Raw genomic sequence first — 47,506 nt, 5'->3', positions numbered from 1 at the left:
CCATCGCGTCGATGTCCATCTTCTCCAGCTCCCGGACATCAGCATAGCCCAAGGGCTATCCCCAGTCCCGCTGCCGCGTCGCGACGGTACCCTGCAAAAACACGGCCATCGCTCGCCGATGCACCTGCAGCGCCTCCTCCTGCGACATCCGCTTGGCCATCTCCGCCAGACCAAGCAGCGTCGCCTCCAGCACGATCGCCAGCTCTCCGGCATCATCCGGGCGCAGCTCCCCCTCGTCCATCCCCTGCTGCAGCAGATCTCGATTAAACCGCAGATGTTCATCCATATATTCCGCTACCGCTTGTCGCACTTCATTGCTCTCAATCTCCGTCGCCAGGAATTCATCATTCGCTTTGCTCAGTGGATGGTTGAGATCCTCGACGACGAGCCGCTCGACGAGGCCGTACAGCTTGTCCTCCACGGTCGCATACGCACCTTGCTTGCGCTCCCACTGCTCGATCCACTCGGCATTCCACTCGTCGAGCAGATAACGGAACAGCCCTTCCTTGCTCTGGAAGTGATAATAGATGTTGCCCTTGCTGCTGCCCGTAGCCGCGACGATATCCTCGATGGATGTCGCCTTGAAGCCCTTCTGGGCGAACAGCGCCCGAGCGGCCTCAGCCAGTCGGGCCTTTGTCTGCTCGCTCTGCTGTCGCTTCTTGTTCATGCTGACCTCCCTCCCCCGTCATCGTCCGGCGCGCAGCGGCGCCGGGCCGACGAGATGACCGTATTTCTTGTAATAGACGGCGATCATACCCAGCACGATGACCTCCGATAGCGGCACCGCCAGCCACACGCCGACCAGTCCGAGCACCGGCGGCAGCGCCAGCAGGAAGATCAGCATGAAGATGATCTCGCGAGCAGCCGTAATCCATACGGCCATCCGTACGTGATCGACCGACTGGAAATAGGTCATCATGACGAAGTTCATCCCCATGAACACATAACCGAATACGAAGATGCGGAAGCCGTCGATCGCCGTATCCCGGACCGCTGGCGCAAAATCGCCGAAGATGCCGACGATCCAAGGCGTGAACAGCTGTACGAACAGCAGCAGAAATGCGCCTGCCCCGGCAGCGGTCCACATCGCGATCCGCAGCGTCTGCCGCTTGCGCTCCTCGTGCTCTCCGCCGTGGTAATAGCTGACCAGCGGCTGGATCGCCGCCCCAAGTCCGAGGAAGGTCATGAGGACGACGCTATGCGTATAGCTAATGATAGAAAATGCAGCCACTCCCGCCGTCCCTGCCAGATGCTCGAGCGTAATATTATGCGATACGGTGAAGACGGAGATGCCTACCTCGGCCAGAAAACTCGGAAAGCCGATGACGATCGCCGAGACGAACAGCACCCGATCCCACTTGAAGCGGCGCAGCCGCAAATTGTTCGCCTTGCGCAAAAAGTGCGTCAATAACACAAGCAAGCCAAGCGAAGCGGCGATGATCGTCCCCGTCGCGACAGCAGCTACGCCCAACTCCAGCACATAGAGAATGACATAGTTGATGGCGATATTGGACAACGCAAAGGTAATCTGCGCCGCCATCGCAAGATTGGGATTGCCGTCGTTGCGGACGAAAATGCTCAGCGCGTTTTCCACCGTAAAGACAAAGCCTAGCAGGAGCATGACGGTAATGTAAGCCATCGCGTGCGGAAAGGTATCGCTGTTGGCGCCCAGATTATAAATGAGCGGCTCCCGCAGCATAAAGGCCGTCGCGCCAATGACCAGCGTCAGCGAGAAAATCACCATCAGCGATTGGGCGAAGATGCGTCCCGCCCGCTCTGTATCGCCAGCTCCCATCGCCTGGGAATAGAGCGTCGCTCCGCCGATGCCGAGCCATAGCGACATGGCGATGAGCAACGTATAGACCGGGCTGGCGATGCCGATCCCGGCGAGCGCCTCGGGTCCCAGCTTGTTGCCGACCATGATACCGTCGACGACGATGTTGACTGCGACCAGCAGCATTCCCAGCAGCGAAGGCACGAGATATCGCAGGAATGCCCGGCCGACCGAGTCGGTAGCCAGCGTATGAATGCCTTGTTGTTCTTTCATGAATGTGTGCACCTGTCCTTTATATACTGAACGTTCATTCAGTATTATAAAACCGTTGGAATGACAATGCAACTGGATGCTGTTTCCCGCGGCAAGCAAAAGTGACGCCGCAGGGGGCGGAAAGGCGGTCTAAGATGCCCCTGAGCGGGTGTGCAGACACGCCCTAGCTGAGCAGCTTCAATCCGATGGCCGAAGCGAGCACCAGCCCGATAAAAAAGATCCGCATCGCCTGCCTCGGCTCCCCGTAAAAGATCATGCCGAGCACAGCTCCGCCTGATGCGCCGATACCGGTCCATACGGCATAGGCTGTGCCCATCGGCAAATGCTCCATAGCATACGCCAGCAGCAAAAAGCTGAGACCAAAGGCCAAAATGAGCTGAAGCAATGCTGTCCCCGAACGCTGCTGATTAAATTTGTTGATCATAAGGACGCCGGCCATCTCACATAAACCCGCCAATACTAAAGCTATCCAGCTCACGCGCGATTCACCTCCACCGTCTCCTCCGGCTTCTCCTGACTGACCAGCTTCAATCCGATGACGCCGATCAGCAGCAATCCGATCATCGCCAGCTGCCCAAGCTTCGCCTCTCCTCTGAACAGGACGATATCCGCCACCACAGTGCCAGCCGTCCCTAGCCCGACAAATACGGCATAGACCGTCCCTACCGGCAGCGTCCTCGATGCCGCGATCATCAGCGTAAAGCTGACGACGATGGCGATAGCCGTCGCACCCCACTCCAGCCAGCCTGCCGCATGCTTCAGGCCGATGACCCAGCCCACTTCGAATCCCGCTGCAATGATGACCATCAACCAGCTTTTACTCATGCTTTATTCACGCTCCTTGGTTTATTTTCCCCGGGGTCTCTCCCGGCATACGCCAACGCTGCTGCTGCCCGTGTGTTGTCCGTCCCCATAGCAAAAGCCCGGGACATAAACTGCTGACGCAGTCTATCTCCCGGGCTTTTATCCCTCCGTGTCACAGCCGTGAAGCTGCCGTTCTCTCTCGGTCCAGTCCACGCGAGGCGTGCGGAACCCTAGAAAACTGTTCTCGTATGACGTTCCTTCTATTATACACAGATATGTGCCATGGTCAAGTCAGGTTCAAAATCGCAAAAACATCCCGCCGCTGTCGATCACACTTCTTAATATTGTTCTATCATCGCCTAATATCCTTTTATATCTTCTCATACAGATACCTCTTATACTGTTCATATAGCTGTATTCAAACGTAAGGGAGAGATACGATTATTATGCGATCCAAACTCGTCTATGAGCCGCCAGCCAATGGCTATCCCGAGTGGAATAACAACCCCGAGATCTTCCAGCTGAACCGTCTGCCCGCCCATGCCTCGATGATCGGATACCCGACCGCTGAGCAAGCGCTGGCGGGAGACAAGAACAGCTCCCCATGGCGGCTGTCCCTGAACGGTCAATGGCAATTTGCTTGGGCGCCGACGCCAGAGGCGCGTATCGCCAACTTCTATGAGACAAGCTATGATACGAGCGGCTGGACCGAGATTCCGGTGCCCTCGCATTGGCAGCTGCAAGGCTATGACTACCCGCAATATACCAACATCCGCTATCCTTGGATCGACTCCGAGCCCGAGCTGAAGCCACCCTTCGCACCGACGAAGTACAACCCGGTCGGCTCCTATGTGCGGACAATTAACGTACCGGAGGCTTGGGAGGGCCAACCCGTCTTCATCAGCTTCCAGGGCGTCGAGTCGGCGTTTTATGTGTGGCTGAACGGCGAGCTCGTCGGCTACAGCGAGGATACGTTCACGCCGGCCGAGTTCGACCTGACGCCGTACCTCATCCCCGGCGACAACAAGCTGGCCGTCGAGGTGTACCGCTGGTGCGATGCGAGCTGGCTGGAGGATCAGGATTTCTGGCGACTTAGCGGCATCTTCCGAGAGGTCTATCTATACACCTCGCCTCGCGTGTTCATCGCTGACTATTTCGCGGTGCCGCAGCTGGACGACAATTACGAGCACGCCGAGCTGCGCGTCGATGTCCAGCTCGAGGATTATGAGCTGTCGAACGTCACCGGTTATCAGCTCCGGATGCAGCTCTATGACGCGCAGGGGCGCAAGGTATGGGCGCAAGCGCATGCACAGGATGTCTCCTTCGCCGATGCGGCCAGCGCCTCGCTCCGTCTGAGCGCCGCCGTCGAGCGACCGCTGCTCTGGAGCGCCGAGACGCCGCATCTGTACACGCTTGTGCTGGAGCTGACCGACGCCACAGGCAACACGCAGCAGGCTGTCAGCAGCAGGATCGGCTTCCGCTCCTTTGAGCTGAAGGACGGTCTCATGAAGATCAACGGCAAGCGCATCCTGTTCAAGGGCGTCAATCGCCATGAGTTCTCCTGCGATAGCGGCCGCGCGCTCGGCGTGGACGACATGATCCGGGATATCCTGCTCATGAAGACGCATAACATCAACGCCGTGCGGACCTCGCACTACCCGAACCAGCCGATCTGGTACGAGCTGTGCGACCAATACGGCCTGTATGTCATCGACGAGACGAACCTGGAGACGCACGGCACCTGGCATTACCGTCAAGGAGAGCTGAACGAGGGCAACGTCCCCGGCAGCCGGCCGGAGTGGACGGCCAACGTCATCGACCGCTGCAACTCGATGTTCCAGCGCGACAAAAACCATCCGTCGATCGTCCTCTGGTCGCTCGGCAACGAGTCGTTCGGCGGCGACAACTTCATCGCCATGCACGACTTCCTGAAGCAGGCCGACCCGTCGCGTCTCGTGCATTACGAAGGGGTCTTCCACTATCGCAAGTCCGCGGCAGCGTCCGATATCGAGTCGACGATGTACATCCACCCGCGCGACGTCGAGAAATATGCCAAGGAGGATGCCAGCAAGCCGTACATCATCTGCGAATACAGCCATGCGATGGGCAACTCCAACGGCGGGCTCCATCTGTACACGGCGCTCTTCGACAAATACGAAGTGCTGCAGGGCGGCTTCATCTGGGACTGGGTCGACCAGGCGATCCGCACGACGACAGCGGACGGCGTCTCCTACCTCGCCTACGGCGGCGACTTCGGCGAATCGCCGCATGACGGCAACTTCAGCGGCAACGGTCTGATCTTCGCCGATCGCTCGATTACGCCCAAGCTGCTGGAGGTCAAGAAGTGCTACCAGAACATCGACATCCAGGCTGTTGACAGCGCTAAGGGACGGTTCCTGGTCCGCAACAAGCATCTGTTCCTCAACCTCGACAGCTATGAGCTCGTCTGGGAGATGCTCGAGAATGGCGCTCCTGTCCGAGAAGGCCGACTGAGTGTAGCGCTCGCGCCTGGAGAGACGGCCGAAATCGAGCTGCCGTATGAGGCGGTGCCGCCGACCGCCGCGAGCGAGACGGTGCTGACCGTATCGTTCCGCCTGAAGGACGAGACGTCCTGGGGCGAGCCAGGCCATGAGGTTGCCTGGGAGCAATTCGTACTGGCTCCCGGTCTGCCGCAGTCGCTCGCTCCGCGTGCCGTGGCAGGCGACACAGAGACGCAGCTGCAGGTCGAGGAGCAAGGCGGGCGATTGCTGGTGACGACTGGCGGGCTCGCCGTTGCCTTCGATCAGTTGACCGGCGAGTTGGTCTCCTACGCCACCGATGGCCGCGAGCAGCTGCTGGCTCCGGCGGCGCCGACCTTCTGGCGCGCAATCACGGACAACGACATCGGCAGCAAGCTGGACAAGCGCGCCGCGATCTGGCGCGAGGCGTCGCTGAGCCGCGAGCTCGTCCGGCTCCAGTGGGAGCATGCGGGGCAAGCCATCCAAGTATGCGCCGACTATGTGTTGCCGACATCGCCGCTCAGCTCGCTGAGTCTCGGATACACGATCCGCGCCGATGAGAGCGTCGAGATCGAGCTGACGCTCCGGCCCGGCGGCGCGGATCGCGGACTGCCGGAGATCCCGGCGATCGGCATGCAGCTCGTGCTGGACGGCTCGCTCGACACGATCGGATGGTATGGCCGCGGCCCGCACGAGAGCTACTGGGATCGCCAGAGCGGCGCGCGTCTGGGCCGCTATAGCGGTCGCGTCCGCGAGCAGTATGTGCCATATCTGCGGCCGCAGGAATGCGGCAACAAGTACGACGTCCGCGAAGCGTCGCTCTCCGCAGGCGAAGCTGGCAGCGGCATCCACATCAACGGCCCGACGCCGCTGGAGGTCAACGCTTTGCCGTGGACATTCGAGGAGCTCGAAGCAAGCGATCATGGCTACAAGCTGCCCGCCTCCGACAAGACGGTGCTGCGCATCAACTACAAGCAGATGGGCGTAGGCGGCGACGATAGCTGGAACGCGCCGACCCATAGCGAATACCTGCTCCATGCCAACCGCACCTATTCGTATCGCTTCACCCTGTCCCCGCTCCGCTAGCGCGGAGCCTTGGCGATGCCCGGATAGTCGGGCGGTCGCCGTCATGCCGCCTGCCCCGCGCTCAGGTGGTCGGGCGGCCGGGTGGCCGCATGCCAGGCGTCCACGGGTAGTCAGGCGGCTGCGCCGGGTATCGACGACGGCCTGGTAGTCAGGCGGGCACACGCCAGCGTCCACGCCGGGCAGGTAGTCAGGCCGACGCATGCCAGGCGTCCACGCCGAGCAACACAAAAAACCAACCTGTGATGAACTGCGACAGGTTGGTTTTTTGGCATGTGGGCGTGCGGCGGCAGAACACGTCCCCGTGATGCGCTGACGCGGCACTCAGGGCGGCTCATGGGGGGTTACCGAGAGACGTGTGGAGCGAGTAACTCTACAAACTAGAGTTACAGCCGTGCGTCCGCCGGTACGTAGACCAATTAACTCTACAAACTAGAGCTACAGTGGCGCGACGAGTGGTTCGCAGACCGATTAGCTCTACAAACTAGAGTTACAGCGGCGCGACGGGCGGTTCGCAGACCGATTAGCTCAACAAACTAGAGTTACAGCGGCGTGACGGGCGGTTCGCAGACCGATTAACTCTACAAACTAGAGTTACAGCCGCGCGACGGGCGACGTGGGGCGGATGTTGGCCGCTACGCAGCACGGACCGCTCATTACGACGCAAAAGCGACCAATCGGGTCACTTGTGCGCGCGACTCATCGTCACTCAGCCGCTCCAGTGCACCTTTCTTCCCTTGCACACACGATTCACCGTTACTCGGCCGCTCCAGTGCACCTTTCTTCCCTTGCACACGCATGACTCACCGTTGCTCGGCCGCCTTCATGTCAGGTCGACGCTCCGTCGCCGCGCGCGACCGGGAAGCCGAACATCGCCGCGAACGCCTCTTGTAGACCCTCGGAGCCCAGCCGCTCGCGAATCTCGGCGGGCGTGCCCTCCAGCTCGATGACGCCGCCGCGCAGGAAGGCGATCCGATCTGCCAGCCCCTCGGCGAGCGCAAGCTGATGCGTGGAGAAGATCACCGTCTGTCCGGCCTTGGCGGCCTGACGAACTAGCGCGGCGAAGCTGTCCATCCAGTACGGATCCAATCCGTTGGTCGGCTCGTCCATGATCAGCAGCGGCGGCTCGGCGAGCAGCGCCTGCGCGAACAGGATACGCTGGCGCATCCCTTTGGAGAAGGCGCTGACCGACTTACGTCCGGTCTCGCCCAGCCCCACTGCCTCCAGCACCGCCGTCGCACGCGACCGGGGCAAGCCCCGCAGCGATCCCCAGAAGCGCATCGTCTCGGCTGCGGTCAGACCCGGACTAAATCGGTAGTCGTCTGGCATATAGCCAATCTGGCGGGCATAGGCCATCCGATCCTCCCGCCACCGTCGACCGCCGACGACGATCTCGCCTCCGTCCGGCTGCATGACGCCAGCCAGCATGCGGAGGATCGTGCTCTTGCCCGCGCCGTTGCCGCCGCAGAGCGCGACGATCTCGCCGCGCGCCGCCGTCAGGCTCAGCTCCTGGATGACGGCTTGACCCTGCATCGTCTTGCGTACGCCGCTCATCTGTACGAAGGGCTCAGCCACGCGATCTCCTCCTCTCCCATAGCCACGCCGAGCCGCCGCCCAGCACCGCGATCCAGAGCGCGCAGAGAGCCGCGAAGCCTATCGTCCCGGCAGCTCCGCGAATCCAGCGCACCCAATCGTAATACTCCGGTCCGAGCACCGAGCCTGCGCCGAGCTTGACGACGACGAACAAACGGGTCAGCTCGGCCGGATTGAGTGCGGTCAGTACCGTCACCGCAGGCTTGATCCACATGTAAGGCAGCATGCCCAATGTGCCGATCAGGAGGGGCGCCCAGCCGATGACCGCAAAAAACCAGATCGCCACGGCAATCGTCAGCGCCTGCCAGCGGTTGCGCGCCACAGTACCGACGGCCAACGCCACGGCCAGGAACATCAACGTCAGACTGCCAGCGAACACGAGCAGCAGCCCGTAGGTCGATAGCTCGAAGCCGCCGCCGCTCAACCAGCCGAGCAGACCTGCCGCGCCGAAGCCGGAGGCGCAGATAACCAACAGCACTACCGCCAGACCGGCGTATTTGCCCAGCATCCAGGACCAGGTGCGGATCGGATAAGCGGACAGCAGCTCCCAGTTGCCGTCCTCCCGCTCGCCCGTCAGCGAGAAAGAGCCGAGCATCAGCGTCATGAGCGGCAGCAGATAGATGATCAGGTTAAGCATCGTGCCGGTGACGCCGGTATAGCCCTGGACATAGCCCTGCGACTGGATCAGCAGCAGGCTGAGCATAAACGCCACGAACAAGCCGAGGAACGAATAAGCCCAGGGATTGCGCAGCCCCATCCGCAGCTCGCGAATCGCAATTTGCCACGCATGGCTCATGAGGCGCTGCCTGCTCCATGATCCGTCGTCGCGGCTTCGCTCGCCCCGTGCGCGCCTTCTGTCTCGGAAGCGTCGTGACCCTGAGCCTCGCCATCGTCGTGCGCGGAGTCTCCGCCGTGCTCGTCTGTTTTTCCTTCATGGCCTTGTCCGGCTTCCCCGTCATGACTGTGTCCAGCCTCGCCGTCGCCATGGCCGCTCTCGCCGTCTGCATGGCCGTCTGCATCATGCGAGTGACCGTCCATATCCATCATGTCGCGATTGACCGCCCAGCTGTGCTGCGCCAGATCATCAGCCTTCATCAGCGTGCCGCTGCCATGCTCGGCGATGAACGCCTCCGCTTCCTTCTCCGACTCGAACGAGACGATACCATACGCCATCGGCGTCTTGATCTGGGCCTCGTACACATAGTAGGCGTCCTCGTATTTCAGCCATTTGCTGTTGGTGTAGTCGCGGACGAATGCCGCACCGATCGTGTCGGTGCCGTTCTCCGTCTTCCACTGGTTCATGCAGCCCAGATCGTCGAACTTCAGCGACTGGCCGTCCTTGGTAATAATCTGGGTCGCATACTGATCATCCTTGATCGCCATGTTACAGATGACGCATCGATCCGTCGCTTCGTTGATGGCATGCGGCTCGTAGGTCTTGCTGCCACATGCGGCCCCTACCGCCATAGCGGCCAGCAGCACCAGCACCGTCCAGGCATAATTGCGGATTCTCTTCATCTCTCATCTTCTCCTTGCGAATAAAATTACCGACCATGCGCCGCCGAGCAGCAACGCTCCAGCCACTCCTGCAGGCCAGCGCGACGCGGCCTCTCCGTCCTCTTCGGCAGCGGACGGCGGCTTCATCAATGGCGACACATCGGTCGTCCACGATTTCATATCTGCCTGATACAGTCCTTCGAGGAACCGCATGCCCGGCGATTGATAGAACAACTGGAAGGGCGGTCGGCGCTGCGCGATCCCGGCGTAGAGCGGGTTGATCGCATAGCTGATGTCGCTGTAGCCGTCGCCGTCCGCATCGATCCCCCGATGCTCGTCCCAGTAGTTGCCGGCGATCTCATTGTCCGTGCTCTCTCTGGCCTGAGCGTCGGCGACGTTGCCGCGCAGCTCGTTGCCGGTTACCCGGTTGCCGCTCGCAGCGATGAAGTGCAGCCCGGTGAAGTTGTCCAGTACCCGATTGGCTTCGATGACGTTATCGGAGGATTGCTCGATATACATCCCCACGCGGTTGCCGCTGAGCAGATTGTCACGGATCAAGGTTCGCTGCGCATCGAAAAGAAGCAACCCTTGCGAATTGACATTTTCGCTCTGCTTGCTGAAGTGATTGCCGATCATCTCGACATCCTGCGTATTCATCACCATCGCGCCGGTAATATTGCCCTCGCCGACGTTAGCGTAGATGCGCGTCCCGATCGTATACATGCAATGCACGCCATAACGGGAATCGTAGATGCGGTTCTCGGTGACTTCATTGGTGTCGCTGTTCTCCAGATAGATGCCGTCATGGAGCTCGCGGAGCGTATTGCCGACGATCAAGTGGTCGTGAGCGCCATACAGATCGATACCGTTGCCCTTGGCAGCGGGGCGGACGCGCTGCGCCTCCGGTTGGCGGCTCCAACCGATCACATTGTCCCGCAGCTCACCGCCGTCGGCATCGCGCACCCAAATGCCGCCCGAGGCGGTCGTAATCTCCAATCCTTCGAGACGCACCTCGTCGCCGGTGACGAGCACCGTTGGCTCGCTCTTCACCGTCTCGTCGAGGATCGTCAGTCCCGACACGCTCGCGCGGTTGGCCTCGACGCGCAGCGCCGTTGCTTCGCCGGTGTAGCGGAGGATGGTCTCGGGAGCAACAAGCTGCAGCTCCTTGTCGATGACCAGCTCGCCCTCGTAGGTGCCGCTCGGCAGCACCAGTTGTGCGCCCGGCGCAGCCTCATCGATTAACTGCTGCAACGTCGAGTCAGGCTGTGCGGCCGATTCGTCGGCAGCCGCCTGCGACGCCGCGATCGTCTGCGTGTCGAGGGTGGACGCTGCGTTCGCCTGCTTCGCCATCGACTGCACAGCGACGATCGGCGCTGCGTCCCCTGGCATCACGGCAGACTTGGCAGCGACAGTCGGCGCTGCGCTCGCTTGCATCGTTGCCGAGCGCATGTCGGCGACCGCCGTTCCATTCCCCTGCATCGTCTCCGATTGCACAGCAACGGCAGAATCTGCCTTCGCCCGCATCACCGCCGTCTGTTCGGCTACAAACCGCGTTGCATCCCCCTGTGTCCCCGCCGACAGCGCGACTGCTGACGACGGCACGCCAATCGCAACCATCACCGACAGCGCCAGCAGGCCCGGCAGCGCTCGTCCTATTCGCCCGACAAGGGATACCTTTGCTCTATTCTTTGCACTGTTTGGGCCGGTTGTGCCAACGCCGCACGAGGAGGCATGCCTTGCTTGCCGCCTCACTCGACCGTCACCTCGGTTTTTTTGGCGATATGCAGATCGTCGACATAGAGATGGAGATACACCTCGAAGGTGCCCGCACTCGCAAATGTATGCGTGCCTACGAACGCGCCCGCGTCGAACTCGGCATCGACCAGCGTCGGTCGACCCGCCGCCCGGATCTCAACCGCAACATCGGCCTGATCGGTCAGCTCCGCGCCGCTGAACTGAACGCGCAGCTGCATAGGCTCGCCCGCGACAGGCGGACTCGGATCGGTGGTCAGCGTGCCCTCGACCAACGCCGGATCGATCTCGATCGGCGGCGCGCTGCTACCGCAGCCGCTCAGCCATAGACAGAGCGCGCCGAGCAGCAGCAGCTTCATCGCTTTCATGCCTTGCTGTCTTATCCTTGCTGTCATCCTCTTCCCCCTTCTACCATGACCACGGGCCGTCGATTAGCCCGAGTCGGATCGCCAGCGACTGCCACAGCAGCATCGTCTGCGGCGCCAGCTGCGTCTCGGTGCATGCGGATTCCGGCTTGTAGCCATAGCCCGTCGCCCGCTCCCAGGTTACTTCTCCGAGATTGTTGGTTGCCTCCGCCTGATCGAAGCAGAGCGGCGAGATATACGTCTCGAGCGTATGGTCGACGACGATTCGCGTGCTGCCGGGCGGCGACATCGTGATCGGTATCAGCATCGCCGCACCGATCGCTGCGAGCAGCACGATCGGCCACCACGTTTTGATGAACTTCATGCTTGTCCGTCTCCTTCGGGGATAAACTTGCCCCTTTGTGTGAACATTTGATGTCAATTGGCCTTGTAGCCCCAAATAGCTATAGCAGCCAGCCGAAGGCCAATGCTACACTTAACCTGTCTGTTCAAAGGACCTCCAGAAAAACAGACCGATCCGCAGGATCGGGAGGTCAGTATAAATCCAGGATGGTGATTACTCTCATGTCTAGCCAAAGTAAAGCGGCGCGCCCGTATCTGATCGCCAGCGCGATACTCGTCCTTGTATTCGCCGCTTATCTGATCTACCCTATGTTCAAGTCCGACCGCCTGCCGGTCGTCATGGCGTCGCCCGACTTCACGATGCCCGACTATCAGGGACAATCGGTCAGCCAGAGCGACTATGACGGCCAGGTGCGGCTCATGTCCTTTATCTTCACGCGCTGCCCGGACATCTGCCCGGCCACGACGATCCACATGGTCGACCTGCAGGAGGAGCTGAAGGCCCGCAGTCTATACGGCGACAAGGTCGCCTTCGTCTCCGCCACATTCGACCCGGACAACGACACGCCGGAGGTGCTCGCCGACTATGCGGACAGGCTGGGGATGGACCTTAGCGGCTGGACGCTGCTGCGCGGCGAGGAAGCCGATACGATCGCGCTTGCCAAGTCTTACGGCAACAACGTCCAGCGACTGGACGACGGCCTGTACGTGCACAACGTAACCTCGCTGCTCCTGATCGACGGCAAGCAACAGGTTCGCAAGATTTACCGCATGGGCGAGGATATCGATCAGGAGGAGATCCTCCGCGACATCGAATCCCTGGTCAAGGAAAGCTGACCGGCGAATCGCTTATTGTTGCACAGCGAGCCAATCGGCAAGCGCGCCGATCTCGGCTTCGTCCAGTTGGCGGTTAAAGGCCGGCATGCCGCCGCGTCCCTCCGTAATGATCGTGGCCAGTTCCTCGCGGCTGTACTTGGCGCCGACCTTCTCCAGGCTCGGCGCCGAACGGCCGCGCAGCTCCGCGCCATGACAGCTCATGCACTTCTGCTTGTAGACGGACATCGCCTCGCTATGCTCCGACGCTTCCTCTGCCGGACCATTCTGGCCGCCAGAGCCTTGCGTGCCGCCTCCTCCGCCTCCGCATGCACTGACTGCCAACATGCCTGTCAGCGCCGCAGCCGCGAGTGTCCATTTCCATTTTTTCATTCGTCCCCACTCCTTTTTTAAATTTCGTGATCAAAAGCGAACTTTTTGAACTACCTTTCGGATGGTTAATTTTGGACTCCCCCTATAGTTTACCCTTTCCCCAACCACCCTTGTTCATACGCATACCTCGTCAGCTGGACCCGATTGGACAGATGCAGCTTGTGGAGGATGTTTTTCAGGTGATTTTTGACCGTGTGCTCCGAGATCGACAGCGCGCTGGCGATATCGCGGTTGACCGCGCCCCGCGCGACATGACCGAGGATCTCCCGCTCGCGCGCCGTCAGCGGGCCTTCGTAATCCGCACCCGTGTCGACCGGCGAGAATTCCTTCAACAGGCGAAACGCCAGCTCCTTGGTCATCGGCGCTTCGTCGAGCGCGATCGCCCGCAAATACTCATGCCAGGCAGAGGGCGACAGATTTTTGAGCAGATAGCCCTGCGCCCCTTTTTTCAAAGCCTCGAACAGATGGGTGATGTCGTCGGATACCGTCACCATGACGATCTTCACATACGGATACTTCCCCTTGATCTGCTTGGTCGCCTCCATGCCGCCGATGCCGGGCATCGAGATATCCATCAGGATCAGATCGGGCATCCATTGCTCGGTCAGCGTCAGCGCTTGCTCGCCGCTCCTGCCCTCCGCGACGACGATGAACGCCGGGTCCCCTGACAGGATGAGTCGGATGCCTTCCCGGGCATGCTCGCTATCGTCCACGATGAGCACGCGGAAGCTGGGTTCATTCATATGCGGGTTCGTCCTCCTTCCTGTGCCTTACCCTTAGGGTAACGCAGCCATGCAGCGCTCGCATGACCCGAAAGAGTCAGAAGGCGTGAATATTATATGTCAAAAACGGCGCGGCGCGCTGTGATCTGACGCACTCCGGCCCTCGGCCCAGGCATGGCAAGGGTTTTCGGGACATCTGCCGAACATTTGGATGCTCCCGAAGGAAAGGTAGGGTCCCTTCTAACAAGAATGGAGTGGCGCAAAATGAAACGAGTGTTTACGAATGCGCGGGCAGTCGGCATAATGGGAACCAAGTTTGGTAACGCTTGCAACGAGCTGAACGCCAAAACCTCCCTTGCTGTCTAAGGACGGCCAGAGAAAGGATGAACACTATGGGCAAGATCTACACGCTCGGCGTCGTCGGCCTCGGCGAGGGCCGCAGCATCCTGTCGGCTGCGCTCCAGAGCCGTCAATGGAAGCTGGGCAAGGTATGCGATCTGAACGAGTCTGTATGTCGGGAGCGCGCCGAGGAGTTCGGCTTGGACCGCTGGACGACCTCCTATCGCGAGCTGCTGGACGATCCCGAGCTGGACGTCATCGCCATCTATACGCCGGATCAGCTGCACCGCGAGCACATCGAGCAGGCGCTGGCCGCCGGCAAGCATGTCATCTGCACGAAGCCGCTGCTCACATCGCTGGAGGGCGCAGCTGAGCTGCGGGAGCTGGCGGAGCGCAGCGGCAAGCACGTATTCGTCGGCCAGAGCTCGCGATTCTTCGAGCCGATGCTGCACCAGCGCCGCGACTTTGAGACTGGTCGCCACGGCGAGCTGCAGACGGTCGAAGCGTCTTACATCACCGACGGCCGCTGGTTCCTCGAGCGCGGCTGGAGCCGCCAGAGCGGCTTTAGCTGGATGTACAACTTCATGATCCATGCCGTCGATCTGGCCCGCTGGTATCTCGGCGAGATCACCGAGGCGAGCGGCTTCGGCACGGTCAGCTCGACCAGCCGCAGCTACGGACTCGAAGCGTGGGACAGCCTGCGCTTCGTAATGCGCGACAGCGCCGGCCGGATCGCCACCGTCTCCGGCAGCTATACGCTGCCGACGCTGAGCCGCGAGCTCGCGCCCTCGATCGAATGCACGTTGCGCGGTACAGAGGGCACGAGTCGCGCCGAATATCTCAATCTGCGCTACCATACCCACTTTGCCGGAGAGGGCAAGCAGACACACACGTTCGACGACAAGCACAGCTACTACTTCCGCTTCGAGGGCGAGAGTCATCATGCGGGCGAGTATCAGAACTATATTGAGTACTTCGCCGACTGTCTCGACACTGGCCGGACGCCTGCGCCCGACATCCATGAGGGCATCGAGACGATCGTCCTCATGGAGGCGCTGCGCCGCAGCGCCGAGCAGGACGGCGAGCGCATCCGACTCCGCGAGTTCCGGGCGTCGCTGGGATTGTAGTGCGCAGGCACTGCGTCGGATTAGAGCCCGCGCTCCAAGTTCCTATGCACGTTGGCATTCGCCTTTCTAGTGACGCGGTATCGCGTTGACATGAGCTGTCACCATACCACCCTCAGGAGGAGATTCATATGAGATTCGATTACGATATCGCGCCGGTGACCGGCGATTCCAAATGGTTCACCGAGGCCCGCTTCGGCATGTACATCCACTGGGGACTCTATGCCCTCGGCGCTCGTCACGAGTGGCTAAAGGGGCGCGAGTTCATGACGAATGAGCAATACCACAAATACTTTAAACGCTTCGACCCCGATCTGTACGATCCTGAGCTATGGGCGCAGCTGGCGGCCGATGCCGGGATGAAATACTTCGTCGTCACCGCCAAGCACCATGAGGGCTTCTGCCTCTGGGACACCAAGCAGACCGACTACAACGTAATGCACACGCCGGCGGGACGCGATCTGCTGCGACCGATGCTCGACGCCTTCCGGGCTCGCGACATCCGCGCCGGCCTCTACTACTCGCTGCTCGACTGGCATCATCCGCACTACACCGTCGATGTGAAGCATCCGCTGCGGTACAACCAGGCGTTCCTGGACGCGCAGAGAGAGAAGGACTGGCAGCGGTATATCGACTTCATGTTCGCGCAGACGCGCGAGCTGCTGACCGAGTACGGCAAGATCGACGTCATGTTCCTCGACTTCTCGATCCCGCCGCTCGAGGGCTTCCCCGGCAAGGGGGCGCAGGAGTGGCAAAGCGAGCGGTTCATCCGGATGGTGCGCGAGCTGCAGCCGCAGATCATGCTCAATGATCGGCTCGGCATTCCCGGCGACATCACGACGCCGGAGCAATACCAGCCGCGCGGGTGGATACGGGTCGGCGGACGCCGCGTCATCTGGGAAGCCTGTCATACGTTCAGCGGCTCTTGGGGCTACTACCGCGACGAGGAGTCGTGGAAGAGCGTCGACACGCTGGTCAAGATGCTGATCGATACGGTCGCCAAGGGCGGCAATCTACTGCTCAACGTCGGCCCGACCGGACGCGGCGAGATCGACGAGCGCGCCGTCGACCGGCTCCGGGGGATCGGCGAATGGATGAAGCGCCACAGCCGCTCGATCTATGGCTGCACTGCTGCGCCGGACGGCCTAGCCGCGCCAGGCGACTGCCGCTTCACCTACAACCCAGACACCCATCGGCTGTATCTGCATATCTTCAGTTGGCCGTTCAAGAACCTCCACCTGCCCGGCTTCTCCGGCAAGGTCGAGTATGCGCAGCTGCTGAACGACGCCTCCGAGATCCGCATGGTCGAGGGGGAGCAGGAGATGACGATGGAGGCGGGCGCCTTCAACGAAGGCCGCCCTGCCGACACCTTGACGCTGCAGTTGCCGGTCAAGCAGCCTAACGTGACGGTGCCGGTGATCGAGCTGTTCCTGAGATAGTACTCATGGCTGCAAGCGGCGGCGCGATGCGACATGCGCCGCCTTTCTCTGCGCACGCTCCTCAACTAAGCCCCCTCGACCGCCATCGCCCACCTCCCATTCTTGCACATGTCTCTTCTCTTTTACCCACTCTCGCCGCTATCCCTCCCGCAGACGTTCGCGATACGCTCGCGGGCTCAGGCCATACTGTTGCTTGAACAGCTTAGAGAAGTGGAACTCGTCGTAGAACTGCAGCGAGGCCGCGATCTGCTTGACTGACAGGCTGGTCGTCTCCAGCGAGGCTCTCGCCGAGTCCAGCTTCAGCCGTTGCATGTACTGGCTCGGCGACAGGCCGGTCCTGGCGCGGAACCGCCCAAAAAACACCGAACGCGACAGCCCGCTGCGATGCACGAGCGCTTCCACGGCAAGGGGCTGCGCGAGATGCTGATGCATCCAGTAGAGGATGTCGTCCAGCTCGGGATGACGGCTCTTGCTCGCCTCATCCCGCTCTCTGGCGAGCAGCAGCATCAGCTCCTGCGCGCGCAGCCTCATCGCGACCGCGTACCCGCGCGGCTGGACGATCATCTCGTCGATCATCCGCTCGCACAGTCGCGCAGCCTCGACCAGCCGGCCCGTCGCCGTCGGCGCGATCACGGGCAGCTCCAACTCGTCGACCAGCCCGAAGGGATCAAAGTGAATAAAGTAAAAATGCCAGTCGTCGTTCCCCTCGCAACGATAGGAGCATGGCAAGCCCTCCGGCACGATAAAATAGGAATCGGCAGGCAGCACATGCCGTTGACCGTCCACGATGCAGATACCCGTCCCCTCGCAGGTCAAAAATATGCCCGGACATTCAAAGCCTTGCGGCTTGATCGCATGATAGGTTTCGTCCGCGCGCACCTTCCATAACGATCTGAACTGCAGATCCGCCATCTCGGTACGATTATCCAGTATATAAGGAATATCCATCATTGTCATGACTTGAAGCCCTCCATTCTACCCTCACAATAATCAGGACAATTATACATGTTTTTGTAACGCTGTTCCATGGCGTGCCCCCACTTGATCCACTACAATAAGCCTACACGACTACAAAGGAGGGTTTGACGTTGAACGTTAAGGTAGGTAGCCGCGAGCTGGAGCTGGGCGGGCCTCATCTGGAGGAGCTGCGGGATTCGAACGATGTGTTGGGCGATACGGATGCGCTGAGAGCGCGTATGGAGGAAGACGGCTATTTGCTGCTGCGGGGCTTCCATGACCGGGAGCAGGTGCTGCGGGCCAGGACGGCGGTGCTGAGCAAGATCGACAAGATGGGCAAGCTTGGAAGGGATACGCTGCTGGAGGAGGGCTTCACGGCTGATGGGAGCAAATCGATCTTCATGGGCGGGCTGCACGAGGACTTGCCTGAGCTGCTAGATGTGCTGAACGGCGAGCATGTGATGGGCTTTTTTGATCAACTGCTGGGCGCGAAATCGTTGACCTACCGATATAAATGGCTGCGGGCCGTAAGCAAGGGCGATTATACCGGCGCGCACTACGACATCGTCTATATGGGACGCGGCACCCACAACCTGTATACGGTCTGGTCGCCTCTGGGAGACATCAGCTATGAGATGGGCGGGCTGGCGCTCTGCCTGAACTCTCACCGTTTCGAGTCGCTCAAGCAATCTTACGGGGCCAAGGACTCGGATCGCGACGGCATCGGCGCCTACACCGACGATCCGCTGGTCATCACGGAACGGTATGGCGGCAAGTGGGCGACCACCGAATTCCAGGCCGGCGACGTACTCATCTTCGGCATGTTCCTCATGCACTGCTCGCTCGAGAATACGACCGCGCAGTATCGGCTCAGCGTGGACACCCGCTACCAATCCTCGCTCGACCCTGTCGATCCAAGGTGGAGCGGCAAAAAACCGCGCGGCCACTATAACGACAAGCCTGTGCCGGGGAGCAAATAAATCCGGAATAAGGCCGCCCATACGATATGAGGCGGCCTATGCTTTATGAGGGAGTCCTATCATACGACGAGGCCTGAATCAGCTCACGGGTATACGCCGACGACGGCCGATGGAATACCGCTGCGGTGTCTCCGATCTCCTGAATCGTGCCGCTCCGCATGACCGCTACCCGGTCGGCAAAGCCGGCGATCGTCTCGATCCGGTGCGTAATATAAAGGATGGACATCCCTTCCGCGCGCTTCAGCTCGAGGAGCAGCGCCATGATCTCCGCTTCGATCATCGGGTCCAGCGCAGACGTGATCTCGTCGGCGACGAGCAGCCTCGGCGACATGGACAGCGCTCTGGCGATCGCGATCCGCTGCTTCTGGCCGCCGGAGCACTGCGCAGGCAGACGGTCCATATATTCGGAGGAGAGCTTCACCTTGGCGAGCAGCTCCTCCGCCGCCAGCCATGCGGCTTGCTTCGGATAGCCGCTCAGCCGCAGCGGCTCAGCAACGATGTCCCTTACCTTCCAGTAGGGATTCATAGAGCGATCCGGATTCTGGAACACCATCTGTATGGCGGGCGTCTGCCGCTCTCGCCAGACGATGCTGCCGGAGGTGGGCTGCTGCAGGCCGACGATCAGCTCGGCCAGCGTCGACTTGCCCGAGCCCGATTCGCCGATCAAGGCGAAGATCTCATCCTCCATCAGCTCGCACGACACCCCGTCCACCGCCTTGACGACGCGAGCGCCCTTGCCCCCGCCGCTGTACTGCTTGGATACCTTGTCCAGATATAACATCTCTTCTGCTCCTCCTTCCCCTCTCGCGGCGATCGATAGATCAGGCTCTACCGACAGCCGCACTAGGTTCCCTGCGCCCGGCTTCCTGGTCGAGATGCGCCTCGACCCGCCTCCCCTCCCGCAGCGCGATGATCTCGTCCGAGATATGCCGCGCAGCAGGGATATCATGCGTGATGAGGAGCAACGCCATCCGATGCTCTCTCACTTTGGCCACGAGGAGGTCGAACACCTCCCGCTTGACGAGCGGGTCGAGCGCTCCTGTCGGTTCGTCGGCGATCAGCACACGCGGCTTGTTGACGAGGGCCAGGGCAATCAACGCCCGACTGAGCATCCCTCCGCTTAACTGATGCGGATAACAGGACAGCACATGCGCGTCGAGCTGCACCTCCTCCAATGCCGCGATAGCGGCGATCTGCCGCTCGGCCCGCGTCCGCTGTCGACGCATCGCTTCGTAGAACTGTTGGCCGATCGTCAGGATCGGGTTGAAGCTGCTGCGCGGGTCCTGCATAATGAAGGCGGCGTCCACCCAGCGCTCCATCGCGGCAGCGGAGCCTGCATCGTAGATCGGACGTCCGTTCACCCGCGCCTCCCCCTCGACCGAGACGGCCGGCACGAGTCCATACACCGCTCTGGCCAGCGTCGTCTTGCCTGAGCCCGACTCGCCGACCAGACTCGTAATGGAGCCCTGCCGCACCTCAAAGCTGATGGGATGGACGATGATCCGATCCGCATACGTCACCTGAAGATCGCGGACGACGATCGCCGCCTCTCCTGACTTCGCCTCATCCTTCGTCCGACTCGGAGCTGCATCATCCCCGGTACTGGGCTGATCTGCGACGCCGTGATCCGCTCGCTGACCCGCTGCTTGATGTCCCGCGCGCCGTCCCGACTGCGCTGCGAACGACGGGCCTCGCGCGCTGCTCTCGCCGAGCAAGGCAAGCGCCACGATGACGAGCAGGATCGCTGCCGCAGGCGGGACGATCGACCAGAGCCAGGCGTCCGTCAGGAACGTCTGCGTGCGAGAGAACGCCTCATGCAGCATCCTCCCCCACGACACCGTGCTCGGATCGCCGATGCCCAGGAAGGCGAGGCTCGCCTCCATCGCCACCGCGGTCTGGAAGGCGATGATAAACTTCGTCCGCGCAAGCGGCCAGATGAACGGCAGCAGATGACGCCGCAGGATATAACCGGTCTTCCCTTGGTAGAGCTGCGCTGCCTTTACGAACTCCCTCTCCCTCAGCGAGAGCGTGGAGGCGCGGATCAACCGCATGTAGCCCGGCCAGGTCAGCAGGCTCAAGGTCAGGATGAGCTGCCATGTGCCGCCGCCCGTAAAGGAGGCTACGATCAGGATAAGCAGCAGCGAGGGCAGCACGAGCAACATATTGGCGATCCCGTTCAGCAGCGGGTCGAGCCGATGCGAATAGCCTGCCAGCAGGCCAAGGCTGACGCTAAGGAAGGTGCTGAGGAGCGCTACAGTCATGCCGACCCCCAACGTCATCCTCGCTCCATAGATGAGCTGGCTGTACAGGTCCTGCCCGATCATATTGGTGCCGAGCCAATACTCGGCGGAGGGGGGCATGAGCCGTTCTCCATCAATAGCCATCGGCGCATGACTCACCGTCAATGGACCGAGCCATGCGATCAGGACGAACCCCGCAAATCCTGCGATCCCAACGAGCTGTGACCAGCTGAGAGTCCGCTTCATCCGCTCACCCCGCTGTTCTCTGCCTTGCGAATCCTAGGGTCCAGATAAGGGTAGAGCAGGTCGCCGATCAGGTTTAGCAGGAGCACGAAAAGCGTGATCAGCAGGAACAGTCCATGCAGGAGCGGGTAGTCCCGACCGAGGATCGCCTCCTGCAGCAGCTTGCCGATCCCCGGATAGGCGAATACCGTCTCCACCAGGATCGAGCCGGCGATCAGCATCCCCATGCGGATCATAATCAGCGTCACCAGCGGCAATGACGCATTGCGAGCGATATGCCGGAACACGATGACCCGCGAGCTTGCGCCCTTCGCAGCAGCGAATTCGATATAGGGCTCCTCGCGCACCCGCAGCGCTTCATTGCGCATGAGCAGGTACAAGCCCGCCAGACTGCTGAGCGTCAGCGTCAGCGCTGGCAGCGCCGCATGCCGCAGCACATCGAGCGCCGCCTCCCAGGATGAGTCGCTGCGCAAAAACGCGGTCCTGGCCCCGCTAAGCGGGAACCAGCCGAGCTTCGCCGCCAGCGCGATCAGCAACGTCATGCCGATCAGAAACTCAGGGATCGAGCTGATGCCCAGCATCGACAGGAAGAGCCCGCGATCCGTCCGGCCAGGGTGCTTCCACGCAGAGTACAATCCGGCTAGCAATCCGATCACGATCGATAACAAGCTGGCCAATCCGACGATGAGCAGCGTCCATGGCAGCCGTGCCAGGATGACCTCGTATACCGGCGCCTTCTGACCGACGGACAAGCCGAATTCGAACGTGGCGATGCCTTTCATATACTGCCTAAATTGTTCGCCCAGCGAAGCGTTAAGCTTGTAATACTCCAGCATCGCGGCCTTTTGCGCTTCTGTTAGAAATACGGCCCCCTCGGCGCCGCCGCCCGTAATATAGTCGACGGGCCCCCCCGGCAGCAGCCGGGGAAGCCAGAAATTAAGCAGGATGATGAATAGGAGCACCAGCCCATAGGAGGCTGCCTTTTTACTTGCCGACATCGATCAGGAGCGCCTTGTTCTCCCAGAGCGGCAGACCGTCCGCGATCCCGCCATAGGTGTTTTTCCAGCCGTCGAATACGTTGGCATTGTGAATGCTGTAAAACGGACGATGGAACAGCACGAGGGTCGGCAGTTCTTCGGCCAGGATGCTTTGCATCTGATCGACAATCGCATGCCGCTTCGTCTCGTCGAGCTCCTGCATCTGCTCGGCCGCCAGCGCCTGGAAGCCCTGGGCGTCGAATACCGTGCCGCGCGCCGCGTACGTGTTGGCCGCCTGACCGGAGAACCATAACCGCAGGAAGTCCGGATCGCCACTCACTCCGATGTGGCCGGTAATTGCCATATCGTATTTGTTCTCGCCCATCGCGTCGGAGAACGCCGCGCCATCGACTTGTGCGATCGTCAGATCGATGCCGACTTCCTTGAGCATTTCCTTCATCATCGTCGCTTCCGGACTATTCGAGGACGTCATTACGCTCAGTTTTAGTCCGCTGCGGACCCCTTCGCTGTTCTTCGCATAACCGAGCTCGTCGAGCAGGCGCTCCGCTTCTGCCTTGTCGTACGCATACGCCTTGATGTCTTGGTTGTACCACGGCGAATCGGGAGGGATGACGCCGCCGCTGCCGACGATCGGCTCGCCGCCTGTCAGCTTGGCAGCCAGCTCCTCGCGGTTCAACGCGTAGGCGATCGCTTGCCGCAGACGTTTGTCGCCGAGTTGGGCGTGATCGAGATTAAAGGTAATACGGACGACGCTGCCGGTCGGATCGCTCTTCATCGATTGGAAGCCCGCTGCCTCGGCCGATTGGACATCCGAGTGAGTCAGTACAAAGGTCTGGTCGATCTCTCCGTTCTGCAAAGCGAGCAACTTGTCCGCCACCTTGACATACGCGACCTCCTTGACGAGCACCTCGCCCTTGAAGTAGCTGTCGTTGGCTGCGAACAGATACTGCCCGGAGGCCGTATCGTACTCCTCCAGCGTATAGGGGCCCGTACCGATCAGAGCGGCATCCTCCTGGAACTCCACCGGATTGGCGACCGACTGCCAGATATGTTGCGGGATAATCGGCACGATGCCGACAAGATCGCTCAGGAAGGGCGCGTACTTGTTATTCAGATGGAAGGCGACGGTCAGATCATTAATCTTCTCCACGCTTTTGATCTGGCTGATATCGCCGTTCCAACTGAACGGATGCTCCTTGTAGTAATCAAAGCTGAACACGACATCCTCTGCAGTGAACGCTTCGCCGTCATGCCATTTCACCTGTTCTTCGAGCTCGAAGGTGTACGTCAGTCCATCCTCCGACAGCTCCCACGACTTGGCCAGCCAAGGGATGACGCCGCTATCGTCCTTCCACGTCAACGTATCGAACAAAAACGAGTTGCGCAGGAAGCCGAACGGACCAAGCGCGCTGAATGTAAACGGCGACGGGAAGCCAACATCGCTGCCGGCGATTTTCAACATGGGCACGATCTTCGCTGCATCGGTGCTTGCAGCCGCAGCTTCGGGCGTTGCCGTGCCCGTCTGCTCTGCACTCTTGTCCGTAGCGGTTGTGTTGCTGTTCTCGTTATCATTGCCGCTGTTGCTCGAGCAACCAGTGACGGCCAGCGCGATAGTAAGGATGAGGATAAGCCAGGATTTTCTCATTGCTAGGTCATTCCCCTTTTTGGATAGGTTCATATATGGTGCAGGCCGCATCCTAGATGCGGCCCTCTGCCAGCCAGGGCAAAAAGCCGTCGAGGAAGCGTTCGGTCGCCGGCATGAAATACGAGCCGTAATGATATTCCGGGTCAAGCGTCGTCATGACGAGCGTCCCCGGCGTGCTCAGCTTGTCCACCAAGAGGATCGAACCGTCGCCCTCGATCTCGATGAGCGAATCGACCTCCCGCTGCGGGAAAAACACGCCATGATAATGCCAGGTCGCGTCCTCCAGCGTAATGTATCGGAACAGATCATGCTCTGGCCGGGTCAGTACGAGGCCGCTCTGCGCTCCAGGCTCCAGCCACCACCAAAAGTTGGTAGGACGAGACGCCCAGCCGTGGCCCGGAAACCAGGGATTCGGCTGCGCTCCGAGCGCGACGACAATCTTGCCCTTGTCCAGAAAGCTGCGGATCTGCGCCAGATGCCGCTCCACCATGCCCTGATTGATCTGGGAGGGCACCAGGAGCACATCGAACGGATCCAGATCGAGCTCGTCCAGCTTTGGCAAGTAAGCCAACTGCGCGATATACTGCGCATACTTCGGCTCTGTGAATGTACGATGCTGATGGGCGCTGCCGGCGTAGAGCACAGCTATCTTCCGCATGGCTGTTCCCCCTTCGCTTGCAGCTGCCGGTGTTCTTGGTCGAGGAATCGCTCCAGCTGGGGGGCGATTCGTCGTGCGCTGTTCGCCCAGCCGCGGTAACCGAGCAGATTGCGGCCCGAGTGGAGCAGGATCGTCCCTCCGCTGCTCTGCCGGTCGATATACGTGATCGGCTCGCCTCCCGCCAGCCGCAGCAGCACCTCCGCGCCCTCCGGCAGCGGGTGATGCCCGCGCGCAAAAAAGCCCGACACTCCGCGGTTAAACGTCAGGTCCTCGGACAGCACGCCCTCGAAGATCGGATGGGACAACACCTCTACGTTATAATCCAGATGACTGTGAATCGCCTTCGGTAGGAAAATCCCGGCGCCAGGAAGCCACGCTCGGAACAGATGTCCGCAAAAAATCACGATATTGCCCTGATCGAGAAACTGCGCGACAGCGCTCCGTTCCTCGTAGAGCATCTCCTGATCCACGAATTCATCGATGATCAGATACTTGTGTCCTGCTCCCGCCAGATCGTACAGGGGCAGCTCGTACTGGTCCAGCACCTTACCGTTCGCTGCCTGTCCGCACCCTCCCCCATTCTGTTGGCCAAAGGTCGCGCCCGAGTCGAGGAATAGATAATCCGGGACTTGGCGCATGCTCATGACAGCCTCTCTACGAGCAGCAGCTCATCCTGAGGCAGCGCCAGCGCCCGCTCGCACAGCTCGCGCTTCAGTTGTTCGTTGGCAGCCGTATCCTCCGCTGTCATCGTACCCTCGCGCCCGCGCTTCAGATAGGCATAAAATGCAGCCGGCAGGAAATCTTGTCTCAGTGCGACTTCGACGGCAGCGCCATCCTGGTCGGAGATGACGAAGGCATAGGACTGCGCGCGGTAAGGGTCATACTGAGCAATCGGGTAATCGACATCGACCGTATAGACGCCGCGAGTGACCGCTCGGGTCGTGAACTCGAAGGCATCGCGGAAGCCCGGCCCGGCATGGCCGGAGCGTACCGACAGGCTGGACCGCTCCGGCGCTTCCTCGCCGTACAGCTCGGCGAATGCCGCCTGCACAACCCGGTAACCGACCGCGATCGCCATCAACGCCAGATTTCCATGATAGTTGCGAAGCTCGGAGAAGGACAGGTTGAGCACTTCTCCCCTGTCTTTGATTCGGATCGTTGACACGTTTGTTGCACCTCTTCCATCAAATATTGTTGCAGATGAGAAATATACAAATGAGAAGGATTATCAACTACAATATCATTATTGATAATGAATATCAATATCATTAATGGGGCGTATTTGTGAAGGAGAAATCTGGATGCTCCTGCCCGAGCTCACACAAAAAATCCCGCCCTGCGCCTAAGCGTCGGACGGGATCGTGAGTTGTATTAAATTTTGTACGCCTTCATCGCCTTGCGGATCTCTTTCCAGCTCGGACGCTTGCCGTACATGAGAACGCCGGTACGGTAGATCTTGGCCGACAGCCAGCCAAAGACGAAGATGCTGGCGAGCAGAATGCCGATGCCCAGCGCGATCTCCCATGCCGCCGGCTCGGTGAGGCCGACCCGCAGGAACATCGCAAACGGCGTGAAGAACGGGATGAAGGAAGCGACCTTGATGAGCGTCGAGCCCGGCGCGCTCATCCCGAAGATGCCGATATAGAAGCCGGCCATCGAGAGGATCGTCACCGGCGTCAGCGCCTGCGCCAGCTCCTCGGTGCGGCTGACGATCGAGCCGACTGCCGCGAACAGCGTCGCATACAGGAAGTAGCCGCCAAAGTAGAAAATAATCGCATAGACGTACATCATCGGGTCCAGCTCGGACAGGTTGATGTTGAAGCCGGAGAGCATCTCCTGGTTATGCGGCAGCGAAGCATTGACGATAACGACCAGTACGAAGGTCGCGATCTGCATCGTGCCGACCAGGAACATCCCGAAGATTTTGCCGAACATCTGCGTCAGCGGCGCCACGCTCGTCACCAGTATCTCCATGACGCGCGAGCTCTTCTCCGCCGTCACCTCGGTGGCGATCAGTTGGCTCGTGATGAAGATGCCCATGAACAGCAGGATGATCGTCACATAGACGAACCCTAGCGCAAGTCCGCTTGGTCCGGTCTCGCCGCCCTCGGTCTCAGCGCCGGTCTCCGTGGAGATCTGCGTCGTGTTAAGCGCGACTGGTTCGATCAACGCTGCGCGCTGCTCCGCTGTCAGGCCCGACTCCTCGAGGATCAGATCGTTGCGGATCGTCTGCAGCGCCGGCATGAGCGAGGCTGTAGCGCCGCCTCCCAGCGACTCCGCCTTGTACGTCACCTCAGGGAACGTCCCGCCCTGACCCTCGAAGGTCAGGTAGCCGCGAATCGCGCCCTCGGCGATCGCATCGCGCAGCGCCTGCTCATCGGCGAACGCTGCCAGCTGCAGGTCGGCATCGTCGCCGAGCCGCTCGTAGTAAGCGCCTAGCGGTCCAGTGACCTGCGGCGCCTGGCCTTCGACATAACCGATGACAGTCGGGCCGTCCCCTGCGCCATCGCCGCTGAAGCGATCGATAATAAAGGGCAGATTGACGCCGATGCTAATAATCAGAGAGATGATGAGCGTCGTCACAATAAACGATTTGGTGCGCATCTTGTTGCGGGCCGTAAAGCCGACAACCGTCCAGAAGTTACTCATTACGTCCACCTACCGATCGGATAAAGATTTCATTTAACGTGGGCTCCATCAATTCAAAGCGTGTCAGCTCCGTCTGCGCCATCGCATGCCGCAGCAGGTCCTGCGCCGTCTCGGGGCGCTCGATGAGCACCTCGTAGCCGTTCTCCATCCGCTTCACCTGACGGACGCCTCCGAGACTCTCCAGTCCCTTCAGCTCGCCCTCGGTGCCGAGGATGACGCGCTCGCGCGGGAATTGCTTTTTGATCCCCTTGATATTGCCTTGCAGTACCGTGTTCGAGCGGTGCAGGATCGTCATGTTGCGGCACAGCTCCTCGACATGCTCCATCCGGTGCGTCGAGAACAGGATCGTCGTGCCGCTGTCGCGCAGCTCCTTGACCGTCTCCTTCAACTGCTCGACATTGACCGGGTCCAGTCCGCTGAACGCTTCGTCAAGGATGACGATGCTTGGCTTATGGATGACGGCTGCGATGAATTGGATTTTTTGCTGGTTGCCCTTGGACAGCTCCTCCACCTTCATGCCGTAATACTCGGTGATGTTGAAGCGCTCCAGCCATTCCTTCAGATTTTTGTCCGCGTCCTTCTGCGACATGCCCCGCAGACGGGCGAGATAGGTGATCTGCTCGTTGATCTTGACCTTCGGATACATCCCGCGCTCCTCCGGCAGATAGCCGAGCATGCTCAGCTGCTCTCGGCTGTAAGGCTTGCCGTTGTAGAGGATCTTGCCTTCGTCCGGGAAGATCAGTCCGAGCACCATCCGCATCGTCGTCGTCTTGCCGGCGCCGTTGGCGCCGAGCAGACCGTAGATCTCTCCGCGCTCCACCTCGAAGCGGATTCCGTTCACTGCTGTCTTGTCGCCGTACTGTTTGTACACATTATCTACCACTAACGGTTTCATCCTCATACCCCTTTCATTCTGGACGGCGAGCGGAGGGCGCGTAGCGCGACCAGCTCTGCCAATATATCATCGAGCTCAAGCACATGCCTGGCTTGAACCGCGATGCCTTGCTCCTGCAGCCATGACTCGGCGTTCCATGCTTCGCTGGTGACGAGCTTGACCACATCGGCGCCTGCCGGCTCCCGACTGCTGTAGCCCGGCATCTCCTCCCACCGGACCTCTCTCTCCGATGCTCGGACGTAGAGGTACTGCCAGCTTCGGAACAGCTCATCCTTCTCGAAGACGCCCATCACTTGCCCATGAATCATAAATACGATGTAGTCAGCCAGCCGTTTCACTTCTTCGACGATATGCGATGCCATCAGGATCGTCCGATCCCCCCGCTCCATGTGTCGATGCAACACATCGATCATCGTCCGCCAGGCGATCGGATCCAATCCCGAGGAAGGCTCATCGAGCAGCAGCAGTTCAGGATCATGGGCGAGCGCCAACGCCAGCTCGAACTTGCGTCGCATCCCTTTGGACATCTTGCCTAGCTTGAGACTGTCATCGACATCGAACAGGTGCCCGAGCTCACGATATCGGTTCACATCCCAGCCGGGATACCACATCCGGGCAAAGACCGCTTTGTCTCTTGCCCGCATCGAGCTGTCAAACGGCTGACTGTCCTCCCGCAAATAGCCGATGCGCTGCTTGAAGTCGATGTCTGCATCCGGCTTCACTTGTTGGCCGAACACCTCGACCTCGCCTTGGTCCGGCTTGGAGATGCCGAGCAGCATCCGGAACGTCGTACTCTTGCCTGAGCCGTTAGGCCCGACGATCGCTGTAATATAGCCTTGCGGTACTTGCAGATGCAACGGTCCGAGCTGGAAATGCTCTCGCGAAAGCTTGACATCCTTGAGCTGGACGACTACCTCTTGCTCTTGCATAACTGTCGCTCCTCTCTAGGGCTAGTCCCCATGTCTTCGCAGCGCATCGCGGAACAATTGCTCCAGCTCCTCGTCGCTGCACTGCACCCTCCGGGCCGCCGCTACCGCCTCTTCGAGCGCCTGGATGACGTTCACGAGACGTTGGCGATCCCGGTCGGAGGCATCAACCTTGGCTACGAAGGTTCCCGTTCCTTGCTTCGTCCTGAGCAGCCCCTGCGCCTCCAAGTCCTGATAGACCCGCCGGATCGTAATGACGCTGCACTTGAGCTGCTGAGCGAACTCGCGAATCGACGGGAGCAGCGCTCCCTCCTCGAGCTGTCCGCTGACGATCAAGGCGCGAAGCTGCACTTCAATCTGATGATAGAGCGGCTCCGCGCTCTGTTCATTAATCTGTATCGTTCTCCACACGGCTTCACCACCTATCAGGACTTAATAGATATTACGGTGTTCGATCCTGCGGCGGATGAGCATATAGTTAGCTGCGACTATCCCAGCCCCCGCCAGCAATGCAACCAGCGGCAGCCACCAGACGCCCTGTGCTATCGCGCCCGCGATCTCCTCCAGCAGGCTGAACTGCGCATAGTGCAATCCGATCGCCAGTCCCAAGATACCAATCATATAGAGCATGGAAACTCCCATATACTGCTTGCCGGACACGCCCAGTTCGAAGATGAGAAAGGATGTACCTACACCAACGCCGTATCCATACCATGTTAGCGCGTTGCCGATCGCCGTCCACAGTCCCAGCTGATGGATCCAGCCGACGAACAGGAAGCTGACCGTAAACAGATACAGCCAACCGACGGTGAACACAATCAGAAACTGCACTATCCGGCTGCTGGCGATGATGTGCGAGGAGATCGGCAAGCTGCGCCAGTACGCCACCTTATGCGTATACGAGTCATCCGACATCACTCGCATCATCGTCCGCGACATCGCAAAGCCAAACATCGGGAGCAAGGAGAGATATAAAAAGTTGCCGATCCACGTTGAGTTGCCGTCAAAGGGCCTTGCATCTCCAGTTGCGACGATAATGATCACGATCAGGTAGCTATAGAACAACAGGCTGACCAAAAGCCCCCATCGTTCCTGCTTCAACTCATACATCGCAAACCGCCATATGCTTTGCCAGCTCGTCAAGGATTACACCACCTTAGTCATCATACTGTATATATCTTTATACACAGTATAATCACACCTTGTTGTATTGTCAACACAAAATAACCCCGCAACGTGGAGCTTCGCTTCGCAGCTTGCTCTTTCGTTGCGGGGGACCCTGTAGAAATAAATTTTTAAGCAAGAGAGCAGTCCATTGATCAGCCCTCACTGACTTTTTGAACAGCCTCGGAAACCACTGCCACCAAGTATCACGAATCAGTTGGTTGAGACATTGGCCTCATGTCCAAGCGAAACTGTGGAGTTGGAAGCATCGTGGTGAAAGGAAATAATTAAACCTGTTATTGGTATTAATGTTGCAAAGCAAATTCGGATAATAATGCCTGCCCTCAGTCAAGGAATCACTTCCTTTACGCGTGCTTAAATCTATTGAAGTATGGGGATAAAACAGTTCGAGCATGTGCCATTAAGTTGATTAATCACACGTTCTATTTGAGAATATAAAGCATCATTTCCAACATGCCCGCTGTGAACCCCCATAAGCATATTAGAATTGTAGACTGGCGCCCCACTATCGCCCCCAGTTCTAGAATAACTAGCTGCAATAAGATTACTTATAGCGCCATCAGATGGATAAGTAACTGTTCTGTTTAAACTTACAATTGTTCCTGAAGTTACAGTATTTGATGCCTGACCAGACATAAAAACAGCTTGTCCAACAATTGTTTGCGAAAGAGGCTGCCTAGTTGAAAAAAATCCGCCGTTACTAACAGTGGTGTATAGATTTCTTGTATATGTTAAATTTGTATTTTGCCCAATAGCCATAGCATCAACCCCATTACTAAACACTCTTTTAATGACTGTTCCAATATTATTACTTCCTTGCATGAAAGTTGTCCCTAGGCTACCACAATGAGCTGCAGTTATGGCATAATAACTTGGATTAGCTGCACCTGAGCGAGCATTAAATCCTAAAGTGCAAGTATTTATTCTAATACCTGCTTGCAAATTAGTGTAAGTCGCAGCGCGATTATCTGGCTGGCTAGGAGCAGAAATCTTTAATTCTATTCTATCTGAATAATAATCTTTGAACTTACGTTCTATTTCCTCATCGAGATTTTCAAGACCAACCTCTACAATTTGTTTTTTTAAATTTGTATCAATATAATGCACTTTTATTCCTTCTTCAGACAAGATATCTATGTCACTTGCAATTTTCATATGCAAATCATCTAATTCTTTTTCAGATGCTTCAGCTTCAAAAAAGTTAATTTCCCCTACTTCGCCAAACAGTTCTTTAACATTTTCCTGATCATAATTGCTCAACATTTCTTCACTATCTATTCCAATGTTAATACTCCCTCCGTCTGATTGGTCAATATACATCATTCCTAACTTGTCTTCATATTTTTCTTCAATATACCTTTTGAGGTTAGGAACGATTCTTTCTTGCTTCTCCAACCTGATATCCAATTCTCTCTCTTCTTGTGGGGTAAGATAGACTCCATACTTGGGTGATATCAGCATGACACTCGTCATTGTTTTAGCTGAAGCCATGCGTTGCTCTAATCCAAATTCCTTGCGAAATTTCAGATTAGCTTCGTGTTGAAGATTGTATGCGCTCTCTTCTTGATTAACAAAAAAAGAATTTGCCGATAAAGCTCCAGAAAATCCAAAAAACAAAACCGTTGACAATAACAAATAAGAAATTCTTTTCATAATCTCAACTCCTTTTTCGTTTTCTTGATTTTACCATACAAAAGCGCTTGTTTCCATATAATATAAGATTAGAAAATATTAATCTCTTTAATATCATCCTCATTAAATTTATGAATATAAGCTTTCCCTCACATGCTTTTCGATAAAAACAAGCTATCCCCTTTGGTTACAAAAAAGCCCTGATACTATTAAACATATTTTTGGTGAATACAAATAGCCTAATCCCTTCTGTTTAAAGAAAGGATTAGGCTATTAATTTTTAACTTAATTAGCTAAAATCCGGTGCTACGAGCCGTTGAAATCCAAACAAGCAAAAAATGAGTAGATTGTTGATATGTCATTCGTTGAAGAAAAACAGATAGCAATCTAAGGGAAAGAAGTCTGTTTCAATCGGTCTTAAATTTCTAACTATCTACAATCATTATGCTTATCAATGGTGTTGTTTCCTACATATAAGAATATAAATTTATTGAAATTCCGGATTGGTATTAGGCAATCCATCGTTCGACTCGCCATGTTCCTTTTTGTACCACTGGGTAAACACATACGCCAGAATCGCCCCGTACATAAACTCCTGCACGAGCTTCATAATGACGCCGCCCAGCTGCTGATCCTCGATCGGCGGCAAGAAGTTGAAAAACTCCGGCCCGCTGAATTGCTCGAGCAACCATCCCGTATCGCCGGGGATGCAATAGCCCATCGCCTGGACCCAGATCGCTGGATCGTTGTACATCGGGTAGAGCGGCTGCGGCGAGAAGATAATGAGCGCGCAAGCCGGAGTCAACAAGACGCCATTGGCAAAAATATAGCCCATTTTCTTGACGCCGTTCAGCCTCGTCCACTCGGGCACCGGACTGACGATCTGCCACCACATCATAAACGACGCGACCAGCAGCACGAAGTAATAGATGCGATGCAAGGTGAAGTTGAGCATCACATATTCGTGAACCTCCGGCACATGGTACACCGAGAACAAGACATTAAACAGCACCAACGTCACCAACGGATGCATCATCGGACGCAGCCGTTGCCAGAAGGGCTTGCTGAAGAACGCTCGCCACACGAAGGTGGGGAGGCCCAGCAAGATCATCGGCGGCACGACGAGATAGGAGATCGCCATATTCGTCATATGAAATGAGAAGATCATATGGCCTAGCAGCTCAAGCGGGCCGCCTTGGGCGAGGTAGTAGAGCAGCACACCGCCAAGAAACAGCAGCTTCTGCTTGAGCGTAGCGGCTGGCTCCGCCGGGAAATGCCGCTCGCGCCATGGGCCGATCAGGTAGAAATAGAGTATGATTAATGCTGCATAGAAGAACATGACGATCGGGCTCCACAATTCCTCAAAGCTGAAGTATTGTAATCCAAGCATTATGGATTCCCCTTTTTCATTCAGGTTTTCAAGCCAAACTTTGAAAAAAAGAGGAGGTCGCACATGACCCTCCTCTCTTCAAGCTATCCGACTGTTAAGCTTACCACCAAGTCCAGAATTGGGCCATGACGACCATCGAAAGCACGATGACGACGCCAAAGATGATGCCGATGATCGGGAGCAGATGCCCACGATCCTTCATATGCATCCAGAAAGCCATCTGGACGAAAATCTGGAGAATAGCCATCCCGACCAGTATGATGTACGTAAAGGTCGTGTTGATCTCTCCTGCAGCGACGACGGCAAAAGCAAGCACGGTCAGCAGGATCGAGAAAATGTAGGAGACAATATGCTTCTGCGGCCCCTCGACCCGATGCCGTTTGGCTTTGCCCTCAGCAGCAGCGTTGGAATGGTTGCCTGCCATCGCTTAGCCCACCTTTCCCATCAGATAGACGACGGTGAAGATGAATACCCACACGACGTCGACAAAGTGCCAGTAAAGACCGGCTACATAAATCTTCGGTGCAGTAACGGTATTGAGGCCCTTCTTGAACACTTGACCGATCAGGAGCGAGATCCAGGCGACGCCTAGCAAGACGTGAGCGCCGTGGAAGCCGACAAGCGTATAGAAGGATGAACTGAAGGCGCTCGTCGTAAAGCCGTGGCCTTCGTGAACGTAATGCCAGAACTCGTAGATCTCGACCCCAAGGAATGCGAAACCAAGGACAACCGTAACGATCAACCAGGTAATCATCGACTTGACGTTGTTGCGATGCATCGCCTGGATGGCGAACACGCTCGTCAAGCTGGATGTCAGGAGCAGGAACGTCGCGAATGCAACGAGCGGCAGCTGGAACAGCTCATTGGCTGTCGGGTTGCCATCGAGCACCTGGCCGCGCAGGGCCAGGTAGACGGAGAACAAGGTGCCGAACAATACCGTCTCACCGCCAAGGAATAGCCAGAAGCCGAGAACCTTATTGCGTCCTTCCAGGGTGGCCTTCTCAGGCTCATGAGGCAGTTGGCCGTCTACATGCGTATGCGCGCTCATGCTTTCACCCCTTTCTGAAGCTCATCAACCTCGATATGGTAGCCATGATCATCGTAGAGCGAGCGGAGCGTCATACATGTGAACACGATGACCAAGCCAGCGCCGCCGACGATGTATTGATGGAACATAAAGCCCAGGCCGCCGATGAACAGGCCCAGAGCCATGAAGAATGGCAGAATCGATGGCGACGGCATATGGATCGGACCGATCGGCTCAGCTGGCGTAACGGTTTTGTTGCCGTCCATTTTTTCCTTCCAGAGCGCGTCGTAGCCGCGTACGAGCGGCGTCTGCAGGAAGTTGTACTCCGGCGGAGGCGATGGGATCGTCCACTCCAGCGTACGGCCGTCTCCCCACGGATCTGCGGACAGCTTTTCTTTTCTTGCAGCTGTGATGACGATGTTGATGAGGAATACAATGGTACCGACGCCCATCAGCATCGCGCCGATCGTACTGACCAGGTTCATGCCGTTGAAGCCGAGGCCGTCCAGGTATTGATAGATCCGACGCGGCATCCCCATCAAGCCGAGGAAATGCTGGACGAAGAACGTCAGATGGAAGCCGATAAAGAACGTCCAGAACGTAATCTTGCCAAGCGTCTCGTTGAGAATCTTGCCGAACATCTTGGGCCACCAGTAATGCAGGCCGGCGAAGATACCAAGCACCAGGCCGCCTACGATAACGTAGTGGAAGTGAGCGACAACGAAATACGTATCATGATACTGGTAGTCAGCAGGCGCAGCTGCGAGCATAACGCCGGTGACGCCGCCCATAACGAACGTCGGCACAAAGCCGATGGCGAACAGGTTGGCGGTATTGAACGTGATCGAACCGCCCCACATCGTAAAAATCCAGTTGAAAATCTTGATCCCCGTAGGTACGGCAATCAGCATCGTGGCGATAGAGAACAGCGCGTTCGCTACCGGGCCAAGGCCGGTGGTGAACATATGGTGAGCCCATACCATGAAGCCGAGGAAGCCGATCAGCACGGTCGCGAATACCATCGAGCTGTAACCGAACAGCCGCTTGCGCGAGAACGTGGCGATAACCTCCGATATGATGCCGAACGCCGGCAAGATCAGGATATATACCTCAGGATGTCCGAAGATCCAGAAGATATGCTCCCACAGGACGACGTTGCCGCCCAGCTCGGGATTAAAGAAATTCGCGCTGAACAACCGGTCGAACATAAGCGCTGCCAGGCCGACCGTCAGAGCCGGGAAGGCGAACAGGATCAGCGCAGACGTAACGAAGATCGCCCAGGTAAACATTGGCATCCGCATAAAACTCATGCCCGGAGCGCGCATGTTGATAATCGTTACGAGGAAGTTAATCCCCCCGATCAGCGTACCGATACCTGAGATCTGCAAGCCGATGACATAGAAGTCAACGCCGTGCGTCTCACTGTACAACGGGCTGGCCAGCGGCACATAAGACGTCCAGCCCGCATTGGGCGCTCCGCCTGCGAACCAGCTGATGTTCAGCAGGATGCCGCCGAACAGGAACGTCCAGAAGCCTAGCGAGTTCAGAAATGGAAAGGCGACGTCGCGCGCGCCGATCTGCAGCGGCACGATCGCATTCATCAGAGCAAACAAGATCGGCATGGCCGCGAGGAAGATCATCGTCGTCCCGTGCATCGTGATCATCTGGTTAAACATATCCGCGCTTAAGAAGTCGTTCATTGGACGCCAGAGCTGGATCCGGATCAGGATGGCCTCAAGGCCGCCGATCAGGAAGAAGAATCCGCCCGCGAGCAAATACAGGATCCCGATTTTTTTATGGTCAACCGTTGTAATCCAGTCCATCAGACCGGTGTAGCGTTTGACCGTGTGTCCATGAGCCAAAGTTGGTACCTCCTTCTAACCCCGTGAATTAATAATCTAACTTCTGCTCTGCCAAATATTTGGCAATAGCATCTATTTCATCATCTGTCAGGTCCATTTGGCCCATTAAATTCCCTGGTTTAACTGCATCTGTATCTTTAAGCCAGCGTTTCAAATTCTCATAAACTGTGCCTTCATTTTTGTATTTCGCTTCTCCCTCAGGCACGTTAACAAGAATTCCAGCAATCGTCTCGCGGCTGCCGATCCCAGTTAAGTTAGGGTTAAGATCAATACCTTGTTCTCCAATTGCATGGCAATAAAGGCATTGGCTTGCCAGCAGTTCGGCTACAGCAGCATCCTCTGGCATGACGGCAGGCGCAGCCATCGCGGCTGTCCAGCGTTCGAAGGAAGCCTCATCGACCGCTTTCACTTTGAAGTCCATGTTGGCATGGGATGGTCCGCACAGCTCGGCGCACTTGCCGAGGAATACGCCTGTCCGATCCGCCTGGAAGTACATGCGGTTGACGTTGCCGGCAGGGTTGGTGTCGATCTTGCCTGCGAGCGACGGGATCCAGAACGAGTGGATAACGTCAGCCGTCTGCGCTTCGATGGAGATGATCTTGCCCTCAGGGATGATCAGGTCTTGCGCAGTGGTAATGCCGTATTGCGGATATTCGAACTCCCACCAGTATTGGTGCGCGGTCACCTTGACCTGGATCGCCTCTTCGTCCTTGCTGTAGTCCTTCGCCAGACCGAATACCGTCTGGATCGTAGGTACGCCGAGCACGACGAGCAGCATCAACGGGATGACGGTCCAGATGATCTCCAGCTTATGGTTGCCCTCCACCTGCACCGGGATCGTATCGTCTCCCTTGCGGCGGCGGAAGCGGATCAGCACGTAGATCGCAAGCGCGAATACGACGACGACCACGATTACCATGATGGAAATCGACAAAAGCATAAGTCCGTATTGTTGTTGTGCTACCGGCCCCTGCGGTCTGAGCGCGGACAGGTCCTCCCGGCCGCAGGCGGACAACAGAAGCGCAAGCCCTGCCAGCAGAGGCAGAAGCCGTGTTACTACAGGCCACCGTTTCATCATTGATCTACCCCACTTTAAACGTTTTCTACAGTTGGCGGTGCAATGCCCAGCGCTGGTTCCTCCAGCCAATAACACCCCTACAAAAGGCTAGCCCCGTCTACGCGGAGCTATCGGGTCGAGCTCGTCAATACTCGACAGTGTTATCGGTTGTTTGAAGCGCTTGGCTCGCCTGGATGCGAGCTGTTGCGGCATGCTGCATACTGCGTGTTTTGCCCAGATGACATGGCTATCCCAGCAAACAGAATCACTTTATTAAATATAAAGTTGAACCCCAACTTTGTCAATGATCACACCGCAGTTCACAAATTGTTCTCAAAGCTGTCAAACTCCCGGTTTTTCTAGCCTTCCAGCCTCTTCGCGAATCGCTCGGGGACGTCCTTTTCCTTCATTTATTGTGCGCCGATGCCATGGCCAATTATGTATGAAGCTCGTGCGCATAATTCACTTTGCGCTGCAAACCCTATCCTTACATTAAACTTAGTCCTTGCTTCCGAAGCATCTTCTCCTTCGGAAAGCCTTGGGTTGTAGGAGGAGCACTCATGAAGACAAAATCTGACGATCTCTGTAGAGCTGCGATGAAGCAACTGTACCTCATGTCCTGCCTCGTCGCCGCTATCCTGGCAATGACAACAATCACTGGCTGCAACTACACACGCAAGGTGCAAGACAGCGAATACGACTACGGCTCCCAACAAGCGAATGACCCCAAAATGCTCGGCGACCGCATGTACGGACCTGTAGGCAATCAGCCGGATCGGCATCAAAACAGTCATGTCGAATACAGTTATGCGCTCTCAAGGAAGCTGTCCAAGACGCAAGGGGTGGCGGCAGCCGTCGTTATGCTCACCGATAAAAATGCCTATGTCGGTCTGGTGCTCGACTGGACTGCCGTCGGCACCAAAAATAAGGGCGGCAGACAAGCTCAGGAACAAAACAACACCGGTAGCGGCAAAGGCGTCTACAACATCGAAAACGGCAGCCCGTTTTGGGATAATCGCGATCTTGTCACCCCTTTTAACTCGTACCTGTCGGTCAGCGATCATGAACGCATATCGGCCGAGCTCAAGCAGACGATCGCGGTCAAGCTCCGACAGCTCAGTCCGTATGTCCAGGAGGTGCATATCTCGGCCAATCGCCATTTCGTCAACGAACTGGTCGATTATGCGCGCGAGACGTGGATGGGCCGGCCGCTGCAGCCGTACCTGACCGAGTTCAACAAGCTGGCCGAGTACGAATTCGCAGACAGCGGCAAGCCGCCGATGCGGCTCAGACAGCTCAAGGCTAATGCTGCGGCTCAGCGCTGACGACGGGGAGCGCGAGGCCTGCGCGTCAGGATGCGCGGCCCTTCCTTTGTAATGGCCACCGTATGCTCGAACTGGGCGGCGCGGGCGCCGTCACGGGTCCGCACTGTCCAGCCATCCCTCGCAAGCCAGGTATCGGGCTGACCGACAGTAATAATCGGCTCGATCGTCAATGCCATGCCTTCCACCAGTCTGGCTCCAGTACCCGCTTGACCTGTCGGCGGCACCTGGGGCGGCTCGTGCAGCGACCGCCCGATGCCATGCCCGACGAAGCCCGGCAAGACGCGGCAGCCGGTCCTCGACACAAACGTCTCGATTGCGTGCCCGATGTCGCCGATGCGGTTCCCTGCCCGGGCTGCGACTAGACCGGCATAGAGCGCCCCTTTGGCCGTGCGCAGTAGATGCGCGCTTCGCGGATCGATGGCGCCGACCGGGTAGCTCCAGGCCGAATCTGCCAGCCAGCCGTCTCGCTCCACCACCAGGTCGAACGTCACCACATCCCCCTCGGTCAGCGGCCGCTCGTCCGGGAAGCCGTGACATGCGACATCATTTACAGATGCGCATGTGGCATAGGGATAGCCTTTATAGCCCTTTTGCGCCGCTTTTCCGTTGCGGCTGAGGATGTACCGCTCGATGCGCCGATCAATCTCGGCCGTGCTGATGCCTGGCGCCAGCCACCCCCTGATTTGGCGATGACATGCGGCGACGAGACGGCCCGCTCTCGCGATTCGTCTGATTTCCTCGCTAGTCTTTGCTTTCCCCATTGTTCAGCCTCCTATACTACGTCCCCCGTCAGACGCCTCTTTCTCTCACGCTATTCGAGCGAGCGACCGATTATTTCAAGGACAGGCCTCGATCCACGCACAAAAAAACCGCACCGAAAAAAGGGTGCAGTTGTTCAAGGTCTGGTCTATATACGCGATACGCGGCCGCGCGACGCGCCGGATTAGCTAACCGAATTGATCTTGCCGAGCTCGCGCTCCACAAGCATGGTCAACTCATCTTCATATCCGCCGGTTATCCGATATTTGCGGATATAATCCTTTACAAATTTTCTGGGGTCCTTCGGCTGAAAAATTCTCGTTAATTCACTCAGACTGTCCTTGACTTCATTATGGCTTCGTTTGGCCATGAAATCCCCTCCCGTAATATCGGATGGTCGTCCTAATGCAATGTACGAGTATACACAACATATCTTTCAGTTCAAGCGATCCACACGTTTGTGAAGGTCATCCATGGGTTAGATATTAAGTTATATTTCCTGCCACCATTATAGCAGTTCCCTCCGGTTCTGAATAGTCTGACATCTGCCCGCCTATCCTTCCTTCCGGTCGGTAAACAGCCGCTCCTCTCGCTCCGCCGCCTGGTGACGCTCCTCCTCTATAGACGTCTGCTCGTCTGCCGAAGTTGCAGAGATCAGGCGAAAATAAGCGTAGACGCCGGCAACGGCCACGATAATGCCAAAGGCCACAAGCAGCCAGGTCATCCATCCATCCACCATGATCCGTCGCCCCCTCGTCTAGCTTATCATGCCCCATTTGCAGTACGTTAATTATACCAAATGTGAGGCAAACGTTTCAATCGGAGACCCGATTCATTATATGTGTCCATTACGTGCAGGATGCCAGTACCAGCGACTAATCGCGAGAACCTATCCGTCCATCCGAACATTGCAGACGATACAGCTGTCGTCACGGCAGACGATCGAGCAGGTCCTCGAGGCTGAACTCACTCTTCAGCGCGATGCGGACACCGTCCGACTCAAACGTCACCTCCCCGATCTCGAGAAAATCGGGCAACTGATCCGCAAATGAAAAGCGAAGCGTATCCAATTGGTCGGAGGGCAGACGAATCGAGCGAACATGCAACGACTCCGGTTCGGCAACCAGCGCAGGCGCTTGCCAGGACAGACGGTATGCGGCCACTACGCCGATCGGTATCTGCTCGCGGTACATCACGTTAGCATGAACGATCGCCCGATCGCCAGACAGCTCGATACGCGCGCCTGTTATCTCTGCCTCGGCCGTAACCTTTGGTTTAGCCTGCAGCTCGCTTTTGATCAGCGATTCCACATCCGCCTCGGTCAACAACAGCTCCAGTCGTCCTCCTCGGAGCAACTCCTGCGCCTTGTCGCCCAGACGCAACGGCTCCGCAGCCAGGTCCAGCGACTCTTGAGGCGCGACATAGCGAAGGCCGCCCCACAGGCCCAAGCCCAAAAGCACGATCAGCAGCAGCAGGCCGATCAACAGCCTTTGGAGCCATTTCATCATGTACGTATCCTCTTTCAAGAAGTTTTTTATTTTTACCTATCTATATAAACACAATTCGTCCTCTCGAAACGCGAATCAAGAATTTGGTACAAAATGGACGATATGCAGCTCCTGCATCACGCTAAGATCATAAAACCGCTCTCCTGCCCTGACCAACGGATTGGCGGGGTCATGAAGATGAACGGAAATGACCGTGCCGATCTGCCCGTCGCTCAGGATGACCTGACTGCCAATCATCGTCTCCATCATCTTGCGAGCGAATACAGCGACAACGCTTGCGTCGAATTGGCTAAATGCCGAATGGGCAATTTCCTTGATGACCTGGTAGAAGGGCAGCTCGTTTTTGTAGACGCGTTTGGAGAGCATCGCATGGAACACGTCCGCGACTGCGATAATACGGCTCGGCCGATCGATCTCCTCGCCCTTCAGCCCATACGGATAGCCGCTGCCGTCGAGCCGTTCATGATGACGGAGCGCGACACGCGCGACGTCCTCCTCGACCCCTTCTTCGCCGCGCAGCATCTCGTAGCCATAGACGGTATGCCGCTTCATCTCGGCGAACTCCTCCTCCGTCAGCCGTCCCGGCTTGTTGAGGATCTCCGCAGGCACGCGCAGCTTGCCCACATCATGGAGCAACCCGCCAGCGGCGATCAGACCAATCTCCTCCTCCGACAGTCGCAGCCATTGGCCGATCAGTACCCCGACCATCGCGACAGCGATGCTGTGCCGGCAGGTGACGTCGTCCTCGAGCTGCAGCCGGTTGAGCATCTGGTAGAGCATACCCGCCTCAGCGCTCTGGCGGATCGTCGGCACGACATGGACGCGGATATCGTCGACGACGAGTTGTCCGCTCTCCCTCGCGAAGTGGAAGATCCCCTTCATCTCCTTCACCGCATGCTCGACAACCCGATCGATCGTATCGGCGCGCGACTCTACATCCTCCGCTTGCAGCTCGACGCCCAGTTGTATGAGCTTGCGCAGCATTTGCTCGGTCAGTACCGTGTGCGCCGGACAAGCCAATACGTCTTGTTTGGTGTATATATTTTTGTTCAGTCTCCGCCCGACCAATGCTTGCATGTGACTCCACTGCGCATCAGGCATGATCCGGTTCCTCGTTTCTATCCAGCGTTGAATGCATCACCAGGCGATTTTGCCGCACCCGGAATTCCATATGCTCCACCGGCTCCAATATATCCTTGGCAAACCGTCCGACCGCGACCCGGCCTTCGTACATATGGGAGACGACGATCTTCTCCCCCGCCTTGAGCATCGTGCTGCCCCCTGACTTGCCGCCGACGGTCATCGCCAGGATCGCCCCTTCCGCCTCGAGCTGCGAGCCCCGGCAGACCGCTTCCTGGTCATGGAATACGATATTGCCTTTGGAGAATAGCTGGCTCTGGATGACGCCTTGCTTTTTGATGACGATATCGCCGCCCGACATGATGCTGGTCATGTTGCATTGCTGCAACTCGGTGCGCACGTTCAACTCCTCGCATCGCTTGATGGAGTCAACGGTTTCGATCAGGATAAATTGCAGCTCGTCGAGCATCTTGTTCAGATTGACCTCTACCACGACCGGCCGTTGCATCAGCTCCAGCAGCTTGTTTTTCAGCACGCCGAGCTGTCCGTTCTGGATCTGCTGGATGTTAGAGATACAAAGCAGGATTTCCTTGATGGTGAGGGGGATTTGCTTGAACTTCGTTTCCAGCAGCAGTTGGAACATCTGCCGCGGCGATACCGTCTGTTTGCGAGCCTCTGCCAGTGCGCTCAGTTGCTTCATCGTATTGCGCATCAGCTGCAGCTGACTGTTAAGGCTGCCCGAGTGTGTGCAGAGCCGGTTGAAGAGCACGCCGTAATGACCCGAATACAGATGGCTGCCGATCGCATTGCCTTTGATGTAGATGCTGCCCGTCGCCGTCGCCGTCGCGCGGTAGACGTTGCCCATCACATAGATATCGCCTAGCGCTTCGACGATCATGCCGTCGCATATATTGCCATAGATGATCACATCGCCGGAGAAGACGATGTTGCCCGTCTTCATATCTACGTCGCCCGGCAGGACATGCGTGGTTGTGATGTCGATCAGCTTGATGCGCTCGCCGGTAATCCGCGGTCTGCCTTCCTTGAGCGCGTAAGCCTCGTAATTAGTAATGCGAATATGATTTTTGGCTACCATCATGATGTCCTTGGCACGAGGCGGATCGATAGGCGCGCCAAATACGTCATTCCCTGGAGCCCCCGGGACCAGCGGTATTTTGCGAGCGACGAGGTCGTTCGCCTTCACCGACGGAATCTTCAGATGATTGCGATAATCGATCATCCCGTTGACTTCCTCAAACTCGCTAACGATCTGTTCCTTAAAATAAATCTCGAGCGAGGCGTCTCGCCCCAATGTCGGCTCCTTGCCGATAGCGATCAGCACCGGCTGGTAGGTCGGCTGGTCGAGCTCGCGCTGGATCGCCTGATAATCGACCTGCACCAGCTTGGACTGCTCCAGCTCGGGCACGATGTCGATCAAGGTCAACCGCTGAGGCAGCGCATAAGGCACCGGCTCGGCCTGGACGAGCAGATCGGTGCTGACCGGCGTATCCTGCAGCCGCAGGACCCGGCATTCCCGGGCCATCAGCACGAACCAGGCGCGCATCTTGTCCGGCGAATACTTGATCTGGAACTGCGGCGTCTCCTCCAGCTCCCACTCGACGAGATCGTCAGGGCGTACCTGGCGTCGTCCGCTCAGCAGCTCGCCGTTGATCTTCAATCGCAATGGAGGCGCGGCCTCGATGAACGGATCCTCGCCCTCTTCGCCGGCGGAGATGAGGTGAATCCGATTATCCTCGACCTTCAGATAAGAGCGCATACCAATAGAGGGAGGCCGCGAATCGTGCATGGCTCCCTCATCCTCTTCCAATTCTAACTGGCTGATCAACTCGAACAGTTGATCCTCCGACATCCGAGAAGACATAGGAATCACATTCCTTCCACGCAAAATAAACAGCAAAGCCAACCCACATAGAAAGGGATAGCTTTGCTGTTCTACTAGTCCCTACTATTCGGTAACTCAGCCACCGATAGGATCCTCGCCGGACCCCTTAGGTCTGTAGCTTTGCGTCCCCGACTTTCGCCGGGTTTGCCTTTTTCGCAGTAGAATTCATATGATATCTTAGTTCTTCATGACTATAAATAATCACGCCAAAATTCGACACATAGTCTATAAGTATTATAGACAACTGGTAAAATGGTGTCAATCGCCATTTGTCATAATTATTTACATCGGATTCCAGTAGTGCCGGAGCGTGCCTGTGTCCAGTTCGCTACAAGTTCGGGCGACCTCCAGGGCACGTATATGCCCCCTCGAGAAGGGGCCTTGTCATCCAATGAAAGTTTGCGCACTTGTGAATGCGTCCACGCGGCGCGGCACTAATTCGCGCTGCCATACCCGCTCACGAGCACCGTCATCGTATATTGCGGCGTCCCGCGATCCGAAGTCTGGGCCCCGTCGCCGTCCTCCGCCTGTGACCCAGCCGATTGGGCCTCTCCAGGAGACAGCTTGCGGTAATGCCACTCCGTAATCGACAGCAGCCGCTCGGTCTGCTGGATATCTCCGAGCAACTGCAGTAGCTGCGGCAACGCGCCTTGCACGGTCAGCTCGATCTCGGCTTGCCGCAGCGGACCAGCTAGATCCGCCTGGGGCGCGGAGACGGCTGTCTTGCGCTGACTGATATCCCCGACGCTCAGACCGGCGCTCTCGGCCAGCCCCAGCAGTTCCTCCAGCATGCCTGCCAGATCCAGCCCTTGCGGGATACGCGCCGACGGATCTGCAGCAGCAGCCTCAACGTCGCCGCCTCGGTCCTGAGCAAGCTGATGCAGCTGCGCCAGCTCCTGCTCCAGTTGATCCCGCGCCGCCAGCTGTGACGAGGTCTCTCGCCACTGCGGGAGGACGCCGCCGACCAGTATCGCGACCAGCGCGAGCAGCGCCGCGCAACCGGTGAGCAGCAGCCTTACAGGCGCCTCCTTGCGACGCCACTTCTCTACGAGCCTCCGATACCCGCTCATCTCTCCACCCCCTCGCGACCTGCCAGCGTCATCGACAGGATCAGCCGGATGACCGGCTTGGCGCTCGCCCCTTCAGCGCCGCCACTGCCTGTTCGACGGCTCGCATCGCGCTTCCACATGTCGATATTGACCGTCTCGAACAACGGCAGCCGCTCCACCGCACGGACGAATGACAGCGCCGACGTCTCATCGCCAAATTCGTACTCGGCGCTTAGCTCTCCCGCTGCGTTGACGCCCATATTGGCCACACGCGCCGCCTCCGGCAACGGGTCGATCAGCGACGTCAGCACCGGCAGCCAATCCCGCTGCCCGGCCTCCAGCTCGCGGAGCAGCGTAGCGATGGCGCTCTGCTCCTTCGCCGCTGGGAGCGCGGCCAGCTCCGCCTCCAGCCGGCTCCGCTCCGCTCCCCACTCCGCCAGCTGCTGCGCCGCCAGCTCGCGGTCAGCCGCCCACGCGTAGAGGAGCATGGCCTGCCAGAGCAATAGCAGTCCCGCTGCAGCCGCGATACCGACCGGCAGCGTCAGCCGATAGCGGACAACAAACGGCTTGCGGGGCAGCAGGTTGATCTCTCGTCTCATCGCTGCTTACCCCTAAGCGCCAGTCCAAGCGGCACCGCATAGCGCGAGCTGTCCCAGCCGCCGGCGTCCGCCGGTGTCGGCTCCGCCCACGCCAGCAGGCTGACCGGCAGCGTCATGCCGCGCGCCAGCCGCTCGGTTAGCTCCTCTAGCCCCGCGATATCGCCGCTGACGATGACCGCATGGAACTGCTCCTCGCGGTGATGCAGCGAATATCGATAAAAGTTGATCAGCCGCTCCAGCTCGGAGATCAGCTCCTGCGCCGTATTGGCGAAGCTCATCTGCGGACTGAGCAGCGCCGCGAACGGATCGTCGGGATCGCTCGAGGTCTCCTCGCCCGGCGCGTCGAATCGGATCTCGACGTTGCGGGTCACCTTGATCACGCCGTGATCAATGATCGAGAGATCGCTGTTGTCTCGCTTCACATCAACCATCAGCCAGACGCCGCTCCGCTCCAGACCGGCGCGCTGCACCAGCCGCAGCAGCGAGAACGCCTTGACCTCCATGCTGCTCGGCTGCAGTCCCGCCTCCTCCAGCAGACCCGCATAGGTATCCAGCAGCTCCAGCGGCGCAGCGAGCAGCATCACCTCGCGCAGACGGTTATCGGTCTGAGCCGCTGCGTCGTCCGCCGAGAGCCAATCGTCCTGAGCGCCCGCGGCCTCCTCCTGCCCATCCGTACGGACCGGCTGGATGACGAAGTCGAATCCGGGCTGCTCGAAGGGCAGATGGAGCCGATGATTCAGCTCGAACTGGATCAGCTTGCGCATCTCCTTGTCCGGGACATCCGGCATGCGGATCATCCGGATCATCACCGTCTGGCTCGGCAGCGCCAGGTGGACGGAGCGCCCTCTCCACCGGGCTGCGCCGACAGCCTGCTTCAGGGCGGCGGCGAGCGCCGCGCGATCCTTGATCCGCCCGTCATCCATCGCGCCTGTCGGCAGCTCCTCGGTCACATAGTTCAACACGCGCACCTGCCCCTGCCTCTGCTCGATCTCGCACATCCGGATGCGATCTTCGCCGATCTCGATGCCACGTGCGGTATGGCTCCCCCATGGGAGCTTCCACGCTCTCTGCTTCTGCTTCTGCTTCATGCCGATCCCCTCATCTGACGACCTGGATGTCAGGCGTTTTGTATTGGATGCACAGGGCGTCCTTGCCCGAGCCCCACTGATACCAGTTAGGGAAGGACGTTCGCCGTCCCGCATAAAATCCGCCCAACCGGTTGCTCGCGCTGTGTATATTATTGTTGAACGAGATATCCTCCAGCGCCATCAGGAAGCCCTCCGCCCGCAAGGCGCCTGTGATGCTCTCGAAGCTGATCGAGCCGTAGCTGATCATATCCTTGCCGATCTCCAGCCGCGCGACGGTATTGGAGAAGCGAATCTCGCTGCGGGCGATGATCGAGCCGCCGACGGTTACCTTCTCCTTGACGTCTGCGAACACCAGCACATCGCTCGTGTAGACGGACTGGCCGACCTGCAGCGAGCGCAGCGAACGCAGGTCGATCGTCCCGCCCACCACCATATGCCCGCCGATCTGCCAATCGACAACCTCCGAGGCAACCATGATGCTGCTGTTCGTAATGAGCGAGCCTCCCAGGTTGACTACCTTGACCTCTCCGCCAAAGACAAGCGTCGGCGCGCTGACGGAGCCGCTCACCCGCATCGTTCCGGTGCCGTTCATCGTCAGGCGCGCGCCAGAGATGAGCGAGCCAGGCGCTGAACCCGGAACGATCCCCCCGTCCTGCCAGCGGCCGACGTTGAACTCGGCCACATAACCGCCAAACGTCAGATCGGAGGCTGCGCTGATCGTACCGCCGACGGTCATCGTATGGATCCGGGGGAAGACGAGACGCGCCGCCGAGACGAGATCGCCGCCGACCGTCAGCCGCTCCATATTGTTGCTGAAGACGGCATCGCCCCGCACCAGGACGCTGCCCCCTACCGCCATCTCATGATAGATCTGCTGAATCTCGAGCTGTCCGCCTACTCTCACATCGCCTTGCACCGTCAGCTTGCGGCCGCTGACAGTCAGCTTGCCCCCTACGATCAGATCGCCCTCGATCAGCACCTCGTCGCCGATCTGGCCCAAGGTCATATCGCCTCGGACGCGCAGATCGCCCTGGATGACC

47 protein-coding genes and 2 riboswitches are annotated in these 47,506 nt (G+C 58.2%); of the genes, 6 read left to right on the top strand and 41 right to left on the bottom strand.

The features are described 5' to 3' along the window. Window positions 1-55: 55 nt before the first annotated feature. The 4 genes from PA598K_RS26735 to PA598K_RS26720 all read right to left on the bottom strand — a co-directional run bounded on the left by PA598K_RS26735 (window position 56) and on the right by PA598K_RS26720 (window position 2,872). Entirely contained in the window at window positions 56-667 is a 612-nt protein-coding gene (locus PA598K_RS26735) for a TetR/AcrR family transcriptional regulator (protein WP_128659876.1), read from the bottom strand. An 18-nt stretch (window positions 668-685) separates the two neighbouring features. Beyond that, entirely contained in the window at window positions 686-2,047 is a 1,362-nt protein-coding gene (locus PA598K_RS26730; RefSeq protein WP_128659875.1) for an MATE family efflux transporter, read from the bottom strand. Between the two features lie 163 nt (window positions 2,048-2,210). After that, window positions 2,211-2,525, bottom strand: coding sequence for a DMT family transporter (locus PA598K_RS26725; RefSeq protein ID WP_128659874.1), 315 nt, complete (start codon window positions 2,523-2,525; stop codon window positions 2,211-2,213). Further along, window positions 2,522-2,872, bottom strand: coding sequence for a DMT family transporter (locus tag PA598K_RS26720; RefSeq protein ID WP_128659873.1), 351 nt, complete (start codon window positions 2,870-2,872; stop codon window positions 2,522-2,524). The genes PA598K_RS26725 and PA598K_RS26720 overlap by 4 nt, the downstream gene beginning before the upstream one ends. Before the next feature lie 125 nt (window positions 2,873-2,997). After that, a riboswitch (guanidine-I (ykkC/yxkD leader) is annotated at window positions 2,998-3,096 on the bottom strand. Between the two features lie 201 nt (window positions 3,097-3,297). Between PA598K_RS26720 and PA598K_RS26715 the strand changes: the two genes are divergently transcribed. After that, the gene (locus PA598K_RS26715; RefSeq protein ID WP_128659872.1) at window positions 3,298-6,435 is read left to right on the top strand and encodes a glycoside hydrolase family 2 TIM barrel-domain containing protein; all 3,138 of its coding nucleotides are present in this window, start codon (window positions 3,298-3,300) and stop codon (window positions 6,433-6,435) included. An 825-nt stretch (window positions 6,436-7,260) separates the two neighbouring features. Here the strand turns inward: PA598K_RS26715 and PA598K_RS26710 are convergent. The 6 genes from PA598K_RS26710 to PA598K_RS26685 all read right to left on the bottom strand — a co-directional run bounded on the left by PA598K_RS26710 (window position 7,261) and on the right by PA598K_RS26685 (window position 12,003). After that, window positions 7,261-8,007: an ABC transporter ATP-binding protein gene (locus PA598K_RS26710; RefSeq protein ID WP_128659871.1), complete on the bottom strand. Its 747-nt coding sequence runs from the start codon at window positions 8,005-8,007 to the stop codon at window positions 7,261-7,263. Beyond that, window positions 8,000-8,821: an ABC transporter permease gene (locus PA598K_RS26705; RefSeq protein ID WP_128659870.1), complete on the bottom strand. Its 822-nt coding sequence runs from the start codon at window positions 8,819-8,821 to the stop codon at window positions 8,000-8,002. The genes PA598K_RS26710 and PA598K_RS26705 overlap by 8 nt, the downstream gene beginning before the upstream one ends. Then, complete coding sequence (locus tag PA598K_RS26700) at window positions 8,818-9,543, bottom strand: nitrous oxide reductase accessory protein NosL (protein ID WP_128659869.1); 726 nt, start codon at window positions 9,541-9,543, stop codon at window positions 8,818-8,820. The genes PA598K_RS26705 and PA598K_RS26700 overlap by 4 nt, the downstream gene beginning before the upstream one ends. 3 nt (window positions 9,544-9,546) lie before the next feature. Further along, on the bottom strand, window positions 9,547-11,139 hold the full coding sequence (locus PA598K_RS26695; protein WP_260405633.1) for a right-handed parallel beta-helix repeat-containing protein: 1,593 nt from the start codon (window positions 11,137-11,139) through the stop codon (window positions 9,547-9,549). Window positions 11,140-11,270: 131 nt separating this feature from the next. Continuing rightward, window positions 11,271-11,669 (bottom strand): hypothetical protein, encoded by a 399-nt coding sequence (locus PA598K_RS26690; protein WP_260405632.1) that lies wholly within the window; start codon window positions 11,667-11,669, stop codon window positions 11,271-11,273. Between the two features lie 13 nt (window positions 11,670-11,682). Next, a complete protein-coding gene (locus PA598K_RS26685; protein WP_128659868.1) occupies window positions 11,683-12,003 on the bottom strand; it encodes a hypothetical protein in 321 nt (106 codons plus the stop codon). 200 nt (window positions 12,004-12,203) lie between these two features. On the opposite strand from PA598K_RS26685, the gene PA598K_RS26680 reads away from it, so the two are divergent. Next, complete coding sequence (locus PA598K_RS26680; protein ID WP_128659867.1) at window positions 12,204-12,818, top strand: SCO family protein; 615 nt, start codon at window positions 12,204-12,206, stop codon at window positions 12,816-12,818. 12 nt (window positions 12,819-12,830) lie between these two features. On the opposite strand, the gene PA598K_RS26675 is transcribed toward PA598K_RS26680, so the two are convergent. Next, window positions 12,831-13,187, bottom strand: coding sequence for a c-type cytochrome (locus PA598K_RS26675; protein WP_128659866.1), 357 nt, complete (start codon window positions 13,185-13,187; stop codon window positions 12,831-12,833). A gap of 89 nt (window positions 13,188-13,276) precedes the next feature. Beyond that, on the bottom strand, window positions 13,277-13,930 hold the full coding sequence (locus PA598K_RS26670; RefSeq protein ID WP_128659865.1) for a response regulator: 654 nt from the start codon (window positions 13,928-13,930) through the stop codon (window positions 13,277-13,279). A 371-nt stretch (window positions 13,931-14,301) separates the two neighbouring features. Here PA598K_RS26670 and PA598K_RS26665 point away from each other — a divergent pair, with 371 nt between their 5' ends. Further along, a complete protein-coding gene (locus PA598K_RS26665) occupies window positions 14,302-15,375 on the top strand; it encodes a Gfo/Idh/MocA family protein (protein WP_260405631.1) in 1,074 nt (357 codons plus the stop codon). 128 nt (window positions 15,376-15,503) lie between these two features. Next, the gene (locus tag PA598K_RS26660; protein WP_128659863.1) at window positions 15,504-16,811 is read left to right on the top strand and encodes an alpha-L-fucosidase; all 1,308 of its coding nucleotides are present in this window, start codon (window positions 15,504-15,506) and stop codon (window positions 16,809-16,811) included. A 138-nt stretch (window positions 16,812-16,949) separates the two neighbouring features. On the opposite strand, the gene PA598K_RS26655 is transcribed toward PA598K_RS26660, so the two are convergent. Beyond that, window positions 16,950-17,768, bottom strand: a complete 819-nt coding sequence (locus tag PA598K_RS26655) for an AraC family transcriptional regulator (protein WP_128659862.1) — start codon at window positions 17,766-17,768, stop codon at window positions 16,950-16,952. Window positions 17,769-17,899: 131 nt separating this feature from the next. On the opposite strand from PA598K_RS26655, the gene PA598K_RS26650 reads away from it, so the two are divergent. Continuing rightward, the gene (locus PA598K_RS26650; RefSeq protein WP_128659861.1) at window positions 17,900-18,748 is read left to right on the top strand and encodes a phytanoyl-CoA dioxygenase family protein; all 849 of its coding nucleotides are present in this window, start codon (window positions 17,900-17,902) and stop codon (window positions 18,746-18,748) included. A gap of 43 nt (window positions 18,749-18,791) precedes the next feature. Here the strand turns inward: PA598K_RS26650 and PA598K_RS26645 are convergent, their stop codons facing one another. The 18 genes from PA598K_RS26645 to coxB all read right to left on the bottom strand — a co-directional run bounded on the left by PA598K_RS26645 (window position 18,792) and on the right by coxB (window position 37,176). Next, window positions 18,792-19,529, bottom strand: coding sequence for an ABC transporter ATP-binding protein (locus PA598K_RS26645; protein ID WP_128659860.1), 738 nt, complete (start codon window positions 19,527-19,529; stop codon window positions 18,792-18,794). 40 nt (window positions 19,530-19,569) lie between these two features. After that, window positions 19,570-21,234 (bottom strand): ATP-binding cassette domain-containing protein, encoded by a 1,665-nt coding sequence (locus PA598K_RS26640; protein ID WP_128659859.1) that lies wholly within the window; start codon window positions 21,232-21,234, stop codon window positions 19,570-19,572. Further along, a complete protein-coding gene (locus PA598K_RS26635; protein WP_128659858.1) occupies window positions 21,231-22,229 on the bottom strand; it encodes an ABC transporter permease in 999 nt (332 codons plus the stop codon). The genes PA598K_RS26640 and PA598K_RS26635 overlap by 4 nt, the downstream gene beginning before the upstream one ends. Next, window positions 22,216-23,874, bottom strand: a complete 1,659-nt coding sequence (locus tag PA598K_RS26630; RefSeq protein WP_128659857.1) for an ABC transporter substrate-binding protein — start codon at window positions 23,872-23,874, stop codon at window positions 22,216-22,218. The genes PA598K_RS26635 and PA598K_RS26630 overlap by 14 nt, the downstream gene beginning before the upstream one ends. Window positions 23,875-23,926: 52 nt before the next feature. After that, window positions 23,927-24,532 (bottom strand): hypothetical protein, encoded by a 606-nt coding sequence (locus PA598K_RS26625; protein ID WP_128659856.1) that lies wholly within the window; start codon window positions 24,530-24,532, stop codon window positions 23,927-23,929. Continuing rightward, on the bottom strand, window positions 24,520-25,176 hold the full coding sequence (locus PA598K_RS26620; protein WP_260405630.1) for a phosphate starvation-inducible protein PhoH: 657 nt from the start codon (window positions 25,174-25,176) through the stop codon (window positions 24,520-24,522). Before PA598K_RS26620 ends, PA598K_RS26625 begins: the two co-directional genes overlap by 13 nt. After that, a complete protein-coding gene (locus PA598K_RS26615; protein WP_128659855.1) occupies window positions 25,173-25,697 on the bottom strand; it encodes an FmdE family protein in 525 nt (174 codons plus the stop codon). Before PA598K_RS26615 ends, PA598K_RS26620 begins: the two co-directional genes overlap by 4 nt. A gap of 206 nt (window positions 25,698-25,903) precedes the next feature. After that, window positions 25,904-27,181, bottom strand: coding sequence for an ABC transporter permease (locus PA598K_RS26610; RefSeq protein ID WP_128659854.1), 1,278 nt, complete (start codon window positions 27,179-27,181; stop codon window positions 25,904-25,906). Beyond that, window positions 27,174-28,076: an ABC transporter ATP-binding protein gene (locus tag PA598K_RS26605; RefSeq protein WP_128659853.1), complete on the bottom strand. Its 903-nt coding sequence runs from the start codon at window positions 28,074-28,076 to the stop codon at window positions 27,174-27,176. The genes PA598K_RS26610 and PA598K_RS26605 overlap by 8 nt, the downstream gene beginning before the upstream one ends. A gap of 2 nt (window positions 28,077-28,078) precedes the next feature. Continuing rightward, on the bottom strand, window positions 28,079-29,005 hold the full coding sequence (locus tag PA598K_RS26600; RefSeq protein WP_128659852.1) for an ABC transporter ATP-binding protein: 927 nt from the start codon (window positions 29,003-29,005) through the stop codon (window positions 28,079-28,081). A gap of 21 nt (window positions 29,006-29,026) precedes the next feature. Beyond that, complete coding sequence (locus PA598K_RS26595; RefSeq protein WP_128659851.1) at window positions 29,027-29,413, bottom strand: GntR family transcriptional regulator; 387 nt, start codon at window positions 29,411-29,413, stop codon at window positions 29,027-29,029. Window positions 29,414-29,434: 21 nt separating this feature from the next. After that, window positions 29,435-30,145: a hypothetical protein gene (locus PA598K_RS26590; RefSeq protein ID WP_128659850.1), complete on the bottom strand. Its 711-nt coding sequence runs from the start codon at window positions 30,143-30,145 to the stop codon at window positions 29,435-29,437. Between the two features lie 402 nt (window positions 30,146-30,547). After that, entirely contained in the window at window positions 30,548-31,840 is a 1,293-nt protein-coding gene (locus PA598K_RS26585) for a S1 family peptidase (RefSeq protein WP_128659849.1), read from the bottom strand. A gap of 466 nt (window positions 31,841-32,306) precedes the next feature. Beyond that, the gene (gene ctaG / locus PA598K_RS26580) at window positions 32,307-33,209 is read right to left on the bottom strand and encodes a cytochrome c oxidase assembly factor CtaG (RefSeq protein ID WP_128659848.1); all 903 of its coding nucleotides are present in this window, start codon (window positions 33,207-33,209) and stop codon (window positions 32,307-32,309) included. A gap of 100 nt (window positions 33,210-33,309) precedes the next feature. Further along, complete coding sequence (locus PA598K_RS26575; RefSeq protein ID WP_128659847.1) at window positions 33,310-33,633, bottom strand: cytochrome C oxidase subunit IV family protein; 324 nt, start codon at window positions 33,631-33,633, stop codon at window positions 33,310-33,312. Between the two features lie 3 nt (window positions 33,634-33,636). Then, window positions 33,637-34,257, bottom strand: a complete 621-nt coding sequence (locus PA598K_RS26570) for a cytochrome (ubi)quinol oxidase subunit III (protein ID WP_128659846.1) — start codon at window positions 34,255-34,257, stop codon at window positions 33,637-33,639. Next, window positions 34,254-36,059 (bottom strand): cytochrome c oxidase subunit I, encoded by a 1,806-nt coding sequence (gene ctaD, locus PA598K_RS26565; RefSeq protein ID WP_128659878.1) that lies wholly within the window; start codon window positions 36,057-36,059, stop codon window positions 34,254-34,256. Before ctaD ends, PA598K_RS26570 begins: the two co-directional genes overlap by 4 nt. Window positions 36,060-36,126: 67 nt before the next feature. Then, the gene (gene coxB / locus PA598K_RS26560) at window positions 36,127-37,176 is read right to left on the bottom strand and encodes a cytochrome c oxidase subunit II (protein WP_128659845.1); all 1,050 of its coding nucleotides are present in this window, start codon (window positions 37,174-37,176) and stop codon (window positions 36,127-36,129) included. Window positions 37,177-37,715: 539 nt separating this feature from the next. Here coxB and PA598K_RS26555 point away from each other — a divergent pair. Beyond that, window positions 37,716-38,480, top strand: coding sequence for a hypothetical protein (locus PA598K_RS26555; RefSeq protein ID WP_260405629.1), 765 nt, complete (start codon window positions 37,716-37,718; stop codon window positions 38,478-38,480). On the opposite strand, the gene map is transcribed toward PA598K_RS26555, so the two are convergent. The 10 genes from map to PA598K_RS36550 form a co-directional block, all read right to left on the bottom strand. Beyond that, on the bottom strand, window positions 38,471-39,241 hold the full coding sequence (gene map, locus PA598K_RS26550) for a type I methionyl aminopeptidase (protein WP_128659844.1): 771 nt from the start codon (window positions 39,239-39,241) through the stop codon (window positions 38,471-38,473). The genes PA598K_RS26555 and map overlap by 10 nt on opposite strands. Before the next feature lie 182 nt (window positions 39,242-39,423). Further along, window positions 39,424-39,609, bottom strand: a complete 186-nt coding sequence (locus PA598K_RS26545; protein WP_128659843.1) for a hypothetical protein — start codon at window positions 39,607-39,609, stop codon at window positions 39,424-39,426. Between the two features lie 183 nt (window positions 39,610-39,792). After that, the gene (locus tag PA598K_RS26540) at window positions 39,793-39,978 is read right to left on the bottom strand and encodes a hypothetical protein (protein WP_128659842.1); all 186 of its coding nucleotides are present in this window, start codon (window positions 39,976-39,978) and stop codon (window positions 39,793-39,795) included. A gap of 190 nt (window positions 39,979-40,168) precedes the next feature. Then, the gene (locus PA598K_RS26535) at window positions 40,169-40,747 is read right to left on the bottom strand and encodes a hypothetical protein (protein WP_128659841.1); all 579 of its coding nucleotides are present in this window, start codon (window positions 40,745-40,747) and stop codon (window positions 40,169-40,171) included. A 75-nt stretch (window positions 40,748-40,822) separates the two neighbouring features. Further along, window positions 40,823-41,848: an HD-GYP domain-containing protein gene (locus PA598K_RS26530; protein WP_128659840.1), complete on the bottom strand. Its 1,026-nt coding sequence runs from the start codon at window positions 41,846-41,848 to the stop codon at window positions 40,823-40,825. Beyond that, window positions 41,841-43,709 (bottom strand): DUF342 domain-containing protein, encoded by a 1,869-nt coding sequence (locus PA598K_RS26525; RefSeq protein ID WP_128659839.1) that lies wholly within the window; start codon window positions 43,707-43,709, stop codon window positions 41,841-41,843. Before PA598K_RS26525 ends, PA598K_RS26530 begins: the two co-directional genes overlap by 8 nt. A gap of 87 nt (window positions 43,710-43,796) precedes the next feature. Beyond that, a riboswitch (cyclic di-GMP riboswitch) is annotated at window positions 43,797-43,889 on the bottom strand. Window positions 43,890-44,164: 275 nt separating this feature from the next. Continuing rightward, complete coding sequence (locus PA598K_RS26520) at window positions 44,165-44,800, bottom strand: hypothetical protein (protein ID WP_128659838.1); 636 nt, start codon at window positions 44,798-44,800, stop codon at window positions 44,165-44,167. After that, the gene (locus PA598K_RS26515; RefSeq protein WP_128659837.1) at window positions 44,797-45,378 is read right to left on the bottom strand and encodes a hypothetical protein; all 582 of its coding nucleotides are present in this window, start codon (window positions 45,376-45,378) and stop codon (window positions 44,797-44,799) included. Before PA598K_RS26515 ends, PA598K_RS26520 begins: the two co-directional genes overlap by 4 nt. Beyond that, the gene (gene pilM, locus PA598K_RS26510; protein WP_185602243.1) at window positions 45,375-46,466 is read right to left on the bottom strand and encodes a type IV pilus biogenesis protein PilM; all 1,092 of its coding nucleotides are present in this window, start codon (window positions 46,464-46,466) and stop codon (window positions 45,375-45,377) included. The genes PA598K_RS26515 and pilM overlap by 4 nt, the downstream gene beginning before the upstream one ends. A 10-nt stretch (window positions 46,467-46,476) precedes the next feature. Then, window positions 46,477-47,506: hypothetical protein (locus PA598K_RS36550; protein WP_185602242.1), on the bottom strand; the 1,030-nt coding region annotated here is incomplete at its 5' end.

Source organism: Paenibacillus sp. 598K, from assembly GCF_003851045.1.
Lineage (GTDB): Bacteria > Bacillota > Bacilli > Paenibacillales > Paenibacillaceae > Paenibacillus_D.
The sequence above is the reverse complement of the archived record's forward strand: the minus strand, read 5'-3'. Positions and strand labels throughout refer to the sequence as shown.

Excerpts from the sequence above, each read along its gene's own strand:
- pilM (WP_185602243.1), bottom strand. The coding sequence starts at position 46,466 with ATGAAGCAGAAGCAGAAGCAGAGAGCGTGGAAGCTCCCATGGGGGAGC.
- map (WP_128659844.1), bottom strand. The coding sequence starts at position 39,241 with ATGGGGAAAGCAAAGACTAGCGAGGAAATCAGACGAATCGCGAGAGCG.
- PA598K_RS26540 (WP_128659842.1), bottom strand. The coding sequence starts at position 39,978 with ATGGTGGATGGATGGATGACCTGGCTGCTTGTGGCCTTTGGCATTATC.
- PA598K_RS26570 (WP_128659846.1), bottom strand. The coding sequence starts at position 34,257 with ATGAGCGCGCATACGCATGTAGACGGCCAACTGCCTCATGAGCCTGAG.
- PA598K_RS26685 (WP_128659868.1), bottom strand. The coding sequence starts at position 12,003 with ATGAAGTTCATCAAAACGTGGTGGCCGATCGTGCTGCTCGCAGCGATC.
- PA598K_RS26525 (WP_128659839.1), bottom strand. The coding sequence starts at position 43,709 with ATGTCTTCTCGGATGTCGGAGGATCAACTGTTCGAGTTGATCAGCCAG.
- PA598K_RS26630 (WP_128659857.1), bottom strand. The coding sequence starts at position 23,874 with ATGAGAAAATCCTGGCTTATCCTCATCCTTACTATCGCGCTGGCCGTC.
- PA598K_RS26715 (WP_128659872.1), top strand. The coding sequence starts at position 3,298 with ATGCGATCCAAACTCGTCTATGAGCCGCCAGCCAATGGCTATCCCGAG.
- PA598K_RS26600 (WP_128659852.1), bottom strand. The coding sequence starts at position 29,005 with ATGCAAGAGCAAGAGGTAGTCGTCCAGCTCAAGGATGTCAAGCTTTCG.
- ctaG (WP_128659848.1), bottom strand. The coding sequence starts at position 33,209 with ATGCTTGGATTACAATACTTCAGCTTTGAGGAATTGTGGAGCCCGATC.
- PA598K_RS26535 (WP_128659841.1), bottom strand. The coding sequence starts at position 40,747 with ATGATGAAATGGCTCCAAAGGCTGTTGATCGGCCTGCTGCTGCTGATC.
- PA598K_RS26605 (WP_128659853.1), bottom strand. The coding sequence starts at position 28,076 with ATGAAACCGTTAGTGGTAGATAATGTGTACAAACAGTACGGCGACAAG.
- PA598K_RS26545 (WP_128659843.1), bottom strand. The coding sequence starts at position 39,609 with ATGGCCAAACGAAGCCATAATGAAGTCAAGGACAGTCTGAGTGAATTA.
- PA598K_RS26520 (WP_128659838.1), bottom strand. The coding sequence starts at position 44,800 with ATGAGCGGGTATCGGAGGCTCGTAGAGAAGTGGCGTCGCAAGGAGGCG.
- PA598K_RS26625 (WP_128659856.1), bottom strand. The coding sequence starts at position 24,532 with ATGCGGAAGATAGCTGTGCTCTACGCCGGCAGCGCCCATCAGCATCGT.
- PA598K_RS26635 (WP_128659858.1), bottom strand. The coding sequence starts at position 22,229 with ATGTCGGCAAGTAAAAAGGCAGCCTCCTATGGGCTGGTGCTCCTATTC.
- PA598K_RS26700 (WP_128659869.1), bottom strand. The coding sequence starts at position 9,543 with ATGAAGAGAATCCGCAATTATGCCTGGACGGTGCTGGTGCTGCTGGCC.
- PA598K_RS26575 (WP_128659847.1), bottom strand. The coding sequence starts at position 33,633 with ATGGCAGGCAACCATTCCAACGCTGCTGCTGAGGGCAAAGCCAAACGG.
- PA598K_RS26720 (WP_128659873.1), bottom strand. The coding sequence starts at position 2,872 with ATGAGTAAAAGCTGGTTGATGGTCATCATTGCAGCGGGATTCGAAGTG.
- PA598K_RS26645 (WP_128659860.1), bottom strand. The coding sequence starts at position 19,529 with ATGTTATATCTGGACAAGGTATCCAAGCAGTACAGCGGCGGGGGCAAG.
- PA598K_RS26705 (WP_128659870.1), bottom strand. The coding sequence starts at position 8,821 with ATGAGCCATGCGTGGCAAATTGCGATTCGCGAGCTGCGGATGGGGCTG.
- PA598K_RS26515 (WP_128659837.1), bottom strand. The coding sequence starts at position 45,378 with ATGAGACGAGAGATCAACCTGCTGCCCCGCAAGCCGTTTGTTGTCCGC.
- PA598K_RS26655 (WP_128659862.1), bottom strand. The coding sequence starts at position 17,768 with ATGACAATGATGGATATTCCTTATATACTGGATAATCGTACCGAGATG.
- PA598K_RS26730 (WP_128659875.1), bottom strand. The coding sequence starts at position 2,047 with ATGAAAGAACAACAAGGCATTCATACGCTGGCTACCGACTCGGTCGGC.
- PA598K_RS26640 (WP_128659859.1), bottom strand. The coding sequence starts at position 21,234 with ATGAAGCGGACTCTCAGCTGGTCACAGCTCGTTGGGATCGCAGGATTT.
- PA598K_RS26690 (WP_260405632.1), bottom strand. The coding sequence starts at position 11,669 with ATGACAGCAAGGATAAGACAGCAAGGCATGAAAGCGATGAAGCTGCTG.
- PA598K_RS26665 (WP_260405631.1), top strand. The coding sequence starts at position 14,302 with ATGGGCAAGATCTACACGCTCGGCGTCGTCGGCCTCGGCGAGGGCCGC.
- PA598K_RS26695 (WP_260405633.1), bottom strand. The coding sequence starts at position 11,139 with ATGGTTGCGATTGGCGTGCCGTCGTCAGCAGTCGCGCTGTCGGCGGGG.
- PA598K_RS26680 (WP_128659867.1), top strand. The coding sequence starts at position 12,204 with ATGTCTAGCCAAAGTAAAGCGGCGCGCCCGTATCTGATCGCCAGCGCG.
- PA598K_RS26675 (WP_128659866.1), bottom strand. The coding sequence starts at position 13,187 with ATGAAAAAATGGAAATGGACACTCGCGGCTGCGGCGCTGACAGGCATG.
- PA598K_RS26620 (WP_260405630.1), bottom strand. The coding sequence starts at position 25,176 with ATGAGCATGCGCCAAGTCCCGGATTATCTATTCCTCGACTCGGGCGCG.
- PA598K_RS26610 (WP_128659854.1), bottom strand. The coding sequence starts at position 27,181 with ATGAGTAACTTCTGGACGGTTGTCGGCTTTACGGCCCGCAACAAGATG.
- coxB (WP_128659845.1), bottom strand. The coding sequence starts at position 37,176 with ATGATGAAACGGTGGCCTGTAGTAACACGGCTTCTGCCTCTGCTGGCA.
- PA598K_RS26530 (WP_128659840.1), bottom strand. The coding sequence starts at position 41,848 with ATGCCTGATGCGCAGTGGAGTCACATGCAAGCATTGGTCGGGCGGAGA.
- ctaD (WP_128659878.1), bottom strand. The coding sequence starts at position 36,059 with ATGGACTGGATTACAACGGTTGACCATAAAAAAATCGGGATCCTGTAT.
- PA598K_RS26735 (WP_128659876.1), bottom strand. The coding sequence starts at position 667 with ATGAACAAGAAGCGACAGCAGAGCGAGCAGACAAAGGCCCGACTGGCT.
- PA598K_RS26555 (WP_260405629.1), top strand. The coding sequence starts at position 37,716 with ATGAAGACAAAATCTGACGATCTCTGTAGAGCTGCGATGAAGCAACTG.
- PA598K_RS26585 (WP_128659849.1), bottom strand. The coding sequence starts at position 31,840 with ATGAAAAGAATTTCTTATTTGTTATTGTCAACGGTTTTGTTTTTTGGA.
- PA598K_RS26660 (WP_128659863.1), top strand. The coding sequence starts at position 15,504 with ATGAGATTCGATTACGATATCGCGCCGGTGACCGGCGATTCCAAATGG.
- PA598K_RS26670 (WP_128659865.1), bottom strand. The coding sequence starts at position 13,930 with ATGAATGAACCCAGCTTCCGCGTGCTCATCGTGGACGATAGCGAGCAT.